At 61.9% G+C, this 57,671-nt stretch carries 43 protein-coding genes (1 of these 43 only partly in view); 28 read left to right on the top strand and 15 right to left on the bottom strand.

The genetic code is table 11. The annotated features are described in order from the left end of the window. The 5 genes from ACTJLA_RS13725 to ACTJLA_RS13705 all read left to right on the top strand — a co-directional run. Window positions 1-423, top strand: partial view of a cysteine hydrolase family protein gene (locus ACTJLA_RS13725; RefSeq protein ID WP_014719280.1) — the 3' portion only. 168 nt of this gene lie to the left of the window's left edge; the window shows 423 of its 591 coding nt (coding positions 169-591); its start codon lies beyond the left edge, outside the window; it ends in the stop codon at window positions 421-423. 136 nt (window positions 424-559) lie between these two features. Next, on the top strand, window positions 560-880 hold the full coding sequence (locus tag ACTJLA_RS13720; RefSeq protein ID WP_014719281.1) for a hypothetical protein: 321 nt from the start codon (window positions 560-562) through the stop codon (window positions 878-880). Window positions 881-955: 75 nt separating this feature from the next. After that, window positions 956-1,513, top strand: coding sequence for a Smr/MutS family protein (locus ACTJLA_RS13715; protein WP_003192796.1), 558 nt, complete (start codon window positions 956-958; stop codon window positions 1,511-1,513). 78 nt (window positions 1,514-1,591) lie between these two features. After that, entirely contained in the window at window positions 1,592-2,137 is a 546-nt protein-coding gene (gene folE / locus ACTJLA_RS13710; protein ID WP_014719282.1) for a GTP cyclohydrolase I FolE, read from the top strand. 101 nt (window positions 2,138-2,238) lie between these two features. After that, on the top strand, window positions 2,239-2,610 hold the full coding sequence (locus tag ACTJLA_RS13705; RefSeq protein ID WP_020302241.1) for a glutathione S-transferase N-terminal domain-containing protein: 372 nt from the start codon (window positions 2,239-2,241) through the stop codon (window positions 2,608-2,610). 120 nt (window positions 2,611-2,730) lie between these two features. On the opposite strand, the gene ACTJLA_RS13700 is transcribed toward ACTJLA_RS13705, so the two are convergent. Genes ACTJLA_RS13700 through ACTJLA_RS13690 form a run of 3 tightly spaced genes read right to left on the bottom strand, consistent with a single transcriptional unit; the run spans window position 2,731 to window position 5,667 of the window. Beyond that, window positions 2,731-3,051 carry an AtuA-related protein gene (locus ACTJLA_RS13700; RefSeq protein ID WP_034126142.1) on the bottom strand — a complete coding sequence of 107 codons (321 nt, stop codon included), beginning with the start codon at window positions 3,049-3,051 and terminating at the stop codon, window positions 2,731-2,733. Continuing rightward, window positions 3,048-4,373, bottom strand: coding sequence for an acyclic terpene utilization AtuA family protein (locus ACTJLA_RS13695; RefSeq protein WP_314549763.1), 1,326 nt, complete (start codon window positions 4,371-4,373; stop codon window positions 3,048-3,050). The genes ACTJLA_RS13700 and ACTJLA_RS13695 overlap by 4 nt, the downstream gene beginning before the upstream one ends. A 1-nt stretch (window position 4,374) precedes the next feature. Then, entirely contained in the window at window positions 4,375-5,667 is a 1,293-nt protein-coding gene (locus ACTJLA_RS13690) for a CitMHS family transporter (protein WP_200583757.1), read from the bottom strand. A gap of 111 nt (window positions 5,668-5,778) precedes the next feature. On the opposite strand from ACTJLA_RS13690, the gene ACTJLA_RS13685 reads away from it, so the two are divergent. After that, window positions 5,779-6,675 carry a LysR family transcriptional regulator gene (locus tag ACTJLA_RS13685; protein WP_105227523.1) on the top strand — a complete coding sequence of 299 codons (897 nt, stop codon included), beginning with the start codon at window positions 5,779-5,781 and terminating at the stop codon, window positions 6,673-6,675. Window positions 6,676-6,777: 102 nt separating this feature from the next. On the opposite strand, the gene ACTJLA_RS13680 is transcribed toward ACTJLA_RS13685, so the two are convergent. Further along, the gene (locus ACTJLA_RS13680; RefSeq protein ID WP_034126138.1) at window positions 6,778-7,380 is read right to left on the bottom strand and encodes a glutathione S-transferase family protein; all 603 of its coding nucleotides are present in this window, start codon (window positions 7,378-7,380) and stop codon (window positions 6,778-6,780) included. A gap of 292 nt (window positions 7,381-7,672) precedes the next feature. On the opposite strand from ACTJLA_RS13680, the gene ACTJLA_RS13675 reads away from it, so the two are divergent. Further along, window positions 7,673-9,019 carry an NCS2 family permease gene (locus ACTJLA_RS13675; protein WP_034126137.1) on the top strand — a complete coding sequence of 449 codons (1,347 nt, stop codon included), beginning with the start codon at window positions 7,673-7,675 and terminating at the stop codon, window positions 9,017-9,019. A gap of 66 nt (window positions 9,020-9,085) precedes the next feature. Further along, window positions 9,086-9,724, top strand: coding sequence for a LysE family translocator (locus tag ACTJLA_RS13670; RefSeq protein WP_072448024.1), 639 nt, complete (start codon window positions 9,086-9,088; stop codon window positions 9,722-9,724). Here ACTJLA_RS13670 and ACTJLA_RS13665 read toward each other — a convergent pair. After that, window positions 9,708-14,966, bottom strand: coding sequence for a dermonecrotic toxin domain-containing protein (locus ACTJLA_RS13665; RefSeq protein ID WP_314549745.1), 5,259 nt, complete (start codon window positions 14,964-14,966; stop codon window positions 9,708-9,710). The two genes, ACTJLA_RS13670 and ACTJLA_RS13665, sit on opposite strands and share 17 nt — an antisense overlap. A 131-nt stretch (window positions 14,967-15,097) precedes the next feature. Next, window positions 15,098-15,451: a hydroxyisourate hydrolase gene (uraH, locus tag ACTJLA_RS13660; protein ID WP_034126134.1), complete on the bottom strand. Its 354-nt coding sequence runs from the start codon at window positions 15,449-15,451 to the stop codon at window positions 15,098-15,100. 441 nt (window positions 15,452-15,892) lie between these two features. On the opposite strand from uraH, the gene puuE reads away from it, so the two are divergent. From puuE to ACTJLA_RS13620, 8 genes are all read left to right on the top strand, one after another. Further along, window positions 15,893-16,819: an allantoinase PuuE gene (gene puuE, locus ACTJLA_RS13655; protein WP_014719292.1), complete on the top strand. Its 927-nt coding sequence runs from the start codon at window positions 15,893-15,895 to the stop codon at window positions 16,817-16,819. Beyond that, entirely contained in the window at window positions 16,816-17,331 is a 516-nt protein-coding gene (uraD, locus tag ACTJLA_RS13650) for a 2-oxo-4-hydroxy-4-carboxy-5-ureidoimidazoline decarboxylase (protein ID WP_014719293.1), read from the top strand. The genes puuE and uraD overlap by 4 nt, the downstream gene beginning before the upstream one ends. Before the next feature lie 41 nt (window positions 17,332-17,372). After that, window positions 17,373-18,368 (top strand): allantoicase, encoded by a 996-nt coding sequence (gene alc / locus ACTJLA_RS13645; protein WP_017137848.1) that lies wholly within the window; start codon window positions 17,373-17,375, stop codon window positions 18,366-18,368. A gap of 135 nt (window positions 18,369-18,503) precedes the next feature. After that, window positions 18,504-19,007 (top strand): ureidoglycolate lyase, encoded by a 504-nt coding sequence (locus ACTJLA_RS13640; protein WP_003192823.1) that lies wholly within the window; start codon window positions 18,504-18,506, stop codon window positions 19,005-19,007. Window positions 19,008-19,058: 51 nt separating this feature from the next. After that, window positions 19,059-20,360, top strand: a complete 1,302-nt coding sequence (locus ACTJLA_RS13635; RefSeq protein ID WP_072448029.1) for a urate hydroxylase PuuD — start codon at window positions 19,059-19,061, stop codon at window positions 20,358-20,360. A gap of 178 nt (window positions 20,361-20,538) precedes the next feature. After that, window positions 20,539-21,882 (top strand): nucleobase:cation symporter-2 family protein, encoded by a 1,344-nt coding sequence (locus ACTJLA_RS13630; protein ID WP_032896003.1) that lies wholly within the window; start codon window positions 20,539-20,541, stop codon window positions 21,880-21,882. Window positions 21,883-21,926: 44 nt separating this feature from the next. Then, window positions 21,927-22,304 (top strand): hypothetical protein, encoded by a 378-nt coding sequence (locus tag ACTJLA_RS13625; protein ID WP_140915357.1) that lies wholly within the window; start codon window positions 21,927-21,929, stop codon window positions 22,302-22,304. 15 nt (window positions 22,305-22,319) lie between these two features. Further along, window positions 22,320-23,105, top strand: coding sequence for an outer membrane protein OmpK (locus ACTJLA_RS13620; protein WP_054896336.1), 786 nt, complete (start codon window positions 22,320-22,322; stop codon window positions 23,103-23,105). 104 nt (window positions 23,106-23,209) lie between these two features. Here the strand turns inward: ACTJLA_RS13620 and ACTJLA_RS13615 are convergent, their stop codons facing one another. Then, window positions 23,210-24,358 carry a patatin-like phospholipase family protein gene (locus ACTJLA_RS13615; RefSeq protein WP_314549720.1) on the bottom strand — a complete coding sequence of 383 codons (1,149 nt, stop codon included), beginning with the start codon at window positions 24,356-24,358 and terminating at the stop codon, window positions 23,210-23,212. Window positions 24,359-24,389: 31 nt separating this feature from the next. Further along, window positions 24,390-25,325 carry a lipid A biosynthesis lauroyl acyltransferase gene (locus ACTJLA_RS13610; protein ID WP_054896338.1) on the bottom strand — a complete coding sequence of 312 codons (936 nt, stop codon included), beginning with the start codon at window positions 25,323-25,325 and terminating at the stop codon, window positions 24,390-24,392. Window positions 25,326-25,444: 119 nt separating this feature from the next. Here ACTJLA_RS13610 and minC point away from each other — a divergent pair, with 119 nt between their 5' ends. The 8 genes from minC (at window position 25,445) to ACTJLA_RS13570 (ending at window position 33,759) form a co-directional block, all read left to right on the top strand. Next, entirely contained in the window at window positions 25,445-26,182 is a 738-nt protein-coding gene (gene minC, locus ACTJLA_RS13605; RefSeq protein WP_014719299.1) for a septum site-determining protein MinC, read from the top strand. 199 nt (window positions 26,183-26,381) lie between these two features. Further along, window positions 26,382-27,194, top strand: a complete 813-nt coding sequence (gene minD / locus ACTJLA_RS13600; RefSeq protein ID WP_003192835.1) for a septum site-determining protein MinD — start codon at window positions 26,382-26,384, stop codon at window positions 27,192-27,194. A gap of 3 nt (window positions 27,195-27,197) precedes the next feature. Continuing rightward, window positions 27,198-27,452, top strand: coding sequence for a cell division topological specificity factor MinE (gene minE, locus ACTJLA_RS13595; protein WP_003175252.1), 255 nt, complete (start codon window positions 27,198-27,200; stop codon window positions 27,450-27,452). Window positions 27,453-27,719: 267 nt separating this feature from the next. Further along, window positions 27,720-28,355 carry an RluA family pseudouridine synthase gene (locus ACTJLA_RS13590; protein ID WP_003192838.1) on the top strand — a complete coding sequence of 212 codons (636 nt, stop codon included), beginning with the start codon at window positions 27,720-27,722 and terminating at the stop codon, window positions 28,353-28,355. Between the two features lie 195 nt (window positions 28,356-28,550). Next, window positions 28,551-29,840, top strand: coding sequence for a M18 family aminopeptidase (locus ACTJLA_RS13585; RefSeq protein ID WP_054920433.1), 1,290 nt, complete (start codon window positions 28,551-28,553; stop codon window positions 29,838-29,840). Window positions 29,841-29,990: 150 nt separating this feature from the next. Continuing rightward, on the top strand, window positions 29,991-30,158 hold the full coding sequence (locus tag ACTJLA_RS13580; protein ID WP_003192842.1) for a hypothetical protein: 168 nt from the start codon (window positions 29,991-29,993) through the stop codon (window positions 30,156-30,158). 72 nt (window positions 30,159-30,230) lie between these two features. Continuing rightward, a complete protein-coding gene (locus ACTJLA_RS13575) occupies window positions 30,231-32,396 on the top strand; it encodes a mechanosensitive ion channel family protein (RefSeq protein ID WP_314549708.1) in 2,166 nt (721 codons plus the stop codon). A 16-nt stretch (window positions 32,397-32,412) separates the two neighbouring features. After that, window positions 32,413-33,759, top strand: a complete 1,347-nt coding sequence (locus ACTJLA_RS13570; RefSeq protein ID WP_054896340.1) for an amidohydrolase — start codon at window positions 32,413-32,415, stop codon at window positions 33,757-33,759. A gap of 76 nt (window positions 33,760-33,835) precedes the next feature. On the opposite strand, the gene ACTJLA_RS13565 is transcribed toward ACTJLA_RS13570, so the two are convergent. The 5 genes from ACTJLA_RS13565 to ACTJLA_RS13545 all read right to left on the bottom strand — a co-directional run bounded on the left by ACTJLA_RS13565 (window position 33,836) and on the right by ACTJLA_RS13545 (window position 38,708). Next, a complete protein-coding gene (locus ACTJLA_RS13565; protein ID WP_003192847.1) occupies window positions 33,836-34,060 on the bottom strand; it encodes an MbtH family protein in 225 nt (74 codons plus the stop codon). Window positions 34,061-34,142: 82 nt separating this feature from the next. After that, the gene (locus ACTJLA_RS13560) at window positions 34,143-35,543 is read right to left on the bottom strand and encodes an aspartate aminotransferase family protein (protein WP_314549705.1); all 1,401 of its coding nucleotides are present in this window, start codon (window positions 35,541-35,543) and stop codon (window positions 34,143-34,145) included. Between the two features lie 274 nt (window positions 35,544-35,817). Further along, window positions 35,818-36,585, bottom strand: coding sequence for an N-acetylmuramoyl-L-alanine amidase (locus ACTJLA_RS13555; protein WP_054896342.1), 768 nt, complete (start codon window positions 36,583-36,585; stop codon window positions 35,818-35,820). Window positions 36,586-36,708: 123 nt separating this feature from the next. Next, window positions 36,709-38,028, bottom strand: coding sequence for an ATP-binding protein (locus ACTJLA_RS13550; protein ID WP_020302232.1), 1,320 nt, complete (start codon window positions 38,026-38,028; stop codon window positions 36,709-36,711). Continuing rightward, window positions 38,028-38,708, bottom strand: coding sequence for a response regulator (locus ACTJLA_RS13545; protein WP_034126124.1), 681 nt, complete (start codon window positions 38,706-38,708; stop codon window positions 38,028-38,030). The genes ACTJLA_RS13550 and ACTJLA_RS13545 overlap by 1 nt, the downstream gene beginning before the upstream one ends. A 175-nt stretch (window positions 38,709-38,883) precedes the next feature. Between ACTJLA_RS13545 and dsbD the strand changes: the two genes are divergently transcribed. From dsbD to dsbG, 3 genes are read left to right on the top strand one after another with little or no spacing between them, the layout of a single operon-like run. Then, the gene (dsbD, locus tag ACTJLA_RS13540) at window positions 38,884-40,611 is read left to right on the top strand and encodes a protein-disulfide reductase DsbD (protein ID WP_034126123.1); all 1,728 of its coding nucleotides are present in this window, start codon (window positions 38,884-38,886) and stop codon (window positions 40,609-40,611) included. After that, window positions 40,611-41,456 carry a TlpA disulfide reductase family protein gene (locus tag ACTJLA_RS13535; RefSeq protein WP_034126122.1) on the top strand — a complete coding sequence of 282 codons (846 nt, stop codon included), beginning with the start codon at window positions 40,611-40,613 and terminating at the stop codon, window positions 41,454-41,456. The genes dsbD and ACTJLA_RS13535 overlap by 1 nt, the downstream gene beginning before the upstream one ends. Next, window positions 41,432-42,193, top strand: coding sequence for a thiol:disulfide interchange protein DsbG (dsbG, locus tag ACTJLA_RS13530; protein WP_054896344.1), 762 nt, complete (start codon window positions 41,432-41,434; stop codon window positions 42,191-42,193). Before ACTJLA_RS13535 ends, dsbG begins: the two co-directional genes overlap by 25 nt. 765 nt (window positions 42,194-42,958) lie before the next feature. Here dsbG and ACTJLA_RS13525 read toward each other — a convergent pair. After that, complete coding sequence (locus ACTJLA_RS13525) at window positions 42,959-55,855, bottom strand: non-ribosomal peptide synthetase (protein ID WP_314549693.1); 12,897 nt, start codon at window positions 55,853-55,855, stop codon at window positions 42,959-42,961. A gap of 51 nt (window positions 55,856-55,906) precedes the next feature. Next, window positions 55,907-56,659, bottom strand: a complete 753-nt coding sequence (locus tag ACTJLA_RS13520; protein WP_197901410.1) for a thioesterase II family protein — start codon at window positions 56,657-56,659, stop codon at window positions 55,907-55,909. A 301-nt stretch (window positions 56,660-56,960) separates the two neighbouring features. Here ACTJLA_RS13520 and ACTJLA_RS13515 point away from each other — a divergent pair, with 301 nt between their 5' ends. Then, the gene (locus tag ACTJLA_RS13515; RefSeq protein WP_032904207.1) at window positions 56,961-57,512 is read left to right on the top strand and encodes an RNA polymerase factor sigma-70; all 552 of its coding nucleotides are present in this window, start codon (window positions 56,961-56,963) and stop codon (window positions 57,510-57,512) included. The last annotated feature ends 159 nt before the right edge of the window (window positions 57,513-57,671 follow it).

Here is a 57,671-nt window from a genome sequence, read left to right as displayed (position 1 = left end):
GCAGCGCGCAGTGCCGGGCGCCCGATTGTGCATGTGCGGCACCTGGGCACCGTGGGCGGCCTGTTTGACCCCCAGGGCGAGCGCGGCGAATTCATTCCGGGCCTTGAGCCTGAGGGTGACGAAACCATCATCGGCAAACTGCTGCCCAGCGCCTTCCATGGCACCGGCCTGGAAAAACACCTGCAAGACCTCGGCTCCCTGGACCTGATCGTCTGCGGTTTCATGAGCCACTCCAGCGTCAGCACCACCGTGCGCGCGGCCAAGAACCTGGGCTTTCGCTGCACCCTGGTGGAAGACGCCTGCGCCACCCGCGACCTGCCCTACAAGGGCGGTATCCTGAGCGCCGAGCATGTGCAGCAAACCGAAATGGCCATCATGGCAGACAACTTCGCCACCCTGGCGCTGGCCAAAGACTTGATCTGATGCTGCTGGCGGTGAGCGGCGTGTTTATTGCTCCGCTCATCCGCAAAGCCCTCTCATTTGGCGCATTTACCTCTCCCCCCGGAACAACCTGTGTATCTTCCGGTCGAAGGGCCGATACCCTGGAGGAAAGGTCGGAATGAAGATATCCGATGGTTTTGATGCTCGTCGCTTGCGCCCCAAGGGCCCGAGCAATTGGCGTCTGCGCCTGGTAGCGTGCATGGCCGCGTTGCTGGCGATAGTAGGCTTGTTGTTGGCAGGCGCTGGTGGCGCCGGCCTGTTTGGGCATTCGCCCGCCCTGGGCGAACTGAATGCCAGCCCGGGCGGCTCGGCACTCCTGCTGGGGATCGGCTTGCTGGTGCTGTGGTTGGGCGTGTGGTTGTGGCGTCGCAGCCGCCGGAAAATGCGCCAGCCGCTGTCGTTGAATATCGCCTCTCACCTGATGAAAAAGCACGACTGATGGCGCTTGGATAGCGTTTCCTGCGCCCTGGCCGCCGCGATTTAGGTAAACTGCCCGCCCTTCGCGGAGGCTGACATGCAAGACGACGATTTTTCCCTGTTCAAAAACGAGCTGCGCGGCGTCAAGCCGATCAAGCACGACCGCGCCGACACCGGCAAACCCAAGACTGACCGCGCGCAGATCGCCAAGCTGCGCCAGGCCGCGACCGTGCGCACCGATGCCACCACCGTGGACGGCCTGTCGGACCAGTTCGTGATCGACGTCGGCCCCGAAGATGAACTGATGTGGGCCCGCGACGGCGTGCAGGAAAGCCAGATGCGCAAGCTCAAGGCCGGCCAGATCCCGTTCGAAGGCAGCCTCGACCTGCACGGCATGACCGTGGAAAAAGCCCGGGAAACCCTCTGGGCCTTCCTGGCCGAAGCGACCAAATTCGAAATCCGCTGCGTGCGCGTCACCCATGGCAAGGCTGTGCGGTTGGACGGCAAGCGCCCGATGATCAAGAGTCACGTCAATACCTGGCTGCGCCAGCATGCCCAGGTGCTCGGCTTTACCTCCTGCCAGGCTCGTCACGGCGGTGCCGGCGCGGTGTATGTGATGCTCAAGCGCACCATGATGGAAGGGCGCGACGAGTAACAAGTGCCATCGTCAGGCTTGCAGCGATGTGTCCGCCACCGTAACCTTGCGCTTTGCGAAAATCCCACAGGTAGTTTCATGTCCCTGGAACAGAATTACACCGCGATCCTCGGCCAACTCGGCGAGGACGTGTCCCGCGAGGGCCTGCTCGACACGCCAAAGCGTGCCGCCAAGGCAATGCAGTATCTCTGCCGCGGTTATGAACAGACACTCGAGGAAGTCACCAACGGTGCCTTGTTCAGCTCTGACAACAGCGAAATGGTGCTGGTCAAGGACATCGAGCTGTACTCGTTGTGCGAACACCACCTGCTGCCGTTTATCGGCAAGGCCCACGTGGCGTATATCCCGAGCGGCAAAGTGCTGGGTCTGTCGAAGGTCGCACGCATTGTCGACATGTATGCGCGCCGCCTGCAGATCCAGGAAAACCTCAGCCGCCAGATCGCCGACGCCGTATTGGAAGTGACAGGCGCCCTGGGCGTGGCCGTGGTGATCGAGGCCAAGCACATGTGCATGATGATGCGCGGTGTGGAGAAGCAGAATTCGTCGATGATCACCTCGGTGATGCTGGGTGAGTTCCGCGAGAACGCGGCCACCCGCAGCGAATTTCTCAGCCTGATCAAGTAACCGGCTGGGCAGGAAGGAACCGGCGTTCATCGCCGGTTTTTTTTCGCCTGCAGAAATCAGGTAAGCTGCGCCCCCTCAGTCATGGGCAAGAGGTTTCAGCCATGTTCGTCAAAGCACTTCGAGTGGGCCTCGGCCACGTCATCATCGCGGGCGACTTTCTTACCCGCCCACGCAAAAAGCAACGCCCTGCCGAACAACAGGCCAAGGTCAATGCTGCGGCCAAGGACCTGACCCTGTATCAGTTCCACGCCTGCCCGTTCTGCGTGAAGACCCGTCGCACCCTGCACCGCCTGAATGTGCCGGTGGCGCTCAAGGATGCGAAGAACAACGAGCAGGACCGCCAGACCCTGCTGGAGCAAGGCGGCAAGATCAAAGTGCCGTGCCTGCGCATCGAAGAGAACGGCCAGACCACCTGGATGTATGACTCCAAGGTGATCATTGACTACCTGGACAAGCGCTTCGCTGCGATCTGAAGCCCGCGGCGATCAATGTAGGAGCGAGCTTGCTCGCGAAAAACGTCAACGATAACGGGGGCTGCCTGAATAAACGCGATGCCTGTGAGTTCTTCGCGAGCAAGCTCGCTCCTACAGAAATCAGGTGGGTATTGCCAGGTCGAGATCCAACAGTGCCGAGCCCAGGCACTTGCCGTGGGCGTCCAGGGCCAGCGAGCGGGTTACGCCGCCGCGCAGGATTCCCGGCAGGACGAAGTTCAGCGCCTGCACGTTCGGCAACTCATGGCGCTGAACCGGTGCCGCATCGGGATCGCGTAAATCGGCAAAGAACTCGGCCACGCGCTCAGCCGTCAGCTGTTCACACAGCAACGGATAATCCTCGGCACGATAGGCAATGATCGAGATGTTCGACGTGTCGCCCTTATCCCCGGTGCGGGAATGGGCCAGCCTGTGCAGTTTCATTCTTCAATCCTCGGTTTGACCGCTTCACGGGGCAACAGCAACGACGCCACCGCCACCACCTGACGCACGCTCTTGCTCGCCCCACCACCGCCGGCCGGGCCGTTGGTGTAGAGGGTCTCTACTTCATTGCCGACCCGCACGGCGTCGCTGCGCTCGTCACAACGGGCGGCAACCCGCAGGCGCACTTCCCAAGGCTCGACGCTGCTGCGAGGGCCGTGCAATGAATCCATGCCGATCAACTCGGCACGCAGGTCCTGCATGTTGACCCCGATCAACGCGAGACGCTTGAGCACCACTTCCCGCGCCAACTCGGCCCGTGCGACAGCGCCGGGACCACCGTAGGACATCTGCCCTTCACCAATCCAACCGTCCAGATAACCGACGCTGACCTTCAGTTGATCAGGCCGGGCACGCCCACTGGCTCCCTGGGCACGCACCCGGTCCACGCCCTCCTCGACAAACCCCACCAGGGAAAAGTCGGCCGTCACATCCGGGGTCAAATAAGCTGCCGGGTCGTGAATTTCATAAATCAGTTGTTCGACGCAGGTCGCGCGGCTGACCCGCCCACCCGAGCCTGCCACCTTGGTGATCACTGCGTTGCCGTCGGCGTCGATCTCGGCCAGGGGAAAGCCCAGGCGCGCCAGATCCTCCACATCCTTGAAGCCTGGATCTGCAAAATAACCGCCACTGACCTGCCCCGCGCACTCGAGCAAATGCCCCACCAACGTGCCCCGGCCCAGTCGCGGCCAATCATCAAAGGCCCAGCCGAACTCGAACATCTGCGGCGCCAGGAACAGCGAAGGGTCGGCCACGCGCCCGGTGATCACCACATCGGCGTCGGCGTGTAACGCGTTAAGAATGCCCTCCACACCCAAGTAGGCATTCGCGGAAATCAACCGCTCACCCAATGCGCCTATGGTCTGGCCGTTATCCAGCAACTGCTCGGCAGACAAGGTATGCAGCACGTCATCCCCGACCACCGCCACGACCTTGAGGCCCAGGCCCAGCTCGCCAGCAATGCGCCGTACTTCACTGGCCGCCGCCAGCGGGTTGGCCGCGCCCATGTTGGTGATCACGCGCAGGCGTCGACGCCCCGTCCCCTGCCCCACAAAGGGCAAGACACGGCGCATGCGCTCAGCCAGCAGCGGGTCATAACCGCCTTGCGGGTCGCTGATACGCGCCTGTTGCGCCAGGGCGATGGTGCGTTCGGCCAGACATTCGAAGACCAGGTAATCCAGGTCGCCGTGTTCGGCCAGTTCCACGGCGGGTTCTATACGGTCGCCGGAGTAGCCGGCGCCGGAGCCGATGCGCAAGGTGTTCATGTCAAATCACTCCCAGGAGCAACGCCGTCAGGGTCATCAACACCGAGGCGGCAAACAGGAAAGGAATGGTGAAGCGCTGGTGATCGGCCAGTTCGATCTTGCACAGGCCCACCAGCAGGAAGGTCGCAGGGGTCAGCGGGCTGACCGGGAAGCCGGTGGTGTGCACGCCCAGCAGCGAAGCCTGGGCCACCTGAAGCGGGTCGACGCCCAGGGCTTTGCCGACTTCGGCGATCACCGGCATCACGCCGAAATAGTAGGAATCGGGGTCAAACAACATGCTCAGGGGCATGGACAAAAAGCCCACGACGGCCGGGATCAACTTGCCGTGGCCCGCCGGAATCTGCGCCACCGCCACTTCGGCGATGGCCTTGAGCATGCCGGTGCCTTGCATGATGCCGGTAAATACCCCGGCGGCGAGCAGGATACTGGCCATGGTCAGGGCGGTTTTCGCATGGGCGTCAATGCGCGCACGCTGGGCGTCCACGTTGGGATAGTTGATGCACAACGCAACCACGGTGCCGAGCATGAACATCACCACCGGGTCGACCCAGCCGGCGATCATCACCACCATCACCAGCACGGTCAGCACCAGGTTGACCCAGAACAACCGTGGACGACGCAGCTTGATGTCGTTGTCGCTGAGCACTCGTTGCGGCACCGCCTCCACGCTGGAGCCGGCGCCCAGGCCCAGGCGTTTTTCTTCGCGATGGCCCAGCCACCAGGCGCAGGCGAAGACAAAGATCAACCCGACGATCTGCACCGGGATCAGTGGCTGGAACAAGTCGGCCACTGGCACATGCAGCGCCGCCGACGAACGCAGCACCGGGCCGGTCCAGGGCAGGAAGTTGACGCCGGCGGCCATCGCACACACGCAGGCGAGGATGCGTTTATCAATGCCCAGCCGCGTATACAGCGGCAGCATCGCCGGCACCGTCACCAGAAAGGTCACCGCGCCAGAGCCGTCCAGGTGCACCAGCAACGCCAGGGTCGCGGTCCCCACCACAATCCGTGTAGGACGCGTGCCGACCGTGCGCAGGATGCGATCAATGATGGGATCGAGCATGCCCGCGTCGGTCATGATCCCGAAAAACAGGATCGCGAACACAAACATGCCGACCACAGGGGCGACGTTCTTGATACCGGTAATGATGAAGGCACTGGTTTGCAGGCCGAAGCCGCCGATCAGCGCAGCGATGATCGGCAAGGCGATCAAAGCCACCAGTGGCGAGAGGCGCTTGCTCATGACGGCAGCGAGCAGGCACAGGATGGTGATGACACCCAGGGTTGCGAGCATGGGTTACTCCAGGGCGGCCTGGTTGGCCGGTTATTGTTTTCCCTGGAGTATTGGAAGCGGGTTAGTCTTTGTAAATTGGAATATTCGGCCTAGCACGTTCGGAAAAACAAAATGAAGAACTCGATCCAGCACATCCAGGCGTTCCTCGCGGTGGCCCGCACTGGCAGTTTCACCAAAGCGGCCAACGAGTTACACCTTTCGCCGTCGGCCCTCACCGTGCAGGTGCAACAACTGGAAGATTGGCTCGGCGTCGCCCTGCTCGACCGCAGCCCGCGCCACGTGAGCATTACCGCTGCGGGCCAGGAGGCGCGCGGGCCCATGGAAAAACTGCTGCTGGACCTGGACAACATCGTCACTGGCTCCCGCGACCTCGCCGCCTTGCGCCGTGGAGTGGTAACCATCGCCGCGCTGCCCTCAGTCTGCGCTGGCGCCCTGCCCCCGGCCTTGCGCCTGTTTCGCGAACGCTTCGCCGGCATCGAAGTGCGCCTGCATGACCTGGTGGCCCAGCGCATTCACGCAAAGGTCCGCAACGGCGAAGTGGATTTCGGCATCGGCGTGCGCGCCCGCCTGAGCCACGGCCTGGACTTCGTGCCCGTGCTTAATGATCGTTTGTGCGCATTTGTGCCGTCAGGCCATGCGCTCGCCCGCCATCGCCAACTGACGCTGGAACAATTGGCGGACCAGCCGATCATCCTGACCGGGCGCGACAGCAGTGTGCGAGAGCAAGTGGACACGCTGTTCGATGAGACACGGTTGACGCTGAACGCCGGCATGGAGGCCAACTACATGTCGACCGTATTGGCCTTGGTGCGCCAGGGCCTGGGCATCAGTGTGTTGCCGGAGTCAGCGGCCGATAGCCTGGAAGGTTTGAAGCGGATCAGCATCGATCATCCCGGGGTGAATCGGGAGATCGGGTTGATCAGCCGTAGCGGGATGGGCTTGAGCCCGGCGGCGCAGCGCTGCTTTGAACTGCTCAACAAAGCACTGCCTGACACGCCGCCGCGCTGAATGTGGGAGCAGGCTTGCCTGCGATGCAGACACCTCGGTTTAGCCGGGGCACCAGGGTGACGCTATCGCAGGCAAGCCAGCTCCCACATTGGACCGAGGGAGTCAGTCGAGCATCGCCACGTACTTGGGATGACTGGCCACGCGCTGCAACCACGCCTGCACCGCCGGATACGGCGCCAGGTCAAAGCCGCCTTCATGGGCCACATGGGTGTAGGCATACAACGCAATATCGGCAATGGAAAATTGCTCGCCCACTAAATAAGGCGTGGCTTGAAGCTGACGCTCCATCACCCTCAAGGCCTTGTAACCGCCTTTGTGGGTGGTCTTGTATTCTTCCAGCCGATCCTCGGGCATGTTCAGGTAAAACTGAATGAACCGCGCCACCGCAATGTAGGGCTCGTGGCTGTATTGCTCGAAGAATTGCCACTGCAGGACTTGCGTGCGCAGGCGCGGTTCGGTCGGCAGGAATTCGCTGCCATCGGCGAGGAAGTTGAGGATCGCGTTGGACTCCCACAGGCAGGTGCCATCTTCGAGCTCCAATACCGGGACCTTGCCATTGGGGTTCTTGGCCAGGAACGCCGGGGTCTGGGTATCACCCTTGAGGATATCGATATCAATCCATTCATACGGGATGCCCAACAGATTGAGCATCAATTTGACCTTGTAGCAATTGCCCGACTTGTAATCGCCATAAACCTTGTACATGGGGCTCCCCTTTTTCGCCGCGCTGACCGAATGCTTGCGCCCACAAGGTGCGGGTATCGAAGGCTTGTTTCAAGGCGTCGTGCAGAATAAATCCCTTGGCCTGGGCCTTTCATCCCTTTTCGCCAAGATAATCGAAAACATTATTTGCTTTATTTGTATACAAAAGCATAATTCGCTTCGTGCGAGTTCCTGACCTTTTGGTCAACAAAGCCCGCCAGTACCTCAAAGCGCGGTTGCCCACTCATGTAACCGGCGCTGGAAATAACAATAAAACGATTGAGGAGTACTCGCTGTGGATAGCCGTAAAACCGAAGCCCCTACGTTGGATCTGGCCGCGCCCCGAGGCGGTTGGCTGGAGCGCCTGTTCAAACTGCGCTTGCATGGCACCACAGTGAAGACCGAGCTGATCGCCGGCCTCACCACCTTTATCACCATGGCCTACATCATTTTCGTCAACCCCAACATCATGGCCGATGCCGGTATCGATCACGGCGCGGCTTTCGTCGCCACCTGCATCGCCGCCGCGCTGGGCTGCCTGTTGATGGGCCTGTACGCCAACTGGCCAGTGGGCCTGGCGCCGGGCATGGGCTTGAACGCGTTTTTCACCTACACCGTGGTCGGCACCATGGGCTACAACTGGGAAACCGCCCTCGGTGCGGTATTTGTCTCGGGTGTGCTGTTCATGATCCTGACGCTGTCGCGTATCCGCGAATGGTTGCTCAACAGTATCCCGGTCAGCCTGCGTCATGCCATGGGCGCGGGCGTGGGCCTGTTCCTGGGGGTGATCGGCCTGAAAACCGCCGGCATCATCGTCGACAGCCCGGCCACCCTGATCAAGCTCGGCTCCCTGCATGAACCCGCCCCACTGCTGGCGGCGGTGTGCTTCCTGCTGATCGCCATCCTCAGTTACCACCGCGTATTCGGCGCGATCCTGATCAGCATCATCGCCGTGACCCTGGCGGGCTGGGGCCTGGGCCTGGTGCATTACAACGGCATTCTCTCTACCCCACCGAGCCTGGCACCGACCTGGATGGCCATGGACGTGATGGGTGTGTTCAATGTGAGCATGATAAGCGTGGTATTTGCCTTTCTTTTTGTACACATGTTCGACACTGCCGGTACACTGATGGGCGTTGCCCAACGCGCAGGGCTAGTCAAGGCAGACGGCAAGATCGACAACCTGTCTCGTGCATTAAAGGCCGACAGTGCTTCCAGCGTGTTCGGCGCCATGGTTGGCGTGCCGCCCGTGACCAGCTATGTGGAAAGCGCTGCCGGTGTAGCTGCCGGCGGCCGCACCGGCTTGACTGCCGTGACCGTAGGCGTGCTGTTTGTGGCGGCGATGTTTTTCGCGCCGCTGGCCGGCATGATTCCCGCCTATGCCACGGCGGGCGCATTGATTTACGTGGCAATGCTGATGATGGCGAGCATGGCCCATATCAATTGGGATGAAGCCACCGACAGCATTCCGGCCATCGTGACCGCGATCATGATGCCGTTGACATTTTCGGTCGCCGACGGAATTGCCCTGGGCTTTATCACCTATGTGGCGTTGAAGGCCGGCACCGGCAAGTACCGTGAGATTTCCATCAGCCTGTGGGTGCTGTGCGCGATCTTTATCGCCAAGTTCATCTTTCTGTAGTTCAGGAAGGGCTGAAAAACCGCCTCACCTTCGGGTGGGGCTTTTGCACGTAAGGGAGAACTGTAGATGAACCTGGATACCTGGCTGTTGTTCAGCGGCGCTGCGCTGGTTGTGATCCTGATCCCCGGCCCGCTGTCATTGTTGATGATCAGCAACAGCCTCAACTTCGGCCTGCGCCGCTCTTACCCGGCGTTTCTGGGCGGCGTATTTGCTTCGATCTGTCTGCTGAGCGCCTCGGCACTTGGCCTTGGCGCGTTGTTGCTGGCATCTGAGCAATTGTTCAGCGCACTGAAGATCGTCGGCGCGCTGTACCTGTTCTACCTCGCCTGGCAAAGCTGGCAGCAATCGCGCCTGCCGAGCGCAGGCGCCGAAGTGCCACCGTCCCCGGCTGTGCCGCGCTTTGGTGCGTTGTTTGGCCGGGCCTTCGTACTGGGGGCCAGCAACCCCAAGGACATCCTGTTTTTTGCGGCCTTCCTGCCGCAGTTTCTCAGCGCCGAGCAGGCGTTTTTACCGCAATTGTTGATCATGATCGCCACCTGGACGGTGCTCGACCTGTTGTGCAAATTGGCTTACGGCTTGGGCGCCCATGGCGCCGCGCGGTATTTGCGCAGCGGTTCGGGCCAGAGCTGGTTCAACCGCACCAGCGCTGCGCTGTTTGGCGGCGCCGGTGCAATGGCTCTCATCAACGCTAAGGGTTCAATTTGACGAAATAGACAGTGGGGGCCAACTGCCCCTTTGTGGGCCACTGAATGCCGGCCACAATCCGCACCAAGCGTTGTTCTTGCATCGCGTTGTCAACCGCCCTTAATAAAGCAGAGTCAGGGTGGGAGTTGATGGCTACCCGAACCCACTTGTCCGAAAGCTTCGTTCTCACGCTAATTCGCCCTGTCTCAAACCATTGGTAGGCCACGTAGTAAATTGTGCTCGAACGGGGATGAGTCACGACTGATTCAATACTGTTTTCTCCAACAGGTAACCCTGGACGTCGCACAGACAAGTCCACAATGCGGTAACCCTGCTGCTCCAACACGGTTCTGACGGCGGCGCGCTCTGCTTCAAGCCTCTGCGTCCTGACCGGTCTGACAGCATATTGCAGGCTCGGGTCTAACGGATGAGGCGGTATGAAGTCGACACGCGTGAAGCCGGGCGCCTTGCCTTCAAAACCGATGTATAGATATTCGCTGCGACGTTCATTAGGTCGCAACATCCGCAGTAAATCATCCGTTTGACCGCTCCTCGCAGGAGGCGCGGGAAGCCATTCGTCCAGCGTCGCGCGGATGTCGAGCAAATGGCTTGCCGTGGCAGCCCGGGAAGGACCTGACAACTCAACCAACCTTATGACGGCAAACGTTCGAGCGTCATTCGTCAGGGTGGGAAAGGCCATGGTCACATACTGCCTCAACGGCCTGTCGAACAGTGCCGGATGATTTTGCCACCCACCTGAAGGCAGGCGTGATACGGGAATAGGCTGGTCGCGAATATCAGTGCTTGTCCAGCGCATGATATCGGTTAGCGCGGATCGCCCCGGTGGCTCATTTCGGGTGATAAACACCAGGCCGTTCAACGGTGCACGATCACCCTGCGGGAGCATCCGGTAGAAACCGCTGCTCGGATCCTGGATGGCGGTATAAGGAGGAGCCACGCGTAAAAACCTGGCATTGAGCTCAGAACCTCTGGGACCCACGCCTACCTCAAACACGCCAGCCGCCGGAAAGTCTACAATTTGACTGGGTTGGACTTGAACACGCCAACTCAGCCACTGAGTATCCGTTGTACGTGACTGCACAATCCGATTCTCGGTAGCCGTGCGCGTACGAGGGGGTTGCCAATCCGGCAATGGGGAAACGGGCCATGGGTTATGCACCCCGGAGCTGGGCCCAGGTTGTGGCGCATTCATGCCCAACAACCACTCTTTAGGCTCTTGAATGTTGATGACCAACTCATCCAGTCCCGGTTCCCGGCTATTTCGCAGACGAAATACCTCTTCGCTTTCGCGCTGGTAAACCGGGTAATGGTGCGTATCGTCCGCTATGAACTGCTCACCGTTCTTGACATGCACGCCTTGCCTGCCCGGCCCTTTCAACGCTACGGCGCCCTCGGGCTTACCCTTGATTCTGAAACGGTCCAAGAGCTTCGATTGCGTCACCAGCGACGAAGACGCGCTGGGCAAATGACTACGTATTGCCATCGGCAAGCGACGGATACGACTCAGAACCTTCATCGGCGAACGCATACCTATGACCTTACCGCCCTTCACTTTGGGAACAGGTGCAAAGTCTGTCGCCAGTTCGACCGCCAGAAACAGGGTCATGAACGCCACATCCACGGCATCGTTAGGGTCGCCAAAGCGATGATAGCGTCGGGCAGCCAACAGCAAATCATGGAAGTCGTTAGCCTTACCGAATAACGGAATCAAAATACCCAGCAACCCGCGCCTGGTGGCCTCGCTCTGCTCTTCAAGACGTTGAACCCGATAAGTCGCCAACATCCAGCTGGAGTTACTGACGGCTTGAACCCGCCCTTGCAGCTCCAGCGAGCTGGCCGCGTACAGCAGTGCCATGGCGTCAGGGTAGGTGGTGGGCACCGCCGCCAACCAGTTCGCTGGTGCACTGGCAATCTGCTCGTGGATCAGCTCTTCGATTTCATTGACCGCTGGCGTAGGCTCAAGGTGCGTGATTTTGAATGAGCGGAAAAACTCATAGCTCCTCCACACACCTTCGAAGAATGAAAAACCGGCGAGGATATGGTCCACGTCATAAATCGAGCTGGTCTTGTTTGTTGCATCGACGTTATGGGCGATGGCCTCGAATGCCCAACCCGGTGCAACCTGTCGCGCCAGAACCTTAACGTAATCGGGCTCTGCAGCCATACGATTGAGCGCCGCCAGGGCTACTCCCACACTGGTGTATTCGCTGATGACCAAGGCTTGGGGCGCGGCCGGCCAGTAAACCACGCAGCGTCCGCTGGCCTGGTCCGCCATCACCACAATGCCTGCGATGTAACGATCATGCAGCATCGTGTGTCCTACCAAATGAACCACACTGAGCGTCAGCCGATGCCCGTTCTTTAACAGGTCTTCAGCCGTGCGGGCTGCCATTGCAACCTTGAACAGGCTCTGCGCCTGGGCGCTCAAACCCTGGGCGGCCGCTGAAAAAAGCTGCATCTGCGCGCAGTCCCGCAACGTGCGATTTATCAGCACAGGGATACGTTCTTCCCTCTGACCACTCGCCCCCGCAGGGTAAAATGCACGGTGGGCCCGTATCGCGTAATGACCGCCGATATCCAGCGAAGACACGGTGTTGATCAGATAATCGGCGTTCAGTCGCTGGCGCCACTGCGGTTGCAGATAGCGGCCGCGTGTCAATCGCGGGCGTGTCCAGGGTGCTTGCGAGTCAAGGTTATGCAACGCCAGTTGCAGCATGCTGAACGTGTGGCGTTTGAGGCTGGGTGTCACGATGACTTTGCGATCGCCCGGCGTGCAGCGACTTTCGTGGCCACAAAAACTGCTGTAGGTGTCATCCGGCAAGTCGATCAACGGCTTGTCGATGTCCAGTTCCGGGTAAAAACCGTCTTCAGTCAAACGAGCGATCAATGCACTGCGGGCGAAGGTGTCCAGGTCAGGCAGGATCTGCACGAGCCCGCTTTCAGCGGCAGCGGCACTGCCCAGGTACCTGCGCTTGAGGCGTTGGAATTGTTTGAGCTGGGTACGCGTTGCGCTGGCCAGCCACGGTGGAGATTCTTTCATCTCAAGCGCAACTTTACGCAGCACGTCCACATTGGCCAACGCCTGGCTCAAAGCATGGTTGGGAGGAAACGCCAGATGTTGGTGCAGCTCGACCACCCACAACAAGCGGCTGACCATCGCATCCTTCACCTCGCCGAAAAGCCTCGCCATGCCACCGATGCGTTTGCTCAACCCTGCGTAGTACATCACCAGGTTTTTCAGCGAGAGACCCGTGGGGCTGATGTAGACAGGCTCGTAACGCACAGCCAGCGTGTTGCGCACCGCATGGGCGCGCAAGTCGTGGAGCTTATCCCGTTCGACACAACCCCATAACCTGGAATAGTCACTGCTGCCCAGTGTCGCTTTGAGCCCCTGCGTCAGCGCCTCCAGGCCGGAAAAAGCCATAAGCCCGCCATAGTCTCCAAACGCATACAGCACCACCGGAATTGCGCCTGCCGGTTTTTTCAGTGCGGTCACTCGCGTCACCACCCACACGTTATGCAGCGGATAGAAGGCATCCGGCGCGCTGCCCACCGAGACCGACAGCACCTGGGTTCGACTGCCAGGGCGTTTGCGCGCTGCAGGCTGGTCCAGCACTTCGCTAATCACGTCACGATGCGCCGTGGATATGAGCTTGAGCTGGTGTTGCAACTCAACCTCACAGCGCAATGCTTCGACCTGGGCGCTCAAAAACAGCGCAGCACGCCTGCGCCCTCCCCCAGGGCGCGCAAGCCAGAACGGCAAATCGAACAGTTGATGCTGCGCATCCTTGATCTGTGCGCTCAACATCTGCGTGTGCTCCTTGCGCTGACGCTCGAGCGCCAACACCTGCTCAAACGCCGCGCTCTGCGCACTCGGATCATCCTGGTTAAGCAACGCAACCAGGCCTTTTTCATAGCGTTTGACCTGTTGCTCTGCCGTAAGCCGGGCCAGCTCGGGCATCGCACTGGCAAACAGGATTTCTGGCTCCCGTCGCTGCCGGTCCCAGATAAGTAATTGGTCGCACACGTTGTGCAGCCGGGCGCTGCCTGCCAGCCGTTTGCGAGCTTGCTCGATCGAACGGAGAAAGGCCGTGGCCGACAACGTTTCAGGCCGCGGCCTGCTTGCAGCGAACACATGCGCGTGATTGATCGCCAGCGCGCAGGCCAACTCATTCGCCCACTGGCCATCCAGCAACGCCCGGGCGCTCAGAGCCAACGCATCCTCCGTCACCGCCGCGCCACGCACGACAACGGAGGCTGGGCTCAGGTGATCGGGTCGGCATAATTGGTGACGACGCTTTAGTGGCAAGCATTGCCAGAGTTCATCGAACAGCGTCTGACTGGTCAACGCCAACAGGCCGCATTGAAGCGAGAAGAACGACGGGTACTCGTAAAAATGGCGGGCCACGCCCGGCAGGTAAATCACATGCGGCGCACCCTCGGGGTCGCCGTCTCGATAAATATGCAGTGCCCCGGGAATCGCGACTGCAGGCAAGCCTGGCCACATCAATTGGCTTACCCGCACGCTGGCCCAACTGCCCCCGGCGCGCTGGCGCGCCTCGGTGTCGGGGGCATCCACCAATTGCTGGACCAGGGTCATTCCCGCAATGGAAATCTCATCCAGTTGCCGTGCCATGAAAGCCTGCTCGGCAAAAGCTGCGGCGTATGATTCAGCCCAGCGTTCCTGACGTGTGTGCCACGATCCATGCGCCAAGGCCTGCCAATATTCCGTTACCGCTTGAGGCAGCCGCTCCAGCAGGTTCATCGCGATCATGCGTCGCAACACCTGCAAAGGCGTATACGGCAGCCGACGGTTTGGATCGCCCTTGACACTCAAGGAGGTGAATTGATTGAGGTTGTCCGGTACCGAAGGCAATGCCAGCGACAGCAGCGCCCGGTCGGTCAAACTGTCAACTTTGGCGGCCGCCCCCGGCAATGCCGCCTGGGTAAACAGCAGGCTGTCGGGGTCAATTTCAAATTCCTTGCGCAGCGCGGCACGAATCACTCCCAGAACCCGGGGCGCATGACCTATCAAGCGGGCGAGCACTCTGGTCGACTGGAAACACCGCCGGTCGGCCTCCGCGAGCTGGTTGATCAGGCGGCCGGGCTGGGGATGAGTGTTGATGCGCCGAGTCAGTTGATCGCGCATCTGCTGCACGCGTTCGGCAGTGATATCCGGATCATCTGAATAGATGTTGCCGATGGCTGAAGTCATGGTGCTTTCTTCTTGATGGAAGGACAAACACCAGCCTAGGCAGCGTCGCGGCTCAAAAGGCGTTAGATAATTGAACACACCACGGGCGAAAAAAAGCCCGCAGTGTGCGCGGGCGAAACCAACGAAGAGCATTTGGGGGTATGAAGCGAGGTGACGACTCAGCTACCGCGATAGGTGGAATAGCTGTAAGGCGAAATCAACAGGGGTACATGGTAATGCTCTTGCTCGGCGCTGATGCCAAAGCGTAGTACCACCACATCCAGGAAAGCCGGTTCCGGCAGTTGCACGCCACGGGCGCGGTAGTAATCGCCCGCGTTGAATTGCAGCTGGTAGACACCGCTGCGGTAATCGTCGCCTTGCAACAGCGGCGCATCGCAGCGGCCGTCGCTGTTGGTGGTGGCGGTAGCGACCAGCTCAAGCTGCGCACCTTCGACGCGGTACAGCTCAACCTTGATTGCGCTGCCGGGGCAACCGTGCGCGGCGTCCAAAACGTGTGTGGTCAAACGTCCCATGGCTTTTATGCGCCTCCCGAAGTCAGTCATAGAGAAACCCGCACTCTTTCAGGGCAGTGAAAAAGCCGGCAATGGCTGATTAAGACATTTTCAAAGAAAATTGTACACAATAAATTTCACAGCGCTTCAACCCCCTGTAGGAGCGAGCTTGCTCGCGAAAAACGCCAACGATAACGCGGGCTCCCAGGATGAAAAGTGGCGCCCTCAGGTTATTCGCGAGCAAGCTCGCTCCTACAGTGGGCTTTTTGATCTTAACCTGACCACTCAGGCAAGTTTCTTGCACAGACCCGTAGAGAGCCCGTTCAGAAAAAATGCAGAAATGCAGGCTTACAAAGTTTGCAATAAGTTGTATACAATCACTCATCGCTGTGACGCCACTCAGTCATTCCACTGCCCGGACGCCACACACACCTGCTACCACGAACAAGAAGGAAGACTGCAGTGAGCGCTGACTACCCACGCGACCTGATCGGTTACGGCAGTAACCCTCCTCACCCCCACTGGCCGGGCAAGGCACGCATTGCGCTGTCGTTCGTACTCAACTACGAAGAAGGCGGCGAGCGCAACATTTTGCACGGTGACAAAGAGTCCGAAGCCTTCCTCTCGGAAATGGTCTCGGCGCAACCGCTGCAAGGCGAGCGCAACATGAGCATGGAGTCGCTGTACGAGTACGGCAGCCGTGCCGGTGTGTGGCGCATCCTCAAGTTGTTCAAAGAATTCGACATCCCGCTGACCATCTTCGCTGTGGCCATGGCCGCCCAGCGGCATCCGGATGTGATCCGCGCCATGGTCGCCGCCGGCCACGAGATTTGCAGCCACGGCTACCGCTGGATCGACTACCAATACATGGACGAGGCCCAGGAGCGCGAGCACATGCTCGAAGCCATCCGCATCCTCACCGAACTTACCGGTGAACGCCCATTGGGCTGGTACACCGGTCGCACCGGCCCCAACACCCGTCGCCTGGTGATGGAGGAAGGCGGCTTCCTGTACGACTGCGACACCTACGACGACGACCTCCCCTACTGGGAACCCAACACCCCGAACGGCAAGCCGCACCTGGTAATCCCCTACACCCTGGACACCAACGACATGCGCTTCACCCAGGTGCAGGGTTTCAACAAGGGCGATGACTTTTTCGAATACCTCAAGGACGCCTTCGACGTGCTGTATGCCGAAGGTGCCGAAGCGCCAAAGATGCTGTCCATCGGCCTGCATTGCCGCCTGATCGGTCGCCCGGCACGCCTGGCCTCGCTCAAGCGCTTCATTGAATATGTCAAAGGCCATGACCAGGTGTGGTTCACCCGCCGCGTGGACATCGCCCGTCACTGGCACCAAACCCACCCTTTCCCGGGAGCAGCGAAATGACTGCGTTCCAGACCCTGAAACCTTCGACCTTGAGCCGCGACGCCTTCGTCCAGGCCTTCGCCGATATCTACGAACACTCGCCATGGGTGGCCGAAAAGGCCTTCGACCTGGGCCAGGACGCGTCGATCGACCAGATCGAAACCCTGCACCAGCGCATGAGCGATATCCTGTTGAGTGCTGACCACGCCTCGCAACTGGCGCTGATCAATGCTCACCCGGACCTGGCCGGAAAAGCTGCCGTCCAGGGCCAACTGACCCAAGCCAGCACCGATGAACAAGCGGGCGCGGGTATTCACCAATGCACGGCCGAAGAGTTTTCTCGCTTCACCGAGCTGAATGAGGCCTACAAAGCCAAGTTCAAGTTTCCCTTCATCATGGCGGTAAAAGGCAGCAACCGGCATCAGATCCTCGCCGCGTTCGAAACGCGCATCCACAACTCGGCAGACACCGAGTTCAAGTGCGCGCTGGACGAGATCAACAAGATCGCGTTGTTCCGTTTACTGACCCTCTAGCAGTCCATCCCCAGCCACTCTATCTAAGGCAGACAAGAAGAATGAAAGCTTACGCCGTACCTTTCGAAAAGTTCGTCAACCTCGCCGACGCCCGTCTGGGCACCAAGATCATCTCGGTGACCGATGACTGGTTCGCTGACGCCAACCGCCTGTTCCAGCCGACCCCGGCCGTGTGGAAGGAGGGCGTTTTCGATGACAACGGCAAGTGGATGGACGGCTGGGAGTCACGCCGCAAGCGCTTCGAAGGCTACGACAGTGCGGTGATCCGCCTGGGCGTGCCTGGTTCGATCAAAGGCGTGGACATCGACACTTCATTCTTCACCGGCAACTTCCCGCCGTCGGCTTCCCTGGAAGCCTGCTTCCTGGCCTCGGGCGAGCCGGATGCCAACACCCAGTGGGTGGAAGTGCTGTCGGCCGTCGAGCTGCAAGGCAACAGCCACCACTACCACGAGATCAACAACGACCAGGCGTTCAGCCACCTGCGCTTCAACATCTACCCGGATGGCGGCGTGGCCCGTCTGCGTGTGTACGGCGTGCCGTTCCGCGACTGGTCTTCGGTGGGCGACAACGAACAGGTCGACCTGGCTGCCGCGCTCAATGGCGGTCGTGCCCTGGCCTGTTCCGACGAACACTTCGGCCGCATGAGCAATATCCTCAACCCGGGCCGCGGCATCAACATGGGCGATGGCTGGGAAACCGCACGTCGTCGCACGCCAGGCAATGACTGGGTGATCGTCGCCCTGGGCCACCCGGGCGAGATCGAGAAAATCGTGGTCGACACCCTGCACTTCAAGGGCAACTACCCGGACACCTGCTCGATCCAGGGCGCCTTCGTGAAAGGCGGCACCGACAGCCAGATCGAAACCCAGTCGCTGTTCTGGCGCGAACTGCTGCCGGCGCAGAAGCTGGAAATGCACGCCGAACACACCTTTGCCGAGCAGATCAAGGCGCTGGGGCCGATTACCCACATCCGCTTGAATGTGTTCCCGGATGGTGGTGTGAGTCGCCTGCGCGTCCTGGGCAAGGTCGCCAAATAACACCCGATCGTCCCCACGCTCTGCGTGGGGATGCACCCCGTGACGCTCCGCGTCACACAGCGGACGCAGAGCGTCCAGGGCAGCGTTCCCACGCAGAGCGTGGGAACGATCTAAAGACAAGACAAGAAGACAGCCATGCGCACACTGATGATCGAACCCCTGACCAAAGAAGCCTTCGCCCCCTTCGGAGACGTTATCGAAACCGATGGCAGCGATCACTTCATGATCAACAATGGGTCGACCATGCGCTTTCACAAACTGGCCACGGTCGAAACCGCGAAGCCGGAAGACCACGCCATCATCAGCATCTTCCGCGCCGACGCGCAGGACATGCCGCTGACCGTGTGCATGCTGGAGAGACACCCGCTGGGCAGCCAGGCTTTCATTCCGCTGCTCGGCAACCCCTTTCTGATCGTGGTCGCGCCACTTGGCGATGAACCTGTATCGGGCTTGGTCCGCGCCTTCGTCACCAACGGCAGGCAGGGCATTAATTACCATCGCGGCGTCTGGCACCACCCGGTGCTGACGATCGAAAAGCGGGATGACTTCCTGGTGGTTGATCGCAGTGGCACAGGCAATAACTGCGATGAGCATTTTTTCAAAGAGGATGAGCGTTTGATCCTCGCCCCCCACCAATAAGAGAAGGTCTGATCACCCGACAACAAGGGTGACAGGCGAGAGGTAAAGACTGTGGAAGCACATCTGTTGGAATGGCTGAACCTGAGCGTGCGCTGGGTTCACATGATCACTGGCGTCGCCTGGATCGGCGCTTCTTTCTACTTCGTCTGGCTGGAAAACAACCTTAATCGCGTCAACCCCAAGAACGGCCTGGCCGGTGACTTGTGGGCGATCCACGGTGGCGGTATCTACCACCTGGAAAAATACAAACTGGCCCCGCCGACCATGCCGGACAACCTGCACTGGTTCAAATGGGAAGCCTATTTCACCTGGATGTCGGGCGTCGCGCTGCTGTGCGTGGTGTTCTACCTCAACCCGACGCTGTACCTGCTCGCCCCCGGCAGCAGCCTCAGCGGTACCGAAGGCGTATTGCTGGGCATCGGCTCACTGTTCGCCGGCTGGTTCATCTACTCCTTCCTCTGCGACTCGGCCCTGGGCAAACGCCCTGCCCTGCTCGGCTTGATCCTGTTCGTGCTGTTGATTGCGGCGGCTTACGGCTTCAGCAAGGTGTTCAGCGGCCGCGGTGCCTACCTGCACGTGGGCGCGGTGATCGGCACGATCATGGTGGGTAACGTGTTTCGCATCATCATGCCGGCCCAACGCGCGCTGGTGGCAGCCATCGCCGAGAATCGCACGCCCGACCCGGCGCTGCCGGCCAAAGGTCTGCTGCGCTCACGCCACAACAACTACTTCACCTTGCCGGTGCTGTTCATCATGATCAGCAACCACTTCCCGAGCACCTATGGCAGCCAATACAACTGGCTGATCCTGGCCGGTATCGCGGTGGCAGCAGTGTTGGTGCGCCATTACTTCAACACCCGGCATGACAGCCAGAAGTATGCGTGGACCTTGCCTGTAGGCGCCTTGGCGATGATCAGCCTGGCCTACGTGACCGGGCCCAAGCCGGCTGAACCGATTGCCAAGGCACCGGCTGCCATCGAGTACCAACCCCTGCCGGAAACCGCACTGGGCGGTGGCTTGAAACCGGCCGCGCCTGCCGCACCCGCCGCACCCGCCGCACCCGCCGCTGAACCGGCACCGGCCCAGGCCACCACGGACTTCGGCCAGGTGCACCACGTGATCGAGCAACGCTGCACCGTGTGCCATTCGGCCAAGCCCACCAGCCCGCTGTTCAGTACGGCACCGGCTGGGGTGATGTTCGACACACCGGCACAGATCCAGCAGCAGGCGGCGCGGATTCAAGCGCAGGCCGTGGCCAGCCAGATCATGCCGCTGGGCAACATTACCCAGATGACCCAGCAGGAACGGGATTTGATCGGCACCTGGATTAATCAGGGGGCCCGTACCAACTGACTGTTTCACACCGTTCCCATGTGGGAGCTGGCTTGCCTNCAACATTTTCGGTGACTGACACACCGCCATCGCAGGCAAGCCAGCTCCCACAAGGGAGATCAGTGATGGTTTGAAGATTAAGTTTCATCCGGCAATTGAATGCCAAACAACACAAAAATAAAAAGATTCGAGGTGTTGCATGTCCCAGTTAGAAACGCAGACTCCTGCCGCGCCCGCCATGGTGCGGCTGCCCCTCTTGCAACTGATCCTGGTAGGCCTGCAACACGTCTTGCTGATGTACGGCGGTGCCGTCGCCGTGCCCCTGATCATTGGCCAGGCCGCCGGCTTGAGCCGTGAAGAAATCGCCTTTCTGATCAACGCCGACCTGCTGGTAGCCGGTATCGCCACCATGGTGCAGTCGTTCGGCATCGGCCCCATGGGCATCCGCATGCCGGTGATGATGGGCGCCAGTTTTGCCGCCGTGGGCAGCATGGTCGCCATGGCCGGCATGCCCGGCATCGGTTTGCAGGGCATCTTCGGCGCGACCATCGCCGCCGGGTTCTTCGGCATGCTCATCGCACCGTTCATGTCCAAGGTGGTGCGCTTTTTCCCGCCGCTGGTGACCGGTACGGTGATCACCGCCATCGGCCTTTCGCTGTTCCCCGTGGCGGTGAACTGGGCCGGCGGGGGCAGCGCCGCCGCCACGTTTGGCTCGCCGGTCTACCTGGCGATTGCCGCCCTGGTACTGGCCACGATCTTGCTGATCAACCGCTTCATGCGCGGCTTCTGGGTGAACATCTCGGTACTGATCGGCATGGGCCTGGGTTACGCGCTATGTGGTGTGATCGGCATGGTCGACCTCAGTGGCCTGGCCCAGGCGCCGTGGGTGCAGGTCGTGACGCCGTTGCACTTTGGCATGCCCAAGTTCGAGTTGGCGCCGATCCTGTCGATGTGCCTGGTGGTGGTGATCATTTTTGTCGAGTCCACCGGCATGTTCCTCGCCCTAGGCAAGATCACCGGCCAGGAGGTCACGCCGAAGATGCTGCGACGCGGCCTGTTGTGTGATGCCGGCGCGTCGTTCTTTGCCGGCTTCTTCAACACCTTTACCCACTCCTCCTTCGCGCAGAATATCGGCCTGGTGCAGATGACCGGCGTGCGCTGCCGCTCGGTCACGCTCATGGCCGGCGCGTTCTTGATCGTGCTCAGCCTGTTGCCCAAGGCGGCCTATCTGGTGGCTTCAATTCCACCTGCGGTACTCGGCGGCGCGGCGATTGCGATGTTCGGGATGGTGGCGGCAACCGGGATCAAGATTCTGCAGGAAGCCGACATCGCCGACCGCCGTAACCAGTTGCTGGTGGCGGTGAGCATCGGCATGGGCCTGATCCCCGTGGTACGCCCGGAGTTCTTCGCACAGCTGCCGTTGTGGATGAGCCCGATTACCCACAGCGGCATCGCCATGGCCACCCTCAGCGCGCTGTCGCTGAACATCCTGTTCAACATCCTCGGCGGCGCTGAGCGCCCCGAAGTCGCGCATACGCATTGATTCCTTTGTTAGTACAAAAATAACAACAAACAGGGAACCCCCACATGCACAACCTTGACATGGGGCCGGCCACACGCCGCGCCCCATTCTTGCCCCTCGCGCTCTGTTACAGCGCACTTGAGCCCAGGCCTGGGAGCCAGTATTCTCCGCGCCCGCTCGAATCGACTCAAAAAAAAACAGCGAATGTAAAAGCTGACCTCAAGGCCAACTTATCCCGGCCTGATGTTTGCTGCCAAAGTGCACAAAAGTCCCCTGAATTCGACTGCATCCGCTGCAGCCGACGGGGATTTTTTTGGCTTTTTCAGCACCTTGGCGCAGCTCTTGCTAAAAGCATCAAAGCTGACCGAATAGACGATTTTTGCAGCGAACCAAAAGGCGCCACACCAGAGCGCCTGCGTAGAAGAAAAACCATAAAATTTTAACTCGGGAGCAACCGAATGAAACCTATGTTCAAAGGCCTGATGCTGGCTGGATCACTGTTGGCCGGTGGCCAGGCCGTAGCCAGTGACTTGTTGCAGTGGCAAAACAACAGCCTGACTTATCTGTGGGGCAAGAGCTTTACCGTCAACCCGCAGATCCAGCAAACCGTCACCTTCGAACATGCCGACGCATGGAAGTACGGCGACAACTTCTTCTTCCTCGACCGTATCTTTTACAACGGCAAGGAAGACGGCAATGTCGGCCCGAATACTTACTACGGCGAGTTCAGCCCGCGTTTGTCGTTCGGCAAGATCCTGGACAAGGACCTGTCGTTCGGCCCGATCAAGGACGTGCTGCTGGCCTTCACCTATGAGTTCGGCGAGGGCGATAACGAGTCCTACCTGCTGGGTCCGGCGTTCGACTTGAACATCCCCGGTTTCGACTACTTCCAGTTGAACTTCTACCAGCGCCAGACCGAGGGCAATCGTCCGGGTGACGGCGTGTGGCAGATCACTCCGGTCTGGTCGTACACCATTCCCGTGGGTAATTCCGACGTGCTGATCGACGGTTTCATGGACTGGGTGGTGGATAACGACAAGAACGCCCGCGGCACTTATCACGCCAACCTGCACTTCAACCCGCAGGTCAAATACGACTTGGGCAAGGCGCTGCATTGGGGCGACAAGCAGTTGTATGTGGGTTTTGAATACGACTACTGGAAGAACAAGTACGGGATTGAAGACAGCGGCGCCTTCAAGACAACCCAGGACACAGCAAGCTTCCTGGTCAAATACCACTTCTAAAGGTTGACCGCGGTTCCCTGTGGGAGCTGGCTTGCCTGCGATCGCGATGTGTCTGTGCCAACAGTGNTGGCATACCGCTATCGCAGGCAAGCCAGCTCCCACATTCAGTTCGGCGTCAGGCCCAGGAAACGAGTGATTTCTTCGCGCTTGGCCAGCGCATCCTTGCGCCCCAGTTCGATCAACTCACTGCAATACCCCCCCTCGAACAACAGATAACTCAACACCCCTGCCCCGCTGGTCTTGGTCGCCCCAGGCCCGCGCAAAAACACACGCAACGCCGCCGGCAACTCCTGGCGATGTCGTGCGGCGATTTCGTCGATGGGTTGGCTGGGGGCAATTACCAACACCTCTACCGGCGCCAGGCCCTGCACCGCCGCATCCGCAGGCACGACGCGGCTGAACTGGTTCAAGCGCTCCAGCAGTTCGATATCGCTTTCCAAGCTGTCAATGAAGGTGCTGTTGAGCATGTGCCCCCCGATTTGCGCCAGGGTCGGTTGCTGGCCGGTGTAGGTGCGTTGCGTCGAGACTTCATTGCCCCTTGGGTTGCCGCTCACACCGACGACCAATACGCGGCTGGCCCCCAGGTGCAAGGCCGGGCTGATGGGCGCGGACTGCCGCACTGCGCCATCGCCGAAGTACTCTTCGTCAAGTTTGATCGGAGCGAACAACAGCGGAATCGCGGAGCTTGCCAACAGGTGCTCTACCGTCAGTTGGGTCGGTACCCCAATGCGCCGATGACGCAACCAGGCATCGATGGTGCCGCCGCCCTGATAGAAGGTCACCGCTTGCCCGGACTCATAACCAAAGGCCGTCACCGCCACCGCCTGCAAATGCTTGCGGCGGATAGCCTCGTCGATGCCGTCCAGGTTCAAACGCGCTTGCAGCAAGTCACGCAGGGGGGAGCTATTGAGCAACGCCACCGGCACCTGGGCACCCAGGCCCAACAGGCTGTGGATCAGGAAGCGACTGGCCTGGCGTATCACCCCCGGCCAATCGCTGCGCAGCACCTGATGGCTGCGAAAGCCCTGCCAGAACGCTGTCAGCCGTTGGACAGCCGCGCAGAAGTCACTGGCCCCACTGGCCAGGCTCACCGCATTGATTGCGCCGGCGGAGGTGCCGACGATCACCGGAAAAGGATTCGGTGCCCCTGGCGGCAGCAATTCGGCAATCGCCGCCAGCACCCCCACCTGATAAGCCGCTCGCGCCCCGCCGCCGGAAAGAATCAAGCCTGTGACCGGTTCGGCTGGGCGCATTGCGTCACTCCATGATGAGAAGGGGTTGGGCTTATCGACGGCGCTTTTCGTACAGCTTGGGCTCACCCGGCGGCCGACTCTTGAAGCGGCGATGGGTCCACAGGTATTGCTCGGGGCATTCGCGCACCGAGGCTTCGACCCACTGGTTGATGCGCAGGCAGTCGATCTCGTCGGTTTCACCCGGGAAGTCGGTCAGCGGTGGATGGATCACTAGGCGGTAACCGCTGCCGTCAGCCAGGCGCTCCTGGGTAAACGGCACCACCAGCGCCTTGCCCAGGCGTGCGAATTTGCTGGTAGCGGTAACGGTAGCAGCCTGGATGCCGAACAACGGCACGAAGATGCTTTGCTTGGCGCCGTAGTCCTGGTCCGGTGCGTACCAGATGGCCCGGCCGGCGCGCAGCAGCTTGAGCATGCCGCGCACGTCGTCGCGCTCCACGGCCAGGGAATCGAGGTTGTGGCGTTCACGGCCACGGCGCTGGATAAAGTCGAACAGCGGGTTGCCGTGTTCGCGGTACATGCCGTCAATGGTGTGCTTCTGCCCCAGCAGCGCCGCGCCGATTTCCAGGGTGGTGAAGTGCAGCGCCATGAGGATCACGCCCTTGCCGTCCAACTGCGCCTGCGTGAGGTGCTCCAGCCCTTCGACATGGGCCAGGCGCGCCAGGCGCGGCTTGGGCCACCACCAGCTCATGGCCATTTCAAAGAAGGCGATGCCGGTGGAAGCGAAGTTTTCCTTGAGCAGGCGTTTGCGTTCCTTGACGGATTTTTCCGGGAAGCACAGCTCTAGGTTGCGCGCCGCGATGCGGCGACGATCACCTGCCACGCGGTACATGCCCGCGCCCAGCAGGCGACCAATGGTCAACAGCGCCCGATACGGCAATTGAGTGACCAGCCACAGCAGGCCGAGCCCCAGCCATAGCAGCCAAAAACGCGGGTGAAGAAATACAGCTCGAAAACGCGGGCGATCCATTACAGATTCCGGTAAAGACAAGGGCCGCGCATTCTACAACGGTTCGACTCGGCTTGCGGCGGGTGAGTGTTCTCGTTATAAGTCTCGACACTTTTCGTGACAAGCCGCTTTCGCCGACCATGAGCCAAACCGAACCGCTAGACCAAGATCCCGTGTTCCAGCTAAAAGGCAGCATGCTCGCCATTACCGTGCTGGAACTGGCCCGCAATGACCTCGACGCCCTGGACCGCCAACTGGCCGCCAAGGTCGCCCTGGCGCCGAACTTCTTCAACAACGCCCCGCTGGTGCTGGCGCTGGACAAGCTGCCGGCTGGCCAGGGAGTGATTGATTTGCCCGGCCTGATGCGTGTATGCCGTTCCCATGGCCTGCGCACACTGGCGATTCGCGCCAGCCGCATCGAAGACATTGCCGCCGCCATCGCCATTGAACTGCCAGTACTGCCACCGTCCGGCGCCCGTGAGCGCCCTCTGGAACCATTGGTCGGCGAAGAAAAGAAAAAACCGGAAAAACCACCGGAGCCTGCGATCAGGCCTACAAAGATCATCACCTCGCCGGTACGCGGCGGGCAGCAGATTTACGCCCAGGGCGGCGACCTTGTGGTGGTTTCCTCGGTCAGCCCGGGGGCGGAACTTCTTGCCGATGGCAACATCCATGTATACGGCCCGATGCGCGGACGCGCCCTGGCCGGCATCAAGGGTGATACCAAGGCACGTATTTTTTGCCAGCAGTTGACCGCCGAGCTGGTTTCTATCGCGGGTCAGTACAAGGTTTCCGAAGATTTGCGCCGCGATCCACTGTGGGGCGCTTCGGTACAGGTCAACCTGTCGGGCGATGTGTTGAACATCATCCGTCTTTAACGGATACTGCCGCATTTTCCAAGCATCTCTAGACTCTGATAGCAAAGCGAAACCGGCAAGACTTGTGTAGGACTTTTTGGAAGTTGGTGTTTCCCCATGGAAACCCCGTCTTTTTCCTGCAAAGGCTGTCCGCCTGCGGCGAGTTCCAAGAGATGTTTTTCAGGGACCGAAAGTCCTTTTTCCTTAGGGGTGAAACACCTTGGCCAAGATTCTCGTGGTTACATCCGGCAAGGGTGGTGTGGGTAAGACCACCACCAGCGCCGCTATCGGTACCGGCCTCGCTCTGCGCGGCCACAAGACAGTCATCGTCGACTTCGACGTCGGTCTGCGTAACCTTGACCTGATCATGGGCTGCGAGCGTCGCGTGGTGTATGACTTCGTCAACGTGGTGAACGGCGAAGCCAACCTGCAACAGGCCCTGATCAAGGACAAGCGCCTTGAGAACCTGTACGTGCTGGCTGCCAGCCAGACCCGTGACAAAGACGCGCTGACCAAAGAAGGCGTCGGCAAAGTCCTCGCCGAGCTCAAGGAAACCTTCGAATACGTGGTCTGCGATTCTCCGGCCGGTATCGAAACCGGTGCTCACCTGGCGATGTACTTCGCCGACGAAGCCATCGTGGTAACCAACCCGGAAGTCTCCTCGGTACGTGACTCGGACCGCATGCTCGGCCTGTTGGCCAGCAAGTCCAAGCGCGCCGAAGAAGGCCAGGACCCGATCAAGGAGCACCTGCTGCTCACCCGCTACAACCCGGAGCGCGTCAACAACGGCGAAATGCTGGGTGTTGAAGACGTGAAGGAAATCCTCGCCGTGACCCTGCTGGGCGTGATTCCGGAATCCCAGGCCGTCCTGAAGGCATCCAACCAGGGCGTACCGGTGATTCTCGACGACCAGAGCGACGCCGGCCAGGCGTACAGCGATGCAGTTGATCGCTTGCTGGGCAAGACCGTGGAACACCGCTTCCTCGATGTCAAGAAGAAGGGATTCTTCGAGCGTATCTTTGGAGGCAACTAAACAATGAAATTTCTCGACTTCTTTCGCGCCAACAAAAAGCCAAGTACCGCGTCGGTAGCGAAAGAGCGTCTACAGATCATCGTGGCGCACGAACGCGGCCAACGCAGCACGCCGGATTACCTGCCAGCCTTGCAGAAGGAACTGGTCGAGGTGATCCGCAAGTACGTCAATATCGGCAACGATGACGTGCATGTCGCCCTGGAAAATGACGGCAGCTGCTCGATTCTGGAACTCAATATCACCCTGCCCGATCGTTGATCGAACGGGCGGTCGCCACGGCGGCTCCGCTACCTGGCCCCTGTACTGCTGTAGGAGCGAGCTTGTGTGGCGAGGGAGCTTGCTCCCGCTGGGCTGCGAAGCGGCCCCAGACTGAACGATCGAGTTACATCAGTTGCAACTCGTTGAGCGGTTTGGGAGTGCTACGCACTCCAGCGGGAGCAAGCTCCCTCGCCACACAAGCTCGCTCCTACAGGGTGAGGGGGCAGTCAGTGGAGCCGCCGTTGGCGTTTGTTACGAGGCTGTTTAATGCCGCTGTCCAATATCCATATCCTGCATCAGGACGACGCTGTCCTGGTGGTGAACAAGCCGACCCTGCTGCTCTCGGTGCCTGGTCGCGCCGACGACAACAAGGACTGCCTGATCACTCGCCTGCAGGAAAACGGCTACCCAGAAGCCCGCATCGTCCATCGCCTGGACTGGGAAACGTCGGGGATCATCCTGCTGGCCCGGGACGCCGACACCCACCGCGAACTGTCCCGCCAGTTTCACGACCGCGAGACCGAAAAGGCCTACACCGCCCTGGCCTGGGGCCAACCGGCACTGGACAGCGGCAGCATCGACCTGCCCCTGCGCTACGACCCGCCGACCAAGCCCCGCCATGTGGTCGACCATGAGTTCGGCAAACATGCACTGACCTTCTGGAAAGTGCTGGAGCGTTGCGGCGACTGGTGCCGCGTAGAGCTGACACCCATCACCGGGCGCTCGCACCAGTTGCGCGTGCATATGTTGTCCATCGGGCATCCGTTGCTGGGCGATGGTCTGTACGCCCATGAACAAGCCCTGGCCGCCTGGCCGCGCCTGTGCCTGCATGCAAGCATGCTCAGCTTCACCCATCCGCAAAGCGGCGAGCGCCTGCGCTTCGAGTGCCCTGCGCCTTTTTGAAGGGCTGATGCGGTCAAATGTGGGAGCTGGCTTGCCTGCGATATCGGCGTGCCAGCCAATACATCTGGCACAGAAAGACCGCTATCGCAGGCAAGCCAGCTCCCACAGGGTTTGATGTGGTTCTCAGCCATGCACGCTCACTCCAAATATCTGGCCAATACGGTAAACTCTCGCCACTGCTGTCTGGAGCTATTTATGCGCGAAGCGTTGAATCAAGGCCTGATCGACTTCCTCAAGGCCTCCCCTACTCCTTTTCATGCCACTGCCGCCCTGGCCCAACGCCTGGAGGCGGCCGGCTACCAGCGTCTCGACGAGCGCGACACCTGGGCCACCGAGGCCAACGGTCGCTACTACGTGACCCGCAATGACTCCTCGATCATCGCCTTCAAGCTCGGCCGCCAATCGCCGCTGCAAGATGGTATCCGTATGGTCGGCGCCCACACCGACAGCCCGTGCCTGCGGGTCAAGCCCCAGCCGGAGCTGCAACGCCACGGCTTCTGGCAACTGGGTGTGGAAGTCTACGGCGGCGCGCTGCTGGCGCCCTGGTTCGACCGCGACCTGTCCCTCGCCGGGCGTGTTACCTTCCGCCGCGATGGCAAGGTCGAGAGCCAACTGATCGACTTCAAACTGCCGATCGCCATCATTCCCAACCTGGCCATTCACCTCAACCGTGAAGCCAACCAGGGCTGGGCAATCAATGCCCAGACCGAGCTGCCGCCGATCCTGGCGCAGTTTGCCGGTGACGAGCGCGTGGACTTTCGCGCCGTGCTCACCGAACAGTTGGCCCGCGAGCATGGTTTGAATGCCGATGTGGTACTCGACTACGAGCTGAGTTTCTACGACACCCAAAGTGCTGCCGTGATCGGCCTCAATGGCGACTTCATTGCCGGTGCGCGCCTGGACAACCTGCTGTCGTGCTACGCCGGTTTGCAAGCATTGCTCACCAGCGACACCGATGAAACCTGCGTGCTGGTGTGCAACGACCACGAAGAAGTCGGCTCCTGCTCGGCCTGCGGTGCCGATGGCCCGATGCTGGAACAGACCCTGCGTCGCCTGCTGCCCGAAGGTGAAGAATTCGTACGCACCATTCAGAAATCCCTGCTGGTGTCGGCAGATAACGCTCACGGTGTGCACCCCAACTACGCCGAGAAACACGACGCCAACCACGGCCCGAAACTCAACGCCGGCCCGGTGATCAAGGTCAACAGCAACCAGCGCTACGCCACCAACAGCGAAACCGCCGGGTTCTTCCGCCACCTGTGCATGGCTCAGGAAGTGCCAGTGCAAAGCTTCGTGGTACGCAGCGACATGGGCTGCGGCTCGACCATCGGCCCCATCACCGCCAGCCACCTGGGCGTGCGCACCGTGGACATCGGCTTGCCGACCTTTGCCATGCACTCCATCCGCGAGCTGTGTGGCAGCCATGACCTGGCGCATCTGGTCAAGGTGCTGGGGGCGTTCTACGCCAGTCGCGATTTACCCTGAGACCGAGGCGCGCCCATCGCGGGCAAGNCCCGCGATGGGTTTCCAAACAGATATAAGGCTATCTGACTCACATCAACTGCACTTCTGCCAATCCGGCCTAGACTTGTCAGAACTTCCAGTCCCACAAGGCCGCCCCTCGCCATGATCTCAATGTCCTCATTCCACGCCATGCTGATCCCCATCGTGATCGGTATGATCATGCTCGCGGTCGGCTTCAACTTTCGCGACAAGCCTCTGGGCGTGTTTGGCATGTGGATCGGCATGCTGTTGATCCTCGGCACCGTGCTCTACAAGATCCTCGCCAAACTGGCGCAGTGACAAATGCGCTCGCATTGGGCATAGCGGCCTCGTACACTCGGTCAATTCGTCGTTTTCAAGGTTGACCGCCTCGTGTTCTCCCGTCTGTTTGCCCTGCCCTGCTACCTGCTGATCGCCCTGCTCACGCTGCTGCCAGTGATGCCCGCCCAAGCCGTGGGCTTGCCCGGGATGCTGGGCGGCTCCAGCAAGACCCAACCCCAGGCGGAAGTGCCCCTGGGGCAGTCGCTGGACGAAGTGATCAAGACCCTGGAAAACGACCAGCAACGCACCCAGTTGCTCAGCGACCTGAAGAAACTGCGCGCCGCCACGCAAAAGGCCCAGCCCGCCGCCGAACTCGGGGTACTCGGGTTGATTGGCAGTACGCTGTCGGGCTTTGAGCAGCAGTTTTCCGGCGCCGACAGCCCGTTGGGGCGCTGGTCCAATGAAGTCGACCTGGCCAAGGATGAACTGGCCGCCCTGATGTTGCCGGCCAGCGAATGGCTGCCGATCATCTTCGGTTTTGCCGTGATCCTGGCCGTATGGAGCCTGCTGGCCGCTGCGCTGATCTGGCTCAGCCATCGGGTGCGCGAGCGTTTCGGCCTGCCCGAAGAGCTGCCGCAGCACCCGCGCACCTGGGACATGCTGCGCTTTGCCCTGCGCAAGCTGGGCCCCTGGTTGATCGCCCTGGTGATCACGGTTTACCTGAGCTACGCCCTGCCTTCCTCCCTGGGCAAATCCCTGGCCATGGTGCTGGCCTATGCCTTGGTGGTCGGCACCTGTTTCTCGGCAATCTGCGTGATTGCCTTCTCCGTACTCGACGGCCCGCACCGCCACCGCGCCTTGTATATCCTGCGCCACCAGGCGTTCCGCCCGCTGTGGTGGATCGGCAGTTTTGCCGCCTTCGGCGAAGCCTTGAGCGACCCGCGCCTGGTTGCCGCGCTCGGCCAGCATCTGGCCCACACCGCCGCGACCGTGGCCAATGTCATGGCGGCGTTGTCCACCGGGGTGTTTATCCTGCGTTTCCGCCGGCCCATCGCGCACCTGATCCGCAACCAGCCGCTGTCGCGCCGACTGACGCGCCGCGCCCTCACCGATACTCTGTCGATCATCGGCACCTTCTGGTACATCCCGGCTCTTCTGCTGGTGGGCATCTCACTGTTCGCCACCTTCTTGTCGGCCGGCGACACCAGCACCGCCCTGCGCCAGTCGTTGCTGTGCACGGTGCTGCTGGTGTTGTGCATGGTGATCAACGGCCTGGTGCGCCGCCACGCTCTCAAGCCGCAACGCGGGCACAAACGCCACGCGCTGTACTCCGAACGCCTCAAAGGCTTTGTCTACACCCTGGTGCACCTGGTGGTGTGGCTGGTATTCATCGAACTGGGGCTGCGGGTCTGGGGCCTGTCGATGATTCGCTTTACCGAAGGTGAAGGCCATGAAATAGCCGTGAAGCTGTTCGGCCTCGGTGGGACCTTGTTGTTTGCCTGGCTGATCTGGATCCTCAGCGACACCGCGATTCACCACGCCCTGACCCGCTCGCGCAAAGGCCTGGCCAACGCGCGTGCGCAAACCATGATGCCGTTGATCCGCAACGTGCTGTTCGTGACCATTTTCATTATCGCCGCCATCGTCGCCCTGGCGAACATGGGCATGAACGTCACGCCCTTGCTGGCCGGTGCGGGTGTGATCGGTATCGCCATCGGTTTTGGTGCACAGTCGCTGGTGGCGGACTTGATCACCGGCCTGTTCATCATCATCGAAGACTCCCTGGCCATCGACGACTACGTGGATGTGGGCGGCCACCTCGGCACGGTGGAAGGCCTGACCATCCGTACCGTGCGCCTGCGCGACATCGACGGCATCGTGCACACCATCCCGTTCAGCGAAATCAAGAGCATCAAAAACTACTCCCGGGAGTTCGGCTACGCGATCTTCCGCGTGGCGATCCCCTACAACATGGAAATCGACGACGCGATCAAACTGATGCGCGAAGTCGGCCAGGCCATGCGTAACGACCCATTGCAACGCCGCAATATCTGGTCGCCGTTGGAGATCCAGGGCGTGGAAAGTTTCGAGTCCGGCAGCGCGATCCTGCGCGCACGCTTCAAGACCGCGCCGATCAAGCAGTGGGAAGTGTCGCGGGCATTCAACCTGTCGCTCAAGCGGCACCTGGATGAAGCCGGGCTGGACCTGGCGACACCGCGCTTGAGCGTGCAGGTGCAGACTGCCGGCAGCGTGCAGGAGAAAGATCCACAACAATAAGCAAGGAGAGGTTGGTATGCGAATGAACGGTCTGACACACCAATGGGTTTTGGGTCTGCTCGGCGCGGTCGCGAGCAGTGCAGTGATCGCCGCCAGCAGCGGCCAGGACAGTGCCCGGGAAACCATTGCCGCCCAGGCAAAAATCCTCGAACCCAGCCTGTTGGAAACCCGCCGCGATATCCACGCCCATCCGGAACTGGGCAATACCGAAACCCGCACCGCCGAGTTGGTCGCCAAACAGTTGCGCGAACTCGGCCTTGAGGTGAAGACCGGGGTGGCCCGCACTGGCGTCGTCGCCATCTTGAAAGGCGCCCTGCCCGGCCCGACCGTGGCCCTGCGCGCCGACATGGATGCGCTGCCGGTCAAGGAAGTCGCCGACCTGCCCTTCGCCTCCAAAGCCAAGGGCACCTACCTGGGCAAAGAAGTCGACGTGATGCACGCCTGCGGCCACGACGCCCATACCGCTATCCTGCTGAGCACTGCGAAGATTCTCACCGGGATGCGCGAGCGCCTGCCCGGCACCGTGGTGTTTTATTTCCAACCGGCCGAAGAAGGCCCCAGCGACTTTATCCCCGACGGCAAGAACACCTGGGGTGCGAAGATGATGGTGCAGGAAGGCGTGATGAAAGCGCCCAAGCCCGATGCGGTATTTGGCCTGCATGTGTGGGCCGGTGTGCCTGCCGGGCAAATCGCCTACCGCCCGGGCCCAACCCTGGCCAGCTCCGATGACCTGCGCATCAGGATCCTCGGCAAACAGACCCACGCCGGCCGCCCCTGGGACGGTATCGACCCGATCACCGTTGGCGCTCAAACCATTGTCGGCCTGCAGACCGTGGTCAGCCGCCGTACCGATATTTCGTCATTCCCCTCTGTGGTGAGCATCGGCACCATCAACGGTGGCACCCGCTATAACATCATCCCCGAGTCGGTGGACATGAGCGGCACCATTCGCTCCTACGACTACGGTATCCGCCAGAAGCTGCATGCAGACGTGCGTCAAACCGTAGAGAAAATCGCCGAAAGCGGTGGCGCCAAGGCCGAAGTGACGATCATCGAGAAGTACGACCCCACCATCAACAACCCGGCGCTGACCGAGAAAATGCTGCCGAGCCTGCGCTGGGCGGCTCAGGATGATGTGGTGCAAGGCCCGTTGGTGGGTGGCGCCGAAGACTTCTCGTTCTATGCCAAGGAGGCGCCGGGGCTGTTTGTCTTCCTGGGGGTGACCCCAAGGGATCAGGACATGAGCAAGGCGGCGCCGAATCACAACCCAGGGTTCTTTGTGGATGAGTCGGCGTTGGTGGTAGGCGTGAGGACGCTGGCGTCGTTGGCGACGGATTACCTCTATACCCATACCCCCCTGTAGGAGCGAGCTTGCTCGCNAACGCGGCGTTCTTGCGTTCTTCGCGAGCAAGCTCGCTCCTACAGTGTGTTGGGGTGAATCAGTTGGCGAGGGCCGCGCCATCCATTTTCTGGCGCAGGCTCAACGGCCGCATGTCGGTCCACACTTCCTCGATATACGCCAGGCATTCCTTCTTCATGCCACTCTTGCCCACGGTGCGCCAGCCTTCCGGCACGGCCTTGTAGTCGGGCCAGATCGAATACTGTTCTTCATGGTTGACCACTACCTGAAAGAGGATGTCGTCGCGGTCAAATACTGAGGTCATTGCTGTTCTCCGTCGCTCAAAGGCTGGCTGCGCACCACGCGCAGCACCGATATCTGTAGAAACGTACCAAGGGCCTGGAAAATTACAGGCTGGCCACGGCCGCCGCCAAGGCGCGCCCGAAAATCTCAGCCACCTGGTCGACTTCGCCAGCGGTGATCACCAGCGGTGGCAGGAAACGCACCACACCGCCATGGCGCCCGCCCAGTTCCAGGATCAGCCCGCGCTTGAGGCATTCGCGCTGCACCAGCGGCGCCAGCTGGCGATGCACCGGTGGGTGGCCCTGACTATCAGGCGTGCCAGTCGGGTCTACCAGCTCCACCCCCAGCATCAGCCCACGCCCACGGATATCCCCCAGGTGCGGGAAGTCGCGCTGCAGGATGCGCAGGTGTTCGCCCAGGCGCTCGCCCATGGTCGCCGCATGGCCTGCCAGGTCGTGATCCTTGAGGTAGCGCATCACCGCCGAGCCCGCCGCCATCGCCATCTGGTTGCCGCGGAAGGTCCCGGCATGGGCGCCCGGCAGCCAGGTGTCGAGCCAGTCGCGATACACCACCACCGCCAGCGGCAGGCTGCCGCCAATCGCCTTGGACATGACCACCACGTCCGGAATGATGCCGGCGTGTTCGAAGGCAAACATTTTGCCGGTACGCCCAAAACCGCTCTGGATCTCATCGACGATCAGCGCCACCCCCGCTTGCGCGGTGATACGGCGCAGGCCACGCAGCCAGTCGATGTCCGCCGGGATCACACCGCCCTCACCCTGGACCACTTCGACAATCACCGCCGCTGGCAACAGCACGCCGGCTTCCGGGTCGTTGAGCAGGTTTTCCAGGTAATGCAGGTTGACCCGCACACCTTCGGCGCCACCCAGCCCAAACGGGCAACGGTAGTCATACGGGAACGGCAGGAATTGCACGCCATTGCCGAGCAAGGCGCCCAAGGGTTTCTTTGGCCCCAGGCTGCCCATCAAACTCAGCGCGCCCTGGCTCATGCCGTGATAGCCGCCCTGGAACGACAGCACGGTGCTGCGCCCGGTAGCAGTGCGCACCAGCTTCAACGCGGCTTCCACCGCATCAGTGCCGGTGGGGCCGCAGAACTGGATTTTCGCTTCTCGCGCCAGTTCCGATGGGAGCAAACCGAACAGGTCCTGCACGAATTGATCCTTGACCGGCGTAGTCAGATCCAGAGTATGCAGGGGCAGTTCGTCGCTCAGCACTTGCTGGATGGCCTGGATCACCACCGGGTGGTTATGCCCCAGCGCCAGGGTTCCGGCGCCGGCCAGGCAGTCGATGAACCGGCGCCCCTCCACGTCCTCCACGTAAATGCCCTTGGCGCGTTTGAGTGCCAGGGGGATGCGCCGTGGGTAGCTGCGGGCGTTGGATTCCTGCTGGCGCTGGCGGGCCAGCAGCGGGCTTTCGTCAAACTGATAGAGCGTTTCCGCGGCCTGCACCGGGGCGTCTTCGATACGGCTGGTAGCGACTGACATCTGTGGATCCCTCAATACGCTGATGATCGTGACCAAACTGCCGATCCGTTGGCGTCTGGCCCAAGGGCATGCGCACGGATTTCCTGTTGTGGAGACGCTTCAGCGTGAAAAGGATTTAGGGGACGAGGGTTGTTAACTGATGAATGAAGATCCAATTGTAGGAGCGAGCTTGCTCGCGAAAAACTCCCCGGCGCCGCGTTTATCCAGAAAGCCCGCGGTATCGTTGACGTTTTTCGCGAGCAAGCTCGCTCCTACATTTGAACAGTGCTCGGTATTAAATCCCGCGGTACTTTTCGTTCAGGGCATACAAGATCGCGCACGTCTCTGCATCCAGGAATCCACAATAATCCCGTGGCCGAAAGTGCATCTGGAACGCCCGGGTGCGCTGTTCAAAGGCCCGGCGATTCTGCGCGGGCTTGTAGCCATAACGCTGAAACGCCCGCTCCACTTCGACCTCCGGCGGCAAGCCGAGACAAAAGCGGCGCTGGTACATCGCCCGGCTCGATTCATCAAACCAGGCCCCGATGCCGGCCTCATGCAGCACACGCCAGGGCAACCGAGGCCCAGGGTCGCTCTTGCGCCAGTAGGCCACGTCCGAATGCCCGAGCCAGTCAGTGGGGCCCACCTGTGGATAGCGCTCCAGCAGGTCGCGAAGCAATTCAATCAGTAGGTCAATCTGTGCCGGTGCGTACTCCGGAAAGGTAAAGACCCCCGCTTCATCCCGCGCCAGGTTGACGATTTCAATGCCCACCGAGCGGCTGTTGAGATCGGCCTTCCCCGCCCAATAGCTCACGCCTGCGTGCCAGGCGCGCTGGTCCTCGTCCACCAGGCGAAACACCCGCAGCTCTTCATAACCGGCAGCGCGGTAGCTGGGTTCAGCGGGGTCGGGCAGCAGATAGTGGGCGCTGACGCCATCTTGGGTGAGGGTGCGTAGCGAGGAAGCAAAGGGCGCGGCCGTGTAGTGCACAAGCACCTGCTGCACGGATTCGCCACGGCGGTCGTTGAAATCCCTGGCGGGGAAACTGGTGTCGATCACCAACATAAGAACAGTCCTTTTCAATTCAGGCCGACTCATTCGGCCCGTTCAAGCGCAAAAAAATTACCGCCATCCTGAAGGCTTGAGCCTCAGGCGGGCGGTAATTATTTGCCACGTGAATAGGACTGCTCAGCGCCGCAACGGCATGCCCAGGTCGACCCGCATACCATCGGGCTGGCTGTCGAAGTGCAACGAGCAGGAACAGCGCTGCACGATCGCCTGGACAATCGCCAGGCCCAGGCCACAGCCTTCGCTGCTGCCATTGCGCCAGAAGCGTTGGGTGAGGTATTGCAGGTCTTCGCTGGAGATCTGCTGGCCATGGTCACGCACGCGGAACACCACGTTATCCGGGGTAGAAAACACCTGCAGTTCCACGCGGGTATCGGCCGGGGTATGGCGCAAGGCGTTGTCCAGCAGGTTACGCAAGGCCGCGACGGCAAGGCCCACAGGCATTGCCACTGGAACAGGGGAAAGATCCGGCGCCAGGATCAGATCAATGCGTGAATTGTCGCCGGCGTTGGCATCCTGGATCGCCAACCGGGCGACTTCCTCGGCACTGGACTGCAGGCCATCGTCAAACGACAGGCTGCCCTCCACCCGCGCCAGCAACAACAGTTGCTCCAGGGTGCGATGCAAGCGATCGGCGCCCTCCTCGGCGTGCGCCAGGGACTGGTCGCGGGCCGCGCCCTCGGTCATGCGCGCGACTTGCAGGTGGGTCTTGATCGCGGTCAACGGGCTGCGCAGTTCATGGGCGGCGTCACCGGTCAGGCGACGTTCGCGCTCGATGGTCTTGGCGATGCGCTGCAGCAGTTGGTTCTGGGTGTCGAGCAACGGCTTGAGTTCACTGGGCAGAGGATGAATCTGCAGAGGCTCGAGGGAGTCGACACTGCGCCGCATCAGGGCATCCCGCATACGGTTGAGCGGCACCAGGCTCTGGCCAATGCCCAGCCACAGCAGGCACAGGCAGCCCAGCAATGCCACGCCGACCGGCACCGACGCCGCCAGCAGGATCGACAGGTTGAGGGCTTCACGCTCCACCTGGCGGTCGGCGGTGGTGATCAGCAAGTCGCCACGGGACAGGGTAAAACTGCGCCAGCCCACGCCGTCGATGATCTGGTCGCGAAAGCCGCTGCGGCGCGACTCCAACCCTTCCTCCGGCGTGGTATGACTGCGCGCCAGGATCTCGCCACGCAAGGAGCTGACCTGGCAAGCCATGCCACCCGGCACATTCAGTTGTTCGGTGCGCAAATGCGCGCCCCCGCTGACGCTGGCCAGGCCCGGCATCTGCTCGGTGAGCCCGGCCACCATGCGCGCAGAGGCCACCAGGCGCTGGTCGAGGGAAAACATCATCTGGTTGCGCAAGTCGTTGAGCATCCAGGCGGCCGCCAGCACCCAGATCAGTACAAAAGCGGCGCCCAGCTTGAACGTCAGGCGCAGACGCAAGCTCATCACGGCGTGTTGTCTCCCCCATCAGCCGTACCCAGGCGATAGCCCAGCCCCCTGACGGTTTCCACGATGCCATTGCCCAACTTGCGCCGCAGGTGGTGGATATGCACGTTGAGGGCGTTGCTTTCCAGTTCGTCGCTGAAGCCGTAGACGCTGTCCTTGAGCTGTTCGCTGGACAGTACGCGGCCCTTGTTGTGCAACAGTGCCTGCAACAACGCCTGTTCACGCCGGGACAGATCCACCGGCTGGCCGCCGAGGAAGGTCTCGCGGCTGCTGGGGTCGTAGGCCAGGCGCCCATGTTCGATCAGGTTGACGCTGCGCCCCGCCACCCGGCGCAACAGGGTTTGCAGGCGAGCGGCGAGTTCACGCAAGTCGAAGGGCTTGAGCAGGTAATCGTCGGCGCCGGCTTGCAAGCCATCGACGCGGTTGGTCACCGAGTCCCGCGCGGTGAGGATCAGCACCGGAATGTCCAACCCCTGGCTGCGCTGTTGTTGCAGCAGCTTGAGGCCGTCTTCGTCGGGCAGGCCGAGGTCGAGCACCATGATGTCGAAGGCCGCGGCCTTGAGCATCGCCCGCGCCGCCGAGGCCGTGGCCACGCGCTCCACGGTAAAGCCCTGGGCGGTCAGGCCGGCCACGATGCCACTGGCGATCAGTTCGTCGTCTTCACAGACCAGTACGTGCATGGTTAACCCTTCATGAAAGATGGCGCGATTAGAAAAGCCACGGATTAAGCGCGCATTATGCCGCTAAAGTTCGCAACACCGGACAATCCCTACGCTCTAGAATAGCGGCGGTTAATCATCGGTTAATCAACGCCACACATTGTGTGCCTCACTTGCATCGAACTAAGGCTTGACCATGCGGCATCTGTTTACCTTTCTGCTGGTGTTGTTCGCGGGATTCGCCCAGGCAGCGCCGGGCAGCCCCTTCGAAACCAAACCCGACTTCCTCCCGGTAGGCAAAGCCTTCGCCTTTACCTCCGAACGTCTTGAAAGCGGCGAAACCCAGCTGTTTTGGCAGATTGCCGACGGTTACTATCTGTACCAGCAGCGCATGAAGTTCGACGGCCTGGCCGAAAAACCCGTGCTGCCCGAGGGTGAAGCCCATAGCGACGAGTTCTTTGGTGAACAACAGGTGTATCGCCAGGGCCTGGAAGTGAAGATCCCCGCTGGCACCACCGGCCAGGTCAAGCTCGGCTGGCAGGGCTGCGCCGATGCGGGCCTGTGCTATCCGCCGCAGTCGATCACCGTGGACCTGGGCGGCAACCCGGCCGTCGCCGCGACCGCGCAAGCCCAGGATCAAAGCCTGGCCAGCGGCCTGCAGCAGCGCAGCCTGGGGTGGAGCCTGCTGGTGTTCTTCGGCCTGGGCCTGCTGTTGGCGTTTGCGCCCTGCTCGTTGCCGATGCTGCCGATCCTCGCTGGCCTGGTGGTCGGTAGCGGCGCCAGCCCGCGTCGCGGCTTTGCCCTGGCCGGCAGCTACGTGGTGTGCATGGCGCTGGTGTATGCCGCCCTGGGGGTGATGGCCGCGTTGCTCGGCGCCAACCTGGCGGCGTTACTGCAAACCCCGTGGATCCTCGGCAGCTTTGCGGCGTTGTTCGTGCTGCTCGCCCTGCCGATGTTCGGCTTCTTTGAACTGCAACTGCCCGCCTTCCTGCGCGACCGCCTCGATAACGTCAGCCGCCAGCAAAGCGGTGGCAGCCTGGTAGGTGCCGGTGTGCTCGGCGCGTTGTCCGGCCTGCTGGTGGGGCCGTGCATGACCGCGCCCCTGGCTGGCGCCCTGCTGTACATCGCCCAGAGCGGCAATGCGCTGCACGGGGGGCTGATCCTGTTTGCCATGGGCATCGGTATCGGCATCCCGCTGTTGCTGCTGGTGACTGTGGGCAATCGCTTCCTGCCCAAGCCGGGCACCTGGATGAACGTGCTCAAGGGCATCTTCGGCTTCCTGTTCCTGGGCACCGCGGTGCTGATGATTCGCCCGGTGGTCGGCGACAGCCTGTGGATCGGCCTGTGGGGCGCCTTGGCGCTGGTGATGGCGTACTGTGGCTGGGCGCTGGCCCGTGAGTCCGGCCTGGCGGCCAAGGTATTCGGCGCTGGTTCCCTGGTGCTGGGTCTGTGGGGCGCGGTGCTGGTGGTGGGGGCGGCCGGTGGCAGCGATGAGCTGTGGCAACCCTTGAAGGTTTACAGTGGCTCAAAGGTCGCCGGTGCACCGAGCGCCCACGATGCCTTCACCACGATCAACGACCCGGCCGTGCTGCAAAGCCAGCTCGACAGTGCCAAGGCCCAGGGCCAATGGGTGCTGCTGGACTACTACGCCGACTGGTGCGTGTCGTGCAAGATCATGGAGAAACAGGTGTTCGGCAAACCCGAGGTGATGGACGCGCTCAAAGACGTGCGCCTGTTACGCCTGGACGTCACCGCCGACAACGCCGCCAGCCGCGAGCTGCTGGGCCGCTACAAAGTGCCAGGGCCACCGAGCTTCGTGTGGATCGGCCCGGACGGTGAAGAACGCCGCGCCCAACGCATCACCGGCGAAGTAGACGCCGCCGCCTTCCTGCAACGCTGGACCCAGACGCGGGACGCTCTCTGATGCTGACCCTCACCATCGGCACCTTCGCCATCGCCCTGAATCACCTGCTGCTGATCAGCGCGCTGATTCTCGCCACCCTGGTGGGCTGGCGCGTGGCCAAGCGCGGCGGCGAAAACCCGGAGTCGGTGCTGTTCAGCCTGTTTCTGCTGGGCCTGCTCGCCGCCCGCGTCAGCTTTGTGCTGATGTACTGGAGTTATTACAGCCACGACTGGGTGGAGATGGTCGACCTGCGTGACGGCGGCTTTCTCGCCTGGCCCGGGATCATCGCGCTGATCCTCGGCGCGCTGGTCTACGGCTGGCGTCGCCCTGCCCTGCGCAAGCCGCTCAGCGCCGGGGTGATCACCGGCCTGGTGTTCTGGGGCATGACCAGCCTGTCCCTCAGTCTGTACGAAAAAGGCACGCGCCTGCCGGATATCACCCTGCGCAATGCCAATGGCGAGGTGGTGCAACTGGCGGATTATCAAGGCGGCCCGTTGGTGATCAACCTCTGGGCCACCTGGTGCCCGCCGTGCCGACGCGAAATGCCGGTGCTGGAAAACGCCCAGCGCATGCGCCCCGATGTGACCTTCCTGTTCGTCAACCAGGCCGAAAGCATGCAAAGCGTCAGCACTTACCTGGCCACCCAGGGCCTGAACCTCGACAACGTGCTGTTCGACGCCAGCGGCCGCCTCGGCCAGGCCGTGGGTTCCATGGCGCTGCCGACTACGTTGTTCTACCAAGCCGATGGGCGCCTGATCAACAGCCACCTGGGCGAACTCTCCGAAGCCAGCCTGGCCCGTGCCATGGAACCCTTCGACAACACCACGACAAGGAAACCGACATGCCTCGCCTCCGCCACCTGCTGACCCTGCTGCCTTTGACGCTAGCCGCTACGCTGGCCCAGGCCGAAGACCTGCCGGCCCCGATCAAACAGATCGAAGCCAAAGGTGCCAAGATCATCGGCAAATTCGATGCCCCCAGCGGCCTCACCGGCTACGCCGCCCAGTACCAGAACCGTGGCATGGCCCTGTACCTGACCGCCGACGGCAAGCACGTGATCGCGGGCAACCTGTACGACGCCCAAGGCAATGACCTGAGCACCGCGCCCCTGGAAAAACTGGTGTACGCGCCGATGGCCAAGGAAGTCTGGGCCAAGATGGAAAACAGCAGCTGGATCCAGGATGGCGATAAAGACGCCCCGCGCACCGTCTACCTGTTCAGCGACCCCAACTGCCCGTACTGCAACATGTTCTGGGAACAGGCCCGCCCGTGGGTGAAGGCCGGCAAGGTGCAGTTGCGCCACATCATGGTCGGCATCATCCGCGAAGACAGCCCAGGCAAATCCGCCGCCCTGCTCGCCGCCAAAGACCCGCAAAAAGCCCTGCAAGAACACGAAGCCGCCGGCAAGGGCAGCAAGCTCAAGGCGCTGGAAAAGATCCCGGCCGAGGTTGAGGCCAAGCTTGATGCCAATATGAAGCTGATGGATGAACTGGAGTTGTCGGCGACGCCGGCGATCTTCTATCTGGATGACAAGGGTGGGTTGCAGCAGCAGCAAGGGGCGCCTTCGCCGGATAAGTTAGTGAAAATTCTCGGGCCAAAATAAGCGCCGCCCTCGCGGGCGCCATCGCAGGCAAGCCAGCTCCCACATTTGAATGTATTCACAACTCAAAATGTAGGAACTGGCTTACCTGCGATGAGCATAGGTATCTACACAACTTCGGCACGACGCTAAATCTGTGGCGAGGGAGCTTGCTCCCGTGACGGCCTGGCAGCCGACACAGATATAACTGATGCCCCGCGATCCAAATGTGCGAGCTGGCTTGCCTGCGATGAGCATAGGTATCTACACAACTTTGTGGGTTGTAACAGCAGACGGTAACCACGATGCGAAGCGAGTCGCTCTTGATCTGCTTTTGATCTTGATCTCAGGCGCCCCGTTAAACCACGCTGGCCGAACGCATGCTTGAATTCGTGGGTAACCCGGCAGGACGCCGGGTTAGCCGCCCCGCGCCATGGATGGCGCGTGGCGGCGGCCCACGGATTCAAGCCTGTGTTCGGGCACACCGAGCCTAAGCGAGGTGCCGAGTGGTGGGGCAAGAGCGTTTTGCTTACTTTTGCGCTTTTCAAAAGTGAGCCGCTGTAAAAGCGGAACCCTAAGTGGCCGTTACCACAGGAATGGATATGTACTCGGTATAACTGCGTCGGCTGTCAGGCCGCCATCGCAGGCAAGCCAGCTCCCACATTGGGATCGCGGTGCACCAGCTCGATCAGCGTCGGCTGCCAGGCCGTCACGGGAGCAAGCTCCCTCGCCACAGGTCCAGCTGTGTAGATGCCTATGCTGCAATGAGGCCCTGACAGACAACGAAGATCAAAGCCCCTCCAACTCCGCCATCAAATCACTCAACCGATCCACCTTCTCGGCACTGATCTCATTGCCTGCCACCCCCTCGATATACTCGGCCAACTCCGCCACGGTGCTGCACTCGAACATCGCCCGCAACGGCACATCGCGCTGCAGTGTCTTCTGCACCCGCGAGGCAATCTGCGTGGCCAGCAGCGAGTGCCCGCCCAGTTCGAAGAAGTTGTCCTGCACCCCGACCCGCTCGACCTTCAGCACCTCGGCCCAGATACCCGCCAACGTGGTTTCCAGTTCAGTGCACGGCGCCACATAGTCCTGATTGTGCAACTGGCCGATCTCCAGGGCCGGCAGGGCCTTGCGGTCGAGCTTGCCGTTGGCATTCAGGGGCAGGCGGTCAAGCCATAGCCAATGCAGTGGCACCATGTATTCCGGCAGTTCGGCACGCAGGCGTTGCTTGATGCGCTCCAACTGCTCGCTCGGGTCGAGTGTGGCATCGGCGGCCACCAGGTAGCCGACCAGATGTTTGCCATTGGCCCCCTCTTGCACACCCACCGCCGCGTCGCGCACGAGGGGTTGTTCATGCAGGCGCGCTTCGATTTCACCCAGTTCGATGCGGTAGCCGCGAATCTTCACCTGGTGGTCGATACGCCCGACATACTCCAGCACCCCATCGCTGCGACGCCGTGCCAGGTCGCCGGTACGGTAGAGGCGCTCACCAGGCGCGCCAAAGGGGTTGGGTACAAACACCTGGGCGGTGCGCAGCGGATCGCTGACATAGCCACGGCCGACACCGGTGCCGGCGACGCACAACTCGCCCACCGCCCCTTGAGGCACCAGCTCTAAAGCGCCGTCCAGCAGGTACAAGCGGTTGTTGTCGGTCGGCGTACCAATCGGCAGGTAAGTGCCACGGGTCGACGCCAGATCGACGCGGAAGAACGCCACATCATCGGAGCATTCCGCCGGGCCGTAAGCATTCACCAGGCCAATCTGCGGGTAACGCAGCAGCCACTGATGGGCCAGCTCAGGTGGCATGGCCTCCCCGGTCGGCAACATCCAGCGCAGGCCCTCGAGGCTGATACGCTCCTGGGCCAGCATGCCCTGGATCAGCGACGGCACACTCTCCAGCACGGTGATGCCCTGTGCTTGAACATGGGCCAGCAACCCTTGCGGATCATGGGCGATGGTATTGGGCACAATGTCCACCCGTGCGCCAAACAGCGGCGCGGCGAGGAACTGCCACACAGAAATATCGAAGCTTTGCGACGCGGTCTGGGCAATCACATCGGCATCGCTCAGGTTCAGGTACGGCACCTTGCTCAACTGGTTATTGAGCATGCCACGCTGTTCGACCATCACGCCCTTGGGCAAGCCGGTGGAACCCGAGGTGTAGATCACGTAGGCAAGATTGTCCGGGCCGCTGTAGACACCGGGGTTTTCGCCACGGGCGGGCACTTCCTCCCACACCAGCAGTTGGCAATCAACCCCTTGCAGCAACTCGACGGCCTGCTCGCGGCACGCCTCGGTGCACACCAGCAGCGGCGTGCGGCTCATGTCGATGATGCGGCTCAGGCGCGGGCCGGGCAGCCCTGGGTCCAGCGGCAGGTAACCGGCACCGGCCTTGAAGCTGCCGATGATCATGCCGAGCAAGTCCAACCCACGTTCAGCCAGCAACGCCACCGGTTGGTCCAGGCCCACACCGGCCGCAATCAACGCGTGGCCCAGGCCGTTACTGCGGCGGTTCAGTTCGTCGTAGCTCCATTGCTGGTCCAGGCAACTGGCGGCGATGCGCTGCGGATGCTCTGCCACCTGGGCCTCGAACAGCTCGATGTAGCTCGTCTCCAGCGGATAGGCTCGCTCACTCTGGTTACAGCCCGCCACCAGGAATTCACGTTCCTGCTCGCCAATCAGCGCCAGCTCGGCCATGTCGCCATGGAAGCCCTGCACCAGCGCCAGCAACAGGCGCTTGAACTCAGCGAGCATGCCTTGCACGGTGCTTTCGTCGAAATAACGCTGGTCGTAGGACAGGTGCAAACCGAGGTCATCGCCGGGGTAGCACACCGCCGTCAGCGGGAAGTTGGTGTGGGTACGCCCGGAATCCGAGGTGGCGTTCAGGCTTTGTGCACGGTCCAGCACCGAGACTTCCACTGGCGCGTTCTCAAACACAAACAGGCTGTCGAACAGCGGCTGGCCTTTGGGCAATTCGCTGTGTTCCTGGATCGTCACCAACGGCAGGTATTCGTACTCGCGCAGTTGCATATTGCTGTCGAGCAAGGCGCTCAACCACTGGCGCACGCTGCACGTCTGGCCGTCCTCGGGCAGTTTCACCCGCAGCGCGATACTGTTGATAAACAGCCCCACGGTGCGTTGCATCTCGGGCATGTCCACCGGGCGCCCGGCCACGGTGACGCCGAACAGCACGTCGCGATCGCCACTCAAACGCCGCAGCACCAAGGCCCACGCCGCCTGGGCGAAGGTGTTGACGGTGAGCTGATGCGCCTGGGCCAGTTCGCGCAGTTGCGCACCGTCGCGGGCATCCAGGCGGGTGTAGCAGTCGCCCACCACCATGCCGCCACTGCCACCGGCGTGTTCGCGCAGGAACGGGCGGTCACTCGGGATCGGCGTGGCGCGCTCGAAGCCTTGCAAGTTTTGCTGCCACCACTGGCGCGCCTCGTTGAGGTTCTGGCGTTGCAGCCAGGCAATGTAGTCGCGATAGCGCGGCGGCGTCGCCAGTTGCGCATCGCGGCCTTCGCCCAGGGCTGTGTAGATATCGAAGAAGTCATTCATCAGCAGCGAACGGCACCAGGCATCGATCAGGATGTGGTGGTTGCTCATCATGAACCAGTAGCGCGCCTCGCCCACGCGAATCAGGCGCAAGTGGAAAGGCGCCTGGTTGAGCAGGTCAAAACCGGCTTCGCGCTCGGCCTTGAGCAAGGCTTGCAGACGCGGCTCCTGCTGATCCTGCGGGTCGGCGCTCCAGTCCAGGTACTCGATCGGCGTACTGCCGGGCTTGTGGATCACTTGCAGCATGTCTTCGCCGACGTCCCAGCAGAACGAGGCGCGCAAGGCCTCGTGGCGGGCAATCACCGCTTGCCAGGCCTGGGCAAAACGCTCCGGGTCCAGGGCGCTGTTGATGCGATAGCGGTCCTGCATGTAATACAGGCCGGTGCCGGGCTCCAGCAGGGTGTGCAGCAGCAAGCCCTCCTGCATCGGAGTCAGCGGGTAGACGTCTTCGATGGCGCTGGCCGATACCGGCAAGGCGTCCAGTTGCACCTGGGTCAGGCGCGCCAGGGGGAAGTCGGACGGCGTGAGGCCGCCGGCATCGTCCTGCAGGCAATGAGCGATCAGGCTGTGCAATTCGGCCAGGTAAGCTTCGGCCAGATCGCCAATCACCTGCTGATCATGCCGCTCACGGCTGAACGTCCAGCGTAGCACCAGCTCGCCGCCGTAGACCTGGCTGTCGATGCTCAGTTCATTGGGCAACGGCGCATCCGGGTCATGGGCCAGGCCGGCGGATTCCTCCAGCGGGTGGAACAGCGCGTCAGTGCCAAAGCTCTGGTCGAACTGACCCAGGTAGTTGAAGGTGACCTGCGCGCTCGGCAATGCGGCCATGCTCTGCTTGCACAGGTTATCGGCCAGGTAACGCAGCACGCCATACCCCAAACCTTTATGGGGCACGCCACGCAGTTGCTCCTTGATTGCCTTGATCGAGTCGCCCTGCTCGGCCTGCGGCGTCAGACGCAACGGATAGGCACTGGTGAACCAGCCCACGCTGCGGGTCAGGTCGATATCATCGAACAAGGTTTCGCGGCCATGGCCTTCCAGTTGGATCAGTGCCGAGGCCTGCCCGCTCCAGCGGCACAGTACGCGGGCCAGGGCGGTCAGCAACAGGTCGTTGACCTGGGTGCGATAGGCACTCGGCGCCTGTTGCAGCAACTGCCGGGTGCGCTCGGCATCCAGGCGCACGCTGACCGTTTCGGCATCGCTATTGCGCCGTGCGCCTTGGGGACGCTGTACTGGCAAGGCCACGGTGGGGCCAGCTAGTTGCGCTTGCCACAGGCTCAACTCTTCGCGCAAGGACTCACTGTGGGCATAGGCTTGCAAGCGCGCAGCCCAATCGCGCAGCGCGCTGGTTTTGGCCGGCAGGCTGACGGACTGGCCTTCACTGAGTTGGCGATAAACGTTTTGCAGGTCTTCCAGCAGGACGCGCCACGACACGCCGTCCACCACCAGGTGATGGATGGCGATCAGCAAGCGCTGCTGGCCTTGCGGCCCGTCCACCAGCAAGGCGCGCAGCAGCGGCCCCTGTGCCAGGTCGAGGCTGCGCTGAGTGTCGGTGAACAACGCCGTGCACGCCTGCATGTCGCGCACCTGCGCCTGCAGCAGCACGCCGCCTTCCGGCACGCCCAGGTGTTCGGCATGCCATTGCGCATCGCGCGGGGTAAAGCTCAAGCGCAGCGCGTCGTGGTGTTCCAGCACCGCCAGCAGCGCTTGCTCCAGGCGATGGGCATCGAGCAGTTGCAGTGGCTTGAGCACCAATGCCTGGTTCCAGTGCTGGCGCGCCGGGATATCGGTGTCGAAGAACCAGTGCTGAATCGGCGTGAGGCCCGAGGGGCCGGTCAGCAGCCCTTGCTCGGCGATGACGCGTTCCGAGCGGGTGGTCACGGCAGCCAGGCTCTGAACCGTCTGGTGCTGGAACAGGTCACGGGGGCTGAAATGAATCCCGGCCTGCCGCGCACGGCTCACCACCTGGATCGACAGAATCGAGTCGCCGCCCAGTTCAAAGAAGTTATCGTCGAGGCCGACTTGCTCCACGTTCAGCACCGCGCACCAGATGGCGGCCAGGCTGTGTTCCAGCTCGCTGCGCGGCGCCACGTAGGCTTGGCGATTGGCCTCTGGGTCCGGCTCAGGCAAGGCGCGGCGGTCGAGCTTGCCGTTGGCGGTCAGCGGCATGCTCTGCAGCACGATCAGATGCGCGGGCACCATGTAGTCCGGTAGTTGCGCCTTGAGGTGCGCCTTCAACGCGTCGCGCAAGGCGGCGTGCTCGGCATCGCTGACCAGGTACGCCACCAATTGCTTGCCGCTCGGCGCATCCAGTGCCAGCACCACCGCTTCGCGCACAGCGTCATGTTCGAGCAAGCGCGTTTCGATTTCGCCCAGTTCGATGCGAAAACCGCGGATCTTCACCTGATGATCGATGCGCCCCAGGTACTCCACCAGGCCATCGGCGCGTTGGCGTACCAGGTCGCCGGTGCGGTATAGGCGCCCGCCCTTGCCAGCAAACGGGTCTGCGACAAAACGCTCCGCCGTCATCCCCGGCCGCTGGTGATAACCCTGGGCCAGGCCGGCACCACCGATGTACAGCTCACCGCTGGCGCCCTGGGGCACCAGCGCCAGGTCGGCGTCGAGAATGTAAGCCACGCGCTCGCCGACGATGCTGCCGATCGGCACACTGCCAGCGCCCTCCTCCAACTGCTCGGGCGCCAGGCTGGCCAGGGGCATCACCACGGTTTCGGTGGGGCCGTAGGCGTTGAAGAACAGCTGGGGCGTGAACGCTGCGCGGATGCGTTGCAGGTGTTCGCCGGTCAAGGCTTCGCCACCGGTGATGCACATGCGCACCGGCAGCGTCTGTTGCTGGGTCGCCAGCCACTGCGCCAACTGGCTGCCGTAGCTCGGGGTGAAACCGAGCACATTGATGCGATGGGTACGGATCAGCGCGCAGATTTCTTCGGCATCCCACTGGCCCTGGGCGCGCAATACCACCCGCGCCCCGCACAGCAGCGGCACCAGCAAACGCTCGGTGGCAGCATCGAAGTTGATCGAGTAAAAGTGCAGCTCGCAGTCATCCGGGCGCATATCAAAGCGCTCGATCACCGCCTGGCAATGCATGGCGATCTCACCGTGGGACACCACCACGCCTTTGGGCTTGCCCGTGGAACCCGAGGTGTAGATGAGGTACGCCTGGTGTTGCGCCAGACTCACGAACGGCAGCGCTTCGGCGGGGTAATTCGCCAGCACCGGCGAGTCATCCTCCAGGCACCAGCACGCCACCGTCGCCGGCAATTCACCCAGGGCTTCGAACAGGGCCGCATCACTGAGCAGCAGGCCGATGCCACTGTCTTCGATCATGTAATGCAGGCGGTCCAGCGGATATTCGGGGTCCAGCGGCACATAGGCACCGCCGGCCTTGAGGATCGCCAGCAAACCGACGACCATTTCCAGCGAACGCGGCAGCGCCAGGCCCACGCGCACCTGCGGGCCCACGCCACGCTCGCGTAGCATCCAGGCCAGGCGGTTAGCGCGCTCATCCAGTTGCGCATACGAGAGGGTCACACCGGCAAAGGTCAGCGCCGGGGCATCCGGCCGCTGGCTGGCCTGCTGGCTGAACAGTTGATGGATGCACTGGTCGAGGCGATGCTCGCCCTTCTCCACCCCCAGGCTGTCTTGCAAGGCGCGTTGTTCATCTGCGCTCAGCAACGGCAATTCGCTCAGGCGCTGGCCAGGATCGGCGACCAACGCTTCAAGCAAGTTGCGCCAATGCTCGGCCATACGCGCAATACGCGGCTCGTCGAACAGGTCGGTGCTGTAGGTCAGGCAGCAACCCAGGCGATGGTCGAGGTCGGTGACTTCCAGGTTGAGGTCGAACTTGGTCGCCCGCGCATCGTTGGCCAGGTACTCCACGGTCATGCCAGCCAGTTGGCGGCTTTGCTGGAATTCCCAGCGCTGCACGTTGCACATCACCTGGAACAACGGGTTGTACGCCGCGCTGCGCGGCGGTTGCAGGGCTTCCACCAGATGGTCGAACGGCAGGTCCTGGTGGGACTGGCCCTCGATCACGGTATGGCGCACCTGCTCGAACAACTCGCTGACCTGCATCTGCCCATTGAGCTGGCAACGCAGCACCTGGGTATTGAGGAACGCGCCAATCAAGCCTTCGCTTTCCGGGCGGATACGGTTGGCCACTGGCGCGCCGATGCGCAGGTCGGTCTGGCCGCTGTAGCGGTAGAGCAACACTGCCAGGGTCGCGGTCATGGTCATGAACAGCGTGAGGCCGTGCTGGGCGTTGAAGGCTCGCAGGCGGGCGGCCAGCTCATCGCTCAAATCAAACCGGTACAGCTCGCCCCGATGGCTTTGCACCGGTGGCCGCGGACGGTCGCCGGGCAATTCCAGCAACGGGTGTTCGTTGCCCAGTTGGGCGGTCCAGTAGTCCAGCTGACGCTGGCGCTCACCGGCTTCCATCCACTGGCGTTGCCATACGCTGTAGTCGAGGTACTGCACCGGCAACGCTGGCAGCGGTGAGTCGCGCTCGTCGATAAAGGCTTCATACAAGGCGCTGAGTTCACGGGCAAAGATGTCCATGGCCCAGCCTTCGGTGACGATATGGTGCAGGGTCAGCACCAGGTAATGTTCCTGCTCGCCGGCCTTGACCAGGCAGGCGCGCAAAAGCGGCCCGGTTTCCAGGTTGAACGGCGTGTGCGCCTCGACATCGGCCAGTTGCTGCAAACGCTGCTGGCGCTGCGGCTCATTCAGCGCGGAGAAATCCTGCCAGTCCATGCGCACATTGGTTTGCGCCGAGACCTTTTGACAGGCCACACCATCGACACTTGGGAAAGTGGTGCGCAGGGTTTCGTGACGCATGATCAAGGCCTGCAAGGCGGCCTCGAAACGCCCCACATCCAGCACGCCGCGCAGGCGCGCCATGCCGCCGACGTTGTAGGCCGGGCTGTCCGGTTCCATCTGCCAGAGGAACCACATGCGCTGCTGGGAATAGGACAAAGGGACCGGCTGGCTGCGGTCGACTTTGGCGATGGCAGTCTGTTGGTTGCGCTGGCCCGCCGCCTGCATCAGCCCGACCTGCTGGGCAAAATCGCCCAGCTCGCTGGCTTCGAACAGCGTGCGCAGGGGCAGTTCGACGTCGCAGGCCTGGCGGGTGCGGGAGATGATTTGCGTGGCCAGCAACGAGTGCCCGCCGAGTGCGAAAAAGTCATCGCGCAGGCCGATGCGTGGCAGGCCAAGCACCTCGCGCCAGATCGCGGCGATTTGCAGCTGCAAAGGTGTGTGCGGTTCGACGTGTTCGCGGGTTTGCCATACCGGCTCTGGCAAGGCACGCCGGTCGAGCTTGCCGCTGGGGCTCAGGGGCATGGCGTCAAGGCGCATCAGCAGCGCGGGCACCATGTACTCCGGCAACTCGGCGGCCAGGGCGGTTTTGACCCTTTGCTCATCCAGTTCGGTGTCGGCGGTGTAGTAGCCGATCAACTGGGCATCACGCACCAGCACCACGGCCTGGGCGATGCCGCCCAGGGCCAGCAGGAGCGCTTCGATCTCTTCCGGCTCCACCCGGAACCCTCGCAGTTTGACCTGCTGATCGAGGCGCCCGAGGTATTCGAGGACGCCATCGGCGTTCCAGCGCGCACGGTCACCGGTGCGATACAAGCGGGCGCCCGCCGCGCCCAGCGGGTCGGCGACAAAACGTTCGGCCGTCAGCCCGGCACGGCCCAGGTAACCCCGCGCCAGGCCTATACCGCCGATGCACAATTCGCCCGGCACACCGGCCGGTAGCGGGTTGAGTTGCTCGTCCAGTACGCGGCAGATCACATTGCCCAACGGCCGGCCAATCGGCGAGCGCTCGCCATCCGAGGCGGCGCACTGCCAGTGGGTGACATTGATCGCGGTTTCGGTCGGGCCATAGCGGTTGTGCAATTGAACCGCTGGCAAGCGCGCCAGTACGCGGTTACGCAGTTCGGCGGGCAAGGCTTCGCCGCCGGAGAACAGGCGACGCAGGCTGGTGCATTCGGCCACCAGCGGCTCGTCGATAAACAGCTGCAACAGCGGCGGCACGAAGTGCAGCGTGGTCACCCCATGTTCCTGCACAAGCTGCGCGATGCGGTGCGGGTCGCGATGTTCGCCCGGCCCGGCCAATACCAAGCGGCAGCCAGTAATCAATGGCCAGAAGCATTCCCACACCGACACGTCGAAACTGATCGGCGCCTTTTGCATCAGCACATCGGTTTCGTTCAGTTGATAGGTGGCCTGCATCCACTGCAAACGCTCGGCCAGGGCGCCGTGGGTGTTGCCCACGCCTTTGGGTTGGCCGGTGGAACCGGAGGTGTAGATCACGTAGGCGAGGTTATCGCCGTGCAGGTGCAAGCCTGGCGCCTGGGTCGGCCAGCTGTCGAGGTGCAGGCTGTCCATGGCAATCACGCACACGCCTTCGGCGCTAGGCAGTTGGGGCAGCAACGCGGTCTGGGTGAGCAGCAGTTGCACGCCGCTGTCCTTGAGCATGTAGGCCAGGCGTTCGGCGGGGTAATCCGGGTCCAGCGGCACGTAGGCGCCACCGGCCTTGATGATGGCGAGCAGGCCAATCAGCAGTTGCGGCGAACGCTCGGCGGCGATGGCCACGCACACGTCCGGGCCGACGCCTTTGTCGCGCAGGTAATGGGCCAGGCGGTTGGCCTGGGTGTGCAATTGGGCGAATGTCAGGCTGCCGTCCTGCCAGACCAATGCGGTGGCGTCCGACGTCTGTTGGTTGAGCAGCTCGGGCAGCCAGTGCCGGGCCGGCGCGCAGGGGGCCTCGCTCCAGGGTTGCTGTTCGTCAGCCTGCATCAACGGCAGATCGCCGATGGCGTGTTGTGGTTGCGTACACACAGCGTGAAGTAGATGGATGAAGTGCTCGGCCAGACGCTGGATGGTCGCGCAATCGAACAGCTCGTCGGCGTAGTCGAACGACAGGCTCAAGCGCCCATTGCGGTCTTCTTCGCTGTGCAGTTGCAGGTCGAACTTGGCTTCGCGGCTGTGCCAGGGCAACTCATCGGCCAGCAGGCCCGGCAGGCGGCGCAAGGCACTGAGGTCGCGCTGCTGGTGGTTGAACATGACCTGGAACAGGCCCTGTTCGCGGGCCTGGGGAAAGGCTTCCAGCAGTTGTTCGAAGGGCAGGTCCTGATGGGCCTGGGCGGCCAGTGTGGTCTCGCGGGTGGCGGCCAACAGTTGGTTGAACGGCAGGCGCCCGTCCAGCTCGGCGCGCAGCACCAGGGTGTTGATAAAGAAGCCGATCAGGCCCTGGGTTTCATGGCGTGGGCGGTTGGCATTGGGCACGCCGATACGGATGTCGCGCTGGCCGCTGTAGCGATAGAGCAAGGTCTGGAACGTCGCCAGCAGCAGCATGAAGGGTGTTGAGTCATGGGCCTGGGCGGTCTGGCGGATCGCCGCACTGAGGCGCGCATCCAGGCGCTGGCTATGGCGCGAGGCGCTGTGCCGATGCTGGGCGGCACGCGGGTGATCGGTGGCCAGGTTCAGGGCCGGATGCTCGTCACCCAACTGCGCTTTCCAGTACGTCAGCTGTCGCTGGCCCTCGCCTTCGGCCAGCCATTGGCGCTGCCAACTGCCGTAGTCGGCGTATTGCAATGCCAGCGGCGGCAGCTCCAGGGACTGGCCTTGGGCGGCAGCGGCGTACAGGCGCGAGAACTCGTCGATCAGGATATTCAGCGACCAACCGTCAGCAATGATGTGGTGCAGCGTCACCAGCAGTTGGTGCTCTTCATCGCCCAGGCGCACCAGGGTAACCCGAAGCAACGGGCCTTTTTCCAGGTCGAACGGGCTGCGCGCCTGGTCTTCGCGAACCTCTTGCGCACGGGCTTCGCGCACGGCGTTTGGCAAGTCGCTGAGGTCGATGGTCGACAGTTCGAAATCCGCCGTAGCCTCGACACGCTGGAACGCCTGGCCGTCGCGCTCGTAGAAGCGCGTGCGCAGGGCTTCGTGACGCTGGATCAGTTGCTGGAAGCTGTGGCGCAGTGCGTCTTCATCCAGCTCGCCGCGCAGATGCAAGGCGCCTGGAATGGTGTAGGCGCTGCTGTTAGGGTCCAATTGCCAGGTGATCCACAGGCGGTTCTGTGCCAGGGATTGGGGCAGGTCCTCTTGACGTGATAAGGCGTGCATTGCGCCTTGGGCCACGCCGCCGTCCTGTTGCAGTTGCGCGACGGCCGTGGCGAAGGCGGCGAGGGTCGGCGCTTCGAACAGCAGGCGCAGGCTCAGTTCCAGCCCCAGGCTTTCGCGCAGGCGGGCGACCACTTGGGTCGCGGTGATGGAGTTGCCCCCCAGCAGGAAAAAGTGATCGTCGCCCGCCACATGAGCCAGTTGCAGTTGTTCGCACCAGATCGCCGCGATCTGCTGTTGCAGGTCCGATTCCAGCGCCACTTCGCTCGCCTGCCCCGGCTGCCCGGCGAACTGCGCGTAGCTGTCGAGGCTGCCATCGGCATGCCGAATCGCACAGGCCGCACGCTGCACTTTGCCGCTGGAGGTCTTCGGCAAAGCGCCTGGGTTGAGCAGCACCACCACGCTCGGAGCTTGCTGGCAGGCCTCGGCTACGGCTTGGCGGATCGCTTTGATCAGCGCTTCGGCCGGCAGGATTTTTTGCACGCTGCGGCTGATTTCCGCGGCGATGCCGATGCCTTCCAGGCCCTGGTCATTGACCGCAAACGCGGCGACCCGACCCTTGCGCACCACTTCCACTTCGCGCTCGATGGTCTGTTCGATGTCCTGGGGGTAAAGGTTGTGGCCGCGCACGATCAGCAGGTCTTTCAGGCGCCCGGTGATGTACACCTCACCGTCGCGGATAAAACCCAGGTCACCGGTGCGCAACCAAGTGCGGCCAGCGTGCTGGATGAAGGTCTTGGCGCTGGCTTGCGGGTTGCGCCAGTAGCCGTGGGCGATGCTCGGGCCCGTGGCCCAGAGTTCGCCGACGCACTGGTCGGGCAGCTCGGTGAGGGTGTGCGGGTCGGCGATCAGCACGGCGTGGTCCGGCTGGCTGGTGCCGCAACTCATGATCGCAGGGCCCTGCCCCGGTTCGGCACGGTTGGCGGCCAGCGCCTGTTCGTCCAGGCGCAGGGCGGGAATGCCATGGCCACGGGTGCCGCCGGCGACAAACAGGGTGGCTTCGGCCAGGCCGTAGGAGGCGAAGAAATTATTCGGGGTGAAACCACAGGCCGCGAATTTTTCCGCGAAGCGTTCCAGGGTGTCGAGGCGGATCGGCTCGGAACCCGAATAGGCGACGCGCCAGCGACTCAAATCCAGGCGCTCCAGGGCCGACTCACTGACCCGTTCGCTGCACAGGCGGTAGGCGAAGTCCGGGCCACCGCTGATGGTGCCGCCGTATTCGCTGATCGCCTCCAGCCAGCGCAAAGGTCGGCCAAGGAAGTAGGCCGGCGACATCAACACGCAGGGCACGCCGCTGAAGATCGGTTGCAGCAGGCCGCCGATCAGGCCCATGTCGTGGTACAGCGGCAACCAGCTGACGATCACGTCATCGGGGTTGAGGTCGATGCCAAAACCACGGCGGATCAGCACTTCGTTGGCCACCAGGTTGCCGTGGCTGACTTGCACGCCTTTGGGCAATGCGGTGGAGCCGGAGGTGTATTGCAGGAACGCGATGTCGTCCGCCTTGAGGTCGGGCTCGACCCACTGGTCGGCCTGCTGCGCCTCCAGGGTGTCGACGCTCAACACCTTGGGCGCGTTTTCAATCTGCGCCAAGCCCTCGCTGAGGCTGGCAATGGTCAACAGCAGCCGCGGCTCGGCATCGCTGATGATCGACAGCAGGCGCTCCTGGTGATGACGACGCGTGGATTCCGGTGGATACGCCGGCACCGCGATCACCCCGGCGTACAGGCAACCAAAGAACGCCGCCACATAGTCCGGGCCACTCGGGAACAGCAACACCGCACGCTCGCCCAGGCCAGCGTTGGCTTGCAAGGCGGCGGCGATGGTGCGGGCGCGTTGGTCGAGGTCGCGATAACTGAGCACCACACTGTGCTCGGCACTCTCGGCGAGGAAGCGCAACGCCACCTGGTCCGGCGTCTGCGCAGCACGCTGTTGAAGGGACTGGGCCAAGGTGCGGGGGAGTTCGAAGGCGTCCATCATGGGGTTCCTGCCTGAAATCGGCTTACGGGAAATTCGGGAAGTCGGTGGGGTTCAGCCGGCGACGAGCTGCCGCGCCGCGCCAATGCGCCAGCGCGCCAAGTGCTCGTCGGCATAGCGACGCACGCAGCGCAGCACGGCGCTTTCGTGCTGCACGAGGAAGAAGTGATGGCCGTCAAACATGTCCAGGGAAAACCCACTGGCGGCGTCGAGTTGCCAGTCGAGCAACTGGTCGGCACGCACGCTGTCTTGCTTGCCACCGAACACGTGAATCGGCAGCGTCAGAGGCTGACGCTCGCCATAGGTGAAACTGCCGCACAGCAGGAAATCAGCGCGCAGGATCGGCAACATCAGTTGCATCAGCTCGGGGTTGGCCAGGGCTTCTTCGGCGGTGCCCTGCAATTCGCGCAGCCGGGCAATGAGTTGGGCATCGGTCTTTTCGACGGCGTACTCGCTCACATCACGACGCGCCGGGCCCGCCGTGCCGGACACGAACAACGCCAGGGGCGCGGGCAGATTGCGCGCGTTTAAAGCGTGAGCCAATTCAAACGCCAACAGCCCGCCAAGGCTGTGGCCGAACAAGGCATAGGGGCCATCCAGATCACGGCTGATTTCTTCAGCAAGCTGCGCGGCCAAGGCCTTGATATCGCGCTGCAATGGCTCGTCCATGCGCATGCCGCGTCCCGGCAATTCCAGCGGGCACACTTGCAGCCAGTCCGGCAGGACCCGGCGCCAGCGAGCGTAGACCGAGGCGCTGGCGCCTGAGTGGGGCAGGCAAAACAGGCGCAGCCGCAGGGACGTACTCATCCCGTGAGGACTCCGAACTGAAACACGCTGAATGCACGATAAAAACCCATCTGGTCCTCCTGCGGGTGCTGATCCTTGGCCGTTGTACTAACGAACCTGTCACCCATGAGAACGGACGGAGCCTTCAAATAATTAGTCGCCGGGGGCGAGCGAGACGTGGTTCACACCTTTGTCCAAGGCATAAGATTAGTTCGTCTTCTCATTTGACAATCATTATCATTAAGCATAATTTGTTGCCCGATATGTAGGAGGCCTCAGCAGGGATGCCCTCCCCTAACCTATTCGCAGCAAGGTGATTTCCATGACGGAACAAGTATCCACAGGCAGGTGCGATTCACCCCTTCTCCAGGCGTTCGTCGACAATCGACTGATTTTGGTGAAGATCGCGGCCCGTATCACCGGGTGCCGCTCCCGCGCCGAAGACGTGGTGCAGGACGCCTACTTCCGGCTGCAGTCGGCGCCGACCATCACCTCATCGTTCAAGGCCCAACTGAGTTATCTGTTTCAGATCGTGCGCAACCTGGCGATCGATCATTACCGCAAGCAGGCCCTGGAGCTCAAATACTCCGGGACCGAAGAGGAAGGCTTGAATGTGGTTATTCACGGCGCTTCACCGGAAACCTCGCACATCAATTTCAACACCCTGGAAAACATCGCCGACGCCCTGACGCAGCTGCCCCAGCGCACCCGCTACGCGTTCGAGATGTACCGCTTGCATGGCGTGCCGCAAAAAGACATCGCCAAGGAGCTTGGGGTGTCTCCGACCTTGGTGAACTTCATGATTCGCGATGCGCTGGTGCATTGCCGCAAGGTGTCGGGCAGTCATAGCGATACGTTTGCGCGGCGGGTTTAATGCAGCGCAGACATATGTGGGTAAGGGCTCCACGGTAACTACGATGCGAAGCGAGCCGCTCTTGATCTTGATCTGCTTGTGATCTTGATCTGGCTTTTGATCTTAGGCGCCCCGTTAAACCACGCTGGCCGGAATTCGACAGGGATTTGGGGGGCCGCC

This window comes from Pseudomonas sp. 22072, from assembly GCF_052046095.1.
GTDB lineage: Bacteria > Pseudomonadota > Gammaproteobacteria > Pseudomonadales > Pseudomonadaceae > Aquipseudomonas > Aquipseudomonas paracarnis.
The sequence above is the reverse complement of the archived record's forward strand: the minus strand, read 5'-3'. Positions and strand labels throughout refer to the sequence as shown.

What these genes read in the sequence shown, in the direction of transcription:
- ACTJLA_RS13705 (WP_020302241.1), top strand. Translation starts at nt 2,239, where the DNA reads ATGTTCGTCAAAGCACTTCGAGTGGGCCTCGGCCACGTCATCATCGCG.
- ACTJLA_RS13520 (WP_197901410.1), bottom strand. Translation starts at nt 56,659, where the DNA reads ATGAGTACGTCCCTGCGGCTGCGCCTGTTTTGCCTGCCCCACTCAGGC.
- ACTJLA_RS13535 (WP_034126122.1), top strand. Translation starts at nt 40,611, where the DNA reads ATGCTGACCCTCACCATCGGCACCTTCGCCATCGCCCTGAATCACCTG.
- ACTJLA_RS13610 (WP_054896338.1), bottom strand. Translation starts at nt 25,325, where the DNA reads ATGGATCGCCCGCGTTTTCGAGCTGTATTTCTTCACCCGCGTTTTTGG.
- ACTJLA_RS13550 (WP_020302232.1), bottom strand. Translation starts at nt 38,028, where the DNA reads ATGAGCTTGCGTCTGCGCCTGACGTTCAAGCTGGGCGCCGCTTTTGTA.
- uraD (WP_014719293.1), top strand. Translation starts at nt 16,816, where the DNA reads ATGACTGCGTTCCAGACCCTGAAACCTTCGACCTTGAGCCGCGACGCC.
- dsbD (WP_034126123.1), top strand. Translation starts at nt 38,884, where the DNA reads ATGCGGCATCTGTTTACCTTTCTGCTGGTGTTGTTCGCGGGATTCGCC.
- dsbG (WP_054896344.1), top strand. Translation starts at nt 41,432, where the DNA reads ATGCCTCGCCTCCGCCACCTGCTGACCCTGCTGCCTTTGACGCTAGCC.
- alc (WP_017137848.1), top strand. Translation starts at nt 17,373, where the DNA reads ATGAAAGCTTACGCCGTACCTTTCGAAAAGTTCGTCAACCTCGCCGAC.
- ACTJLA_RS13695 (WP_314549763.1), bottom strand. Translation starts at nt 4,373, where the DNA reads ATGAACACCTTGCGCATCGGCTCCGGCGCCGGCTACTCCGGCGACCGT.
- ACTJLA_RS13580 (WP_003192842.1), top strand. Translation starts at nt 29,991, where the DNA reads ATGTCCTCATTCCACGCCATGCTGATCCCCATCGTGATCGGTATGATC.
- ACTJLA_RS13685 (WP_105227523.1), top strand. Translation starts at nt 5,779, where the DNA reads ATGAAGAACTCGATCCAGCACATCCAGGCGTTCCTCGCGGTGGCCCGC.
- ACTJLA_RS13570 (WP_054896340.1), top strand. Translation starts at nt 32,413, where the DNA reads ATGCGAATGAACGGTCTGACACACCAATGGGTTTTGGGTCTGCTCGGC.
- minE (WP_003175252.1), top strand. Translation starts at nt 27,198, where the DNA reads ATGAAATTTCTCGACTTCTTTCGCGCCAACAAAAAGCCAAGTACCGCG.
- minC (WP_014719299.1), top strand. Translation starts at nt 25,445, where the DNA reads ATGAGCCAAACCGAACCGCTAGACCAAGATCCCGTGTTCCAGCTAAAA.
- ACTJLA_RS13525 (WP_314549693.1), bottom strand. Translation starts at nt 55,855, where the DNA reads ATGATGGACGCCTTCGAACTCCCCCGCACCTTGGCCCAGTCCCTTCAA.
- ACTJLA_RS13620 (WP_054896336.1), top strand. Translation starts at nt 22,320, where the DNA reads ATGAAACCTATGTTCAAAGGCCTGATGCTGGCTGGATCACTGTTGGCC.
- ACTJLA_RS13715 (WP_003192796.1), top strand. Translation starts at nt 956, where the DNA reads ATGCAAGACGACGATTTTTCCCTGTTCAAAAACGAGCTGCGCGGCGTC.
- ACTJLA_RS13670 (WP_072448024.1), top strand. Translation starts at nt 9,086, where the DNA reads ATGAACCTGGATACCTGGCTGTTGTTCAGCGGCGCTGCGCTGGTTGTG.
- ACTJLA_RS13690 (WP_200583757.1), bottom strand. Translation starts at nt 5,667, where the DNA reads ATGCTCGCAACCCTGGGTGTCATCACCATCCTGTGCCTGCTCGCTGCC.
- ACTJLA_RS13720 (WP_014719281.1), top strand. Translation starts at nt 560, where the DNA reads ATGAAGATATCCGATGGTTTTGATGCTCGTCGCTTGCGCCCCAAGGGC.
- ACTJLA_RS13700 (WP_034126142.1), bottom strand. Translation starts at nt 3,051, where the DNA reads ATGAAACTGCACAGGCTGGCCCATTCCCGCACCGGGGATAAGGGCGAC.
- uraH (WP_034126134.1), bottom strand. Translation starts at nt 15,451, where the DNA reads ATGGGACGTTTGACCACACACGTTTTGGACGCCGCGCACGGTTGCCCC.
- ACTJLA_RS13630 (WP_032896003.1), top strand. Translation starts at nt 20,539, where the DNA reads ATGTCCCAGTTAGAAACGCAGACTCCTGCCGCGCCCGCCATGGTGCGG.
- ACTJLA_RS13515 (WP_032904207.1), top strand. Translation starts at nt 56,961, where the DNA reads ATGACGGAACAAGTATCCACAGGCAGGTGCGATTCACCCCTTCTCCAG.
- ACTJLA_RS13590 (WP_003192838.1), top strand. Translation starts at nt 27,720, where the DNA reads ATGCCGCTGTCCAATATCCATATCCTGCATCAGGACGACGCTGTCCTG.
- ACTJLA_RS13545 (WP_034126124.1), bottom strand. Translation starts at nt 38,708, where the DNA reads ATGCACGTACTGGTCTGTGAAGACGACGAACTGATCGCCAGTGGCATC.
- ACTJLA_RS13565 (WP_003192847.1), bottom strand. Translation starts at nt 34,060, where the DNA reads ATGACCTCAGTATTTGACCGCGACGACATCCTCTTTCAGGTAGTGGTC.
- ACTJLA_RS13615 (WP_314549720.1), bottom strand. Translation starts at nt 24,358, where the DNA reads ATGCGCCCAGCCGAACCGGTCACAGGCTTGATTCTTTCCGGCGGCGGG.
- ACTJLA_RS13680 (WP_034126138.1), bottom strand. Translation starts at nt 7,380, where the DNA reads ATGTACAAGGTTTATGGCGATTACAAGTCGGGCAATTGCTACAAGGTC.
- ACTJLA_RS13555 (WP_054896342.1), bottom strand. Translation starts at nt 36,585, where the DNA reads ATGTTGGTGATCGACACCAGTTTCCCCGCCAGGGATTTCAACGACCGC.
- ACTJLA_RS13625 (WP_140915357.1), top strand. Translation starts at nt 21,927, where the DNA reads ATGCACAACCTTGACATGGGGCCGGCCACACGCCGCGCCCCATTCTTG.
- folE (WP_014719282.1), top strand. Translation starts at nt 1,592, where the DNA reads ATGTCCCTGGAACAGAATTACACCGCGATCCTCGGCCAACTCGGCGAG.
- ACTJLA_RS13585 (WP_054920433.1), top strand. Translation starts at nt 28,551, where the DNA reads ATGCGCGAAGCGTTGAATCAAGGCCTGATCGACTTCCTCAAGGCCTCC.
- ACTJLA_RS13560 (WP_314549705.1), bottom strand. Translation starts at nt 35,543, where the DNA reads ATGTCAGTCGCTACCAGCCGTATCGAAGACGCCCCGGTGCAGGCCGCG.
- ACTJLA_RS13640 (WP_003192823.1), top strand. Translation starts at nt 18,504, where the DNA reads ATGCGCACACTGATGATCGAACCCCTGACCAAAGAAGCCTTCGCCCCC.